Annotated in this window: 54 protein-coding genes and 1 riboswitch (1 of these 55 cut by a window edge); of the genes, 18 read left to right on the top strand and 36 right to left on the bottom strand. The window is 70.6% G+C overall.

Annotated features, from left to right (window positions below):
* The 10 genes from ACQ0O7_RS05330 to ACQ0O7_RS05285 form a co-directional block, all read right to left on the bottom strand.
* A protein-coding gene (locus tag ACQ0O7_RS05330; RefSeq protein ID WP_430780986.1) for an EI24 domain-containing protein crosses the window boundary here: on the bottom strand, window positions 1-64 show its 5' portion. The gene continues 707 nt to the left of window position 1, outside the view; 64 of the gene's 771 nt are visible here — the first part of the coding sequence; it begins with the start codon at window positions 62-64; the stop codon falls past the left edge of the window.
* A gap of 61 nt (window positions 65-125) precedes the next feature.
* Window positions 126-563 carry a hypothetical protein gene (locus ACQ0O7_RS05325; protein WP_430780615.1) on the bottom strand — a complete coding sequence of 146 codons (438 nt, stop codon included), beginning with the start codon at window positions 561-563 and terminating at the stop codon, window positions 126-128.
* 438 nt (window positions 564-1001) lie between these two features.
* Window positions 1002-1880, bottom strand: a complete 879-nt coding sequence (locus tag ACQ0O7_RS05320) for an alpha/beta fold hydrolase (protein ID WP_430780985.1) — start codon at window positions 1878-1880, stop codon at window positions 1002-1004.
* The gene (locus ACQ0O7_RS05315) at window positions 1880-2194 is read right to left on the bottom strand and encodes a DUF2516 family protein (protein WP_430780614.1); all 315 of its coding nucleotides are present in this window, start codon (window positions 2192-2194) and stop codon (window positions 1880-1882) included. The genes ACQ0O7_RS05320 and ACQ0O7_RS05315 overlap by 1 nt, the downstream gene beginning before the upstream one ends.
* Before the next feature lie 66 nt (window positions 2195-2260).
* Window positions 2261-2737, bottom strand: a complete 477-nt coding sequence (locus tag ACQ0O7_RS05310) for a hypothetical protein (RefSeq protein ID WP_430780613.1) — start codon at window positions 2735-2737, stop codon at window positions 2261-2263.
* Window positions 2734-3159: a helix-turn-helix domain-containing protein gene (locus tag ACQ0O7_RS05305; protein ID WP_430780612.1), complete on the bottom strand. Its 426-nt coding sequence runs from the start codon at window positions 3157-3159 to the stop codon at window positions 2734-2736. The genes ACQ0O7_RS05310 and ACQ0O7_RS05305 overlap by 4 nt, the downstream gene beginning before the upstream one ends.
* 88 nt (window positions 3160-3247) lie before the next feature.
* On the bottom strand, window positions 3248-4159 hold the full coding sequence (locus ACQ0O7_RS05300) for an asparaginase (protein ID WP_430780611.1): 912 nt from the start codon (window positions 4157-4159) through the stop codon (window positions 3248-3250).
* The gene (locus ACQ0O7_RS05295) at window positions 4156-4989 is read right to left on the bottom strand and encodes a 3-keto-5-aminohexanoate cleavage protein (RefSeq protein ID WP_430780610.1); all 834 of its coding nucleotides are present in this window, start codon (window positions 4987-4989) and stop codon (window positions 4156-4158) included. Before ACQ0O7_RS05295 ends, ACQ0O7_RS05300 begins: the two co-directional genes overlap by 4 nt.
* Before the next feature lie 29 nt (window positions 4990-5018).
* On the bottom strand, window positions 5019-6047 hold the full coding sequence (locus ACQ0O7_RS05290) for a YgfZ/GcvT domain-containing protein (RefSeq protein ID WP_430780984.1): 1029 nt from the start codon (window positions 6045-6047) through the stop codon (window positions 5019-5021).
* A gap of 8 nt (window positions 6048-6055) precedes the next feature.
* On the bottom strand, window positions 6056-6454 hold the full coding sequence (locus tag ACQ0O7_RS05285; protein ID WP_430780983.1) for a Fur family transcriptional regulator: 399 nt from the start codon (window positions 6452-6454) through the stop codon (window positions 6056-6058).
* A gap of 42 nt (window positions 6455-6496) precedes the next feature.
* Here ACQ0O7_RS05285 and ACQ0O7_RS05280 point away from each other — a divergent pair, with 42 nt between their 5' ends.
* Window positions 6497-7225, top strand: coding sequence for an aminotransferase class IV (locus tag ACQ0O7_RS05280; RefSeq protein WP_430780609.1), 729 nt, complete (start codon window positions 6497-6499; stop codon window positions 7223-7225).
* Here the strand turns inward: ACQ0O7_RS05280 and ACQ0O7_RS05275 are convergent, their stop codons facing one another.
* A complete protein-coding gene (locus ACQ0O7_RS05275) occupies window positions 7226-7825 on the bottom strand; it encodes an FABP family protein (protein WP_430780608.1) in 600 nt (199 codons plus the stop codon). It abuts the gene before it with no gap.
* Entirely contained in the window at window positions 7822-7926 is a 105-nt protein-coding gene (gene mtfM / locus ACQ0O7_RS05270) for a small membrane protein MtfM (protein ID WP_043533180.1), read from the bottom strand. The genes ACQ0O7_RS05275 and mtfM overlap by 4 nt, the downstream gene beginning before the upstream one ends.
* Window positions 7927-7940: 14 nt before the next feature.
* Here mtfM and ACQ0O7_RS05265 point away from each other — a divergent pair, with 14 nt between their 5' ends.
* Window positions 7941-8315 carry a DsrE family protein gene (locus ACQ0O7_RS05265; protein WP_430780607.1) on the top strand — a complete coding sequence of 125 codons (375 nt, stop codon included), beginning with the start codon at window positions 7941-7943 and terminating at the stop codon, window positions 8313-8315.
* Between the two features lie 154 nt (window positions 8316-8469).
* On the opposite strand, the gene ACQ0O7_RS05260 is transcribed toward ACQ0O7_RS05265, so the two are convergent.
* From ACQ0O7_RS05260 to ACQ0O7_RS05240, 5 genes are all read right to left on the bottom strand, one after another.
* Window positions 8470-9240: a hypothetical protein gene (locus tag ACQ0O7_RS05260; RefSeq protein ID WP_430780606.1), complete on the bottom strand. Its 771-nt coding sequence runs from the start codon at window positions 9238-9240 to the stop codon at window positions 8470-8472.
* Between the two features lie 23 nt (window positions 9241-9263).
* Window positions 9264-9566, bottom strand: coding sequence for a type II toxin-antitoxin system PemK/MazF family toxin (locus ACQ0O7_RS05255; RefSeq protein ID WP_430780605.1), 303 nt, complete (start codon window positions 9564-9566; stop codon window positions 9264-9266).
* The gene (locus ACQ0O7_RS05250) at window positions 9563-9832 is read right to left on the bottom strand and encodes a hypothetical protein (protein WP_430780604.1); all 270 of its coding nucleotides are present in this window, start codon (window positions 9830-9832) and stop codon (window positions 9563-9565) included. The genes ACQ0O7_RS05255 and ACQ0O7_RS05250 overlap by 4 nt, the downstream gene beginning before the upstream one ends.
* A 79-nt stretch (window positions 9833-9911) precedes the next feature.
* The gene (locus tag ACQ0O7_RS05245; RefSeq protein WP_430780603.1) at window positions 9912-10364 is read right to left on the bottom strand and encodes an NUDIX hydrolase; all 453 of its coding nucleotides are present in this window, start codon (window positions 10362-10364) and stop codon (window positions 9912-9914) included.
* A gap of 11 nt (window positions 10365-10375) precedes the next feature.
* On the bottom strand, window positions 10376-12271 hold the full coding sequence (locus ACQ0O7_RS05240; protein WP_430780982.1) for an ATP-dependent DNA helicase: 1896 nt from the start codon (window positions 12269-12271) through the stop codon (window positions 10376-10378).
* A gap of 154 nt (window positions 12272-12425) precedes the next feature.
* Between ACQ0O7_RS05240 and ACQ0O7_RS05235 the strand changes: the two genes are divergently transcribed.
* Entirely contained in the window at window positions 12426-12935 is a 510-nt protein-coding gene (locus ACQ0O7_RS05235) for a DUF402 domain-containing protein (RefSeq protein ID WP_430780602.1), read from the top strand.
* On the opposite strand, the gene sigJ is transcribed toward ACQ0O7_RS05235, so the two are convergent.
* Complete coding sequence (sigJ, locus tag ACQ0O7_RS05230) at window positions 12912-13799, bottom strand: RNA polymerase sigma factor SigJ (RefSeq protein ID WP_430780601.1); 888 nt, start codon at window positions 13797-13799, stop codon at window positions 12912-12914. The genes ACQ0O7_RS05235 and sigJ overlap by 24 nt on opposite strands.
* A gap of 100 nt (window positions 13800-13899) precedes the next feature.
* Here sigJ and ACQ0O7_RS05225 point away from each other — a divergent pair, with 100 nt between their 5' ends.
* The 3 genes from ACQ0O7_RS05225 to ACQ0O7_RS05215 all read left to right on the top strand — a co-directional run bounded on the left by ACQ0O7_RS05225 (window position 13900) and on the right by ACQ0O7_RS05215 (window position 16558).
* Complete coding sequence (locus ACQ0O7_RS05225; protein ID WP_430780600.1) at window positions 13900-14832, top strand: hypothetical protein; 933 nt, start codon at window positions 13900-13902, stop codon at window positions 14830-14832.
* 88 nt (window positions 14833-14920) lie between these two features.
* A complete protein-coding gene (locus ACQ0O7_RS05220) occupies window positions 14921-15547 on the top strand; it encodes a DUF47 domain-containing protein (RefSeq protein ID WP_430780599.1) in 627 nt (208 codons plus the stop codon).
* A gap of 3 nt (window positions 15548-15550) precedes the next feature.
* On the top strand, window positions 15551-16558 hold the full coding sequence (locus tag ACQ0O7_RS05215; RefSeq protein ID WP_430780598.1) for an inorganic phosphate transporter: 1008 nt from the start codon (window positions 15551-15553) through the stop codon (window positions 16556-16558).
* A gap of 561 nt (window positions 16559-17119) precedes the next feature.
* On the opposite strand, the gene ACQ0O7_RS05210 is transcribed toward ACQ0O7_RS05215, so the two are convergent.
* The gene (locus ACQ0O7_RS05210) at window positions 17120-18097 is read right to left on the bottom strand and encodes a Gfo/Idh/MocA family protein (RefSeq protein ID WP_430780597.1); all 978 of its coding nucleotides are present in this window, start codon (window positions 18095-18097) and stop codon (window positions 17120-17122) included.
* Window positions 18098-18265: 168 nt separating this feature from the next.
* On the opposite strand from ACQ0O7_RS05210, the gene ACQ0O7_RS05205 reads away from it, so the two are divergent.
* Entirely contained in the window at window positions 18266-19273 is a 1008-nt protein-coding gene (locus tag ACQ0O7_RS05205; RefSeq protein WP_430780596.1) for a hypothetical protein, read from the top strand.
* 1112 nt (window positions 19274-20385) lie between these two features.
* On the opposite strand, the gene pstB is transcribed toward ACQ0O7_RS05205, so the two are convergent.
* The 6 genes from pstB to ACQ0O7_RS05175 all read right to left on the bottom strand — a co-directional run bounded on the left by pstB (window position 20386) and on the right by ACQ0O7_RS05175 (window position 26398).
* Window positions 20386-21162, bottom strand: a complete 777-nt coding sequence (gene pstB / locus ACQ0O7_RS05200) for a phosphate ABC transporter ATP-binding protein PstB (RefSeq protein WP_430780595.1) — start codon at window positions 21160-21162, stop codon at window positions 20386-20388.
* A gap of 14 nt (window positions 21163-21176) precedes the next feature.
* Window positions 21177-22262: a phosphate ABC transporter permease PstA gene (pstA, locus tag ACQ0O7_RS05195; RefSeq protein ID WP_430780593.1), complete on the bottom strand. Its 1086-nt coding sequence runs from the start codon at window positions 22260-22262 to the stop codon at window positions 21177-21179.
* 73 nt (window positions 22263-22335) lie between these two features.
* On the bottom strand, window positions 22336-23406 hold the full coding sequence (pstC, locus tag ACQ0O7_RS05190; protein ID WP_430780591.1) for a phosphate ABC transporter permease subunit PstC: 1071 nt from the start codon (window positions 23404-23406) through the stop codon (window positions 22336-22338).
* A 38-nt stretch (window positions 23407-23444) separates the two neighbouring features.
* Window positions 23445-24536 carry a phosphate ABC transporter substrate-binding protein PstS gene (gene pstS / locus ACQ0O7_RS05185; protein WP_430780589.1) on the bottom strand — a complete coding sequence of 364 codons (1092 nt, stop codon included), beginning with the start codon at window positions 24534-24536 and terminating at the stop codon, window positions 23445-23447.
* A 236-nt stretch (window positions 24537-24772) separates the two neighbouring features.
* Window positions 24773-25660, bottom strand: a complete 888-nt coding sequence (gene mshD, locus ACQ0O7_RS05180; RefSeq protein ID WP_430780587.1) for a mycothiol synthase — start codon at window positions 25658-25660, stop codon at window positions 24773-24775.
* A gap of 15 nt (window positions 25661-25675) precedes the next feature.
* Window positions 25676-26398, bottom strand: a complete 723-nt coding sequence (locus tag ACQ0O7_RS05175) for a winged helix-turn-helix transcriptional regulator (protein ID WP_430780586.1) — start codon at window positions 26396-26398, stop codon at window positions 25676-25678.
* A 270-nt stretch (window positions 26399-26668) separates the two neighbouring features.
* On the opposite strand from ACQ0O7_RS05175, the gene ACQ0O7_RS05170 reads away from it, so the two are divergent.
* From ACQ0O7_RS05170 to ACQ0O7_RS05150, 5 genes are all read left to right on the top strand, one after another.
* Window positions 26669-27676, top strand: a complete 1008-nt coding sequence (locus ACQ0O7_RS05170) for a hypothetical protein (protein ID WP_430780585.1) — start codon at window positions 26669-26671, stop codon at window positions 27674-27676.
* 73 nt (window positions 27677-27749) lie between these two features.
* The gene (locus tag ACQ0O7_RS05165) at window positions 27750-28541 is read left to right on the top strand and encodes an LmeA family phospholipid-binding protein (RefSeq protein ID WP_430780584.1); all 792 of its coding nucleotides are present in this window, start codon (window positions 27750-27752) and stop codon (window positions 28539-28541) included.
* A complete protein-coding gene (locus ACQ0O7_RS05160; protein WP_430780583.1) occupies window positions 28513-28686 on the top strand; it encodes an Ms5788A family Cys-rich leader peptide in 174 nt (57 codons plus the stop codon). Before ACQ0O7_RS05165 ends, ACQ0O7_RS05160 begins: the two co-directional genes overlap by 29 nt.
* Before the next feature lie 180 nt (window positions 28687-28866).
* Complete coding sequence (locus ACQ0O7_RS05155; RefSeq protein WP_430780582.1) at window positions 28867-29715, top strand: sulfurtransferase; 849 nt, start codon at window positions 28867-28869, stop codon at window positions 29713-29715.
* Between the two features lie 2 nt (window positions 29716-29717).
* Window positions 29718-30062, top strand: a complete 345-nt coding sequence (locus ACQ0O7_RS05150) for a DUF1416 domain-containing protein (RefSeq protein WP_430780581.1) — start codon at window positions 29718-29720, stop codon at window positions 30060-30062.
* 47 nt (window positions 30063-30109) lie between these two features.
* Here the strand turns inward: ACQ0O7_RS05150 and ACQ0O7_RS05145 are convergent, their stop codons facing one another.
* A complete protein-coding gene (locus tag ACQ0O7_RS05145) occupies window positions 30110-31375 on the bottom strand; it encodes an AI-2E family transporter (protein WP_430780580.1) in 1266 nt (421 codons plus the stop codon).
* A gap of 292 nt (window positions 31376-31667) precedes the next feature.
* Here ACQ0O7_RS05145 and ACQ0O7_RS05140 point away from each other — a divergent pair, with 292 nt between their 5' ends.
* The gene (locus ACQ0O7_RS05140; protein WP_430780981.1) at window positions 31668-31964 is read left to right on the top strand and encodes a GroES family chaperonin; all 297 of its coding nucleotides are present in this window, start codon (window positions 31668-31670) and stop codon (window positions 31962-31964) included.
* Here ACQ0O7_RS05140 and ACQ0O7_RS05135 read toward each other — a convergent pair.
* Both ACQ0O7_RS05135 and ACQ0O7_RS05130 read right to left on the bottom strand, forming a co-directional pair.
* Window positions 31955-33835, bottom strand: a complete 1881-nt coding sequence (locus tag ACQ0O7_RS05135) for a PrsW family intramembrane metalloprotease (protein WP_430780579.1) — start codon at window positions 33833-33835, stop codon at window positions 31955-31957. The two genes, ACQ0O7_RS05140 and ACQ0O7_RS05135, sit on opposite strands and share 10 nt — an antisense overlap.
* A 47-nt stretch (window positions 33836-33882) precedes the next feature.
* Entirely contained in the window at window positions 33883-35010 is a 1128-nt protein-coding gene (locus tag ACQ0O7_RS05130) for an FUSC family protein (protein WP_430780578.1), read from the bottom strand.
* Between the two features lie 29 nt (window positions 35011-35039).
* Here ACQ0O7_RS05130 and ACQ0O7_RS05125 point away from each other — a divergent pair, with 29 nt between their 5' ends.
* Entirely contained in the window at window positions 35040-35678 is a 639-nt protein-coding gene (locus tag ACQ0O7_RS05125; RefSeq protein ID WP_430780577.1) for an HD domain-containing protein, read from the top strand.
* Here ACQ0O7_RS05125 and ACQ0O7_RS05120 read toward each other — a convergent pair.
* Entirely contained in the window at window positions 35650-35937 is a 288-nt protein-coding gene (locus tag ACQ0O7_RS05120) for a DUF4031 domain-containing protein (protein WP_430780576.1), read from the bottom strand. The genes ACQ0O7_RS05125 and ACQ0O7_RS05120 overlap by 29 nt on opposite strands.
* The gene (locus ACQ0O7_RS05115; protein ID WP_430780575.1) at window positions 35934-37733 is read right to left on the bottom strand and encodes a glycerol-3-phosphate dehydrogenase/oxidase; all 1800 of its coding nucleotides are present in this window, start codon (window positions 37731-37733) and stop codon (window positions 35934-35936) included. Before ACQ0O7_RS05115 ends, ACQ0O7_RS05120 begins: the two co-directional genes overlap by 4 nt.
* A gap of 192 nt (window positions 37734-37925) precedes the next feature.
* Between ACQ0O7_RS05115 and ACQ0O7_RS05110 the strand changes: the two genes are divergently transcribed.
* Complete coding sequence (locus ACQ0O7_RS05110; RefSeq protein ID WP_430780574.1) at window positions 37926-43211, top strand: Ig-like domain-containing protein; 5286 nt, start codon at window positions 37926-37928, stop codon at window positions 43209-43211.
* 744 nt (window positions 43212-43955) lie between these two features.
* On the opposite strand, the gene groL is transcribed toward ACQ0O7_RS05110, so the two are convergent.
* Window positions 43956-45578: a chaperonin GroEL gene (gene groL, locus ACQ0O7_RS05105; protein WP_430780573.1), complete on the bottom strand. Its 1623-nt coding sequence runs from the start codon at window positions 45576-45578 to the stop codon at window positions 43956-43958.
* A 407-nt stretch (window positions 45579-45985) separates the two neighbouring features.
* On the opposite strand from groL, the gene ACQ0O7_RS05100 reads away from it, so the two are divergent.
* Together ACQ0O7_RS05100 and ACQ0O7_RS05095 are read left to right on the top strand one after the other, a co-directional pair.
* A complete protein-coding gene (locus ACQ0O7_RS05100) occupies window positions 45986-46489 on the top strand; it encodes a GNAT family N-acetyltransferase (RefSeq protein WP_430780572.1) in 504 nt (167 codons plus the stop codon).
* A gap of 1 nt (window position 46490) precedes the next feature.
* Window positions 46491-46970, top strand: a complete 480-nt coding sequence (locus ACQ0O7_RS05095) for a hypothetical protein (RefSeq protein ID WP_430780571.1) — start codon at window positions 46491-46493, stop codon at window positions 46968-46970.
* Window positions 46971-47150: 180 nt separating this feature from the next.
* Here the strand turns inward: ACQ0O7_RS05095 and thrC are convergent, their stop codons facing one another.
* The 5 genes from thrC to ACQ0O7_RS05070 all read right to left on the bottom strand — a co-directional run bounded on the left by thrC (window position 47151) and on the right by ACQ0O7_RS05070 (window position 53981).
* Window positions 47151-48434, bottom strand: a complete 1284-nt coding sequence (gene thrC / locus ACQ0O7_RS05090) for a threonine synthase (RefSeq protein ID WP_430780570.1) — start codon at window positions 48432-48434, stop codon at window positions 47151-47153.
* 9 nt (window positions 48435-48443) lie between these two features.
* Window positions 48444-48582: riboswitch (SAM riboswitch) on the bottom strand.
* 134 nt (window positions 48583-48716) lie between these two features.
* Window positions 48717-49607, bottom strand: a complete 891-nt coding sequence (locus tag ACQ0O7_RS05085; RefSeq protein ID WP_430780569.1) for a GNAT family N-acetyltransferase — start codon at window positions 49605-49607, stop codon at window positions 48717-48719.
* Window positions 49608-49714: 107 nt separating this feature from the next.
* Window positions 49715-50584 carry an ABC transporter permease gene (locus ACQ0O7_RS05080; protein ID WP_430780568.1) on the bottom strand — a complete coding sequence of 290 codons (870 nt, stop codon included), beginning with the start codon at window positions 50582-50584 and terminating at the stop codon, window positions 49715-49717.
* On the bottom strand, window positions 50581-53301 hold the full coding sequence (locus ACQ0O7_RS05075; protein WP_430780567.1) for an alpha/beta fold hydrolase: 2721 nt from the start codon (window positions 53299-53301) through the stop codon (window positions 50581-50583). Before ACQ0O7_RS05075 ends, ACQ0O7_RS05080 begins: the two co-directional genes overlap by 4 nt.
* A 47-nt stretch (window positions 53302-53348) precedes the next feature.
* Window positions 53349-53981, bottom strand: a complete 633-nt coding sequence (locus tag ACQ0O7_RS05070; RefSeq protein ID WP_430780566.1) for a hypothetical protein — start codon at window positions 53979-53981, stop codon at window positions 53349-53351.
* Window positions 53982-54051: 70 nt separating this feature from the next.
* Here ACQ0O7_RS05070 and ACQ0O7_RS05065 point away from each other — a divergent pair, with 70 nt between their 5' ends.
* Window positions 54052-56259, top strand: coding sequence for an AAA family ATPase (locus tag ACQ0O7_RS05065; RefSeq protein ID WP_430780565.1), 2208 nt, complete (start codon window positions 54052-54054; stop codon window positions 56257-56259).
* Window positions 56260-56464: the final 205 nt, after the last annotated feature.

Genomic DNA, 56464 nt, shown 5'->3' with positions numbered 1-56464 from the left:
TGCGCAGCACCAGCCCGAGCCCGCGCCCGAGGAGCCCGGCACCCGCGGCGAACTCCCGAACCATCGACACCGGACGACTCCGATCACCACTCACGTTTCGGGAGCTTAGGCCGTTGGCGCCAGGTTCAGGGGGCCGGGGCGGTGCCGGACGGCGCCGAAACCGACGGAGTGCTGGTGGCGCTCGGTGACGGCGGTGTCTCGGACGGGCTCGGCGGGTCGGTGACCATGGTCGGCGTCGGGACCGGCGGGTCGGTCAGCAGCGGTGGGCCGGTGGTTCCGGTGGGTTGCGGCGGTACGGAGTGGATCACGGTCACCGTCGTCGTCACGATGGTCGGCCCGACGGTGGGAACGGTCGGCGACACGACGGGGTCGGCGGTGGCCCGGGGCGGTCGGCCGGCGTATCCGGTGTCCCGTGTCGGAGTGGACCCGATCGGGGCGGAACCGATGCCGCCGTCACCGACGAGGCCGCCGAATCCCTTGTGGGCGTCGAGAGTCGCCTGCTGAGCGCTGGGGGCTCCGAGGGCCCATCCGGTCACCACCGCGAACGGCAGCCCGAGAACCACCAGAGCGTAAAAGACGGATTTAGGGGACAAACGCACGTACAACGTACCGGTCGGAGCGTCCGAAAAGTTACGGCTTTTCAGCATAACGGCACACCGCCCGCGGGCCAGAATCCACCAACCCATGAGGGGCACCGGCGTCGACGAGGACCGCCCCGAAAGGCAGCGAGCAACGACGCCAGGAACGGCGGTCAGGCCGGGGCGGGGCCTCGGCGCACGGTCGCCCGCCCATGGGCGGACAGAGGGGCTTGTGCGATCGAGGTCAACCCGTGTGCCGACGTGTGGCTCGCATCGGACCCTGATGGTTGATCGGTTCGACGGCGGCTCAGACCCGGTCGCCATGACGATTCCACGGGTGAACGGCCTTCCTGAAGCAACCATCAGGGCCCGAGTCGGGCCACACATCGGCACACGAACGGAGGCTCTGGCGCCGAATGGCGGCTAGCTGTTCAGGAAGGTGGAGATGCGGTCGCGCAAGGCGTTGCGGTTGGTCCACAGGAAGCTGGGACGGTCGTAGATCTGCAGGTCGGCACCGAGGGATTCGGCTATCCGCTCGGCCCAGGCGGACGGGTGGACCTCGTCTCCCCGGCAGCCCAGGACCAGTGCCCGGCCCTGGAAGGAACGCAAGGCCGACTCGTCGGGGAGAGCCGGGGACGACCACACCGACTCGATCTCGGGGGCCAGGCCGTCCCGCTGCAACTGTTCGACCCGCTGGCGTAGGGCGCTCCAGCCGGCCGGAGTGTTGCGGACCGCGGCGGGCAGCTCCTGCTCGACCGCGTCGGCGATCATCGCGGCCTCGCCGGACTCGACCGCGGCCAGCAGGCGCTCCAGGCGCTCGGCGGAGGCGGCGGCCCGGGTGCCGTCGAGCGGGGCGGGCAGGTAGAGGACGACCTTCGCGAAACGGGCCGGGGACTCGGCGATCACCCGGCAGAGCGCGGACGCACCCATGCTGACCCCGACAGCCCTCGTGGCGCCGGCCTGGTCGGCGACGGCCCGCAGGTCGGTGGCCAGGTCACCGAAACTCCACGGGCCGGGTGGCACGTCGGAGCGGCCGTGCCCGCGGAAGTGGAAGAACACCCGGCGGCCGGTGACGGCACTGCCGAGCGGGCGGGTGCCGGTGATGTCACCGGCGAGCCCGTGCGCGAAGACGGTGACCGGATCACCGGTGCCGGTGACGAGCTGCTCCACCCGGACACCGGAAGGGAGGGTGACCACCTCGGTCGCCGGACCCGGCAACGTCGGCCGACCCGTCCGCGGCCCGGTCCGGTCGTTGCGCTGCAGGCGCGGACCGCCGTCCGGTGGCGGCGGGCCGAACCGGATCACCAGAAGCCCTTGCCGTCCGACAGGTCCTTGAGGCCGGGGCGGACGTCGAGCATGTAGACCAGGGCGGCGGCGACACCGATCATCGTGATGATCAGCAGCCCGCCCTGGCCTAGCAGGGTGATCGCCAGGCAGACGCCGATGATCGCGGCCCACGCGCCCTTGGGCAGGGTGCCGAGCGCCTGGAAACCCGCACCGCGTTGCGTCAGGCAGTGGATCAACGCGACCGCCTGCACCGCCAGGGAGACGAACAGGATGGTGATGTCCAGGTAGAAGCGGACGTCGAGGAAGAAGATGGGCGCTGCAGTGGCCATGAGAAAGAGTCTATGCCGTGGGCTCCGGTGGTGCCGGAGCCCGGCAATCATGTCGTCAGCGGACGGTCACTCCGCGGGAGCGGCCGGCTTGGCCCGCTTGCGCGGCTTCGGCGCCGGGGCGGCCTCGACAGCCTTGGCCTCCTCGACGGCGCTCTCCACGGCCTTCGGCTGCTCGGTGGCCTCGATGTCGGCGTTGACCACGTCGGCGGCCTCGACGACGCCGGTGCCGACGACGCGCTCGCCGCGGGAGACCAGCTCGTTGTAGACCGCGAGGGCGCGCTCGGAGGCGACCTGGGCGAAGTTGGTGGCGGCGGCCGCCGCGTTCTCCCGGAGGGCGTTGAAGTCGGCGCCCTCGGCCTTGCCGCGCAGCTCGGCGGCCTTGGTGCCGGCCTGCTCGTTGTAGGTGCGCAGCGAGGCGGCGGCCTTGTCACCGAGCTCGCTGACCACGGCCGGCAGCTTGCGCAGCTGCTCGTAGGCGAGGTCACCGGCGCCGGCCGCGGCATACAGCGGAGCGGGGATCTTGGTCTTGGTCTGCTCGGTCATGGCTTCTCCTCGGCGATCGGGGTGGTCCGGGACGCGTCGTCCGCGGGCTCGGCGGGCTCGGCGGGCTGCGGGTTGTTACGCGCGTTCTCGTTGCGGAACGTCTCGTAGATCTGCGTCAGGGACTGCTTCTGCGCGATCGTGAGCTCCGGGTCGACCGCGATGGCGGCCAGCACACCCTGCTGGCCCTCGCCATCGAGCAGTCCGGCCCGCAGATACATCGCGGGCGTCGACACTCGCAAGGCGCTGGCGATCTGGGCCAGCACCTCGGCGCTCGGTTTGCGGAGGCCGCGCTCGATCTGGCTCAGGTAGGGGTTGCTCACCCCGGCCTTGTCGGCGAGTTGCCGGAGCGAGATCTTGGCAGTCTGACGGAGGTCTCGGATGAAGGTCCCGATGTCCTCAGGCAGATCCTTGGGTGCGGCCATGACTCGAAGCTAGCTCGCCTTGCTAACTCCTGCAAGCAAAACGCTAGCTACAGCTAGCGTGAACCGAGTCACCCCTGATTTCCGCCCCTTAGAAGGTCGCGCGGACCTCACCGACCGGACGACCGCCGCCCAGCACGTGCTCCGGCAGCAGGCCGCCGACCTCCACGCCGAGCCGGCGCAGCGCCGCGAGCAGCACCGGACCCCGCGCCCGGTGCGCCCCGTCGGAGATCTTCAGGGCCACCGCACCGACCCCGGGCAGGGCCGCCGCGGCCACCCCGTCGGCGCCCTTCTTCACCAGCAGACCGGAAATCGCCCTCATCAGCACGGTGTCGTCGGTATCGGTGCCGGCCACCAACTCGGGGTTCGCCCGGATGGCGTCGGCCACCCGCCGCTCCACCGAACCGGCCGGGGCGGAGACCAGCCGCTGGAACGCCCGGGCCAGCCCGACCGGGGTGATCGCGAAGATCGGCGCGCCGCAGCCGTCCACCCCGTACGCCGCGATCGGCTCGCCGGAGAGATCGCTGACCGCGTCGGCGAGGGCCTTCTGCAGCGGGTGGTCGACATCCAGGTACGACTCCAGCGGCCACCCGTTGACCACGCAGGTGGCGAGCATGCCGGCATGCTTGCCGGAACAGTTCATCAGGATCGGCTCGGCCACCCCGCCGGCCCGCAGCCAGGCGTTCCGCGCCTCCGCCCCGAACGGCAGGTCGGCCGGGCAGAGCAGCGCCTCCGGGCCGAGTCCGGCCGCGGTCAGGATGGCCCGCACCCGTTCCACGTGGAACGGCTCGGCGTCGTGGCTGCCGCTCATCAGCGCCAGGTCGGCCTCGTCACGCGGGACCAGACCCGCGTTCAGCAGGCCCACCGTCTGCAGCGGCTTGTTGGACGAGCGGGGGAAGAACGGGGTGGTGACGTCACCGAGGGACTCCCCGCCGAGGACGGCGACGACGCCGTGGTGGACGCTCTCCACAAAACCGGAGCGGACGACTTCAGCGACGATCATCGCGGTGGAACTCCCAGCAGGTCACGGGCTTGCGCGGGGGTCAGCGGCGGGCGCTGGGCAAGCTGAGCGAACCCTACGGCACGGGCGACCAGTTGCATGTTCGAGTCCACCGGGCGGCCTTTGGCGTACGTCAGGGTGTCCTCCATGCCGACCCGCAGGTGCCCGCCGGCCGCGAGCGACGCCAGCATCACCGGCAGGGTGCTGCGCCCGATACCGGTCGCCGAGAAGGTGGTGCCGGCCGGCAGATCCCGGATCACCCGCTCGCACGCGACCACCGCGGCGGCCGTGCCGGGCATCCCACCGGGCACCCCCATCACCAGGTCGACGTGCACGTGCCCGCCGAACGGCAGACCGTGCCGGTCCAGCAACCGCTCCAGGCTGGTCAGCTGGCCGAGGTCGAAGATCTCGTACTCCGGGACGACACCGCGCTCCCGCATCCGGTCGTGCAATCCGACGATGAACTCCCAGCGGTTCATGAAGACGTCGTCACCGAAGTTGACGGTGCCCATCGTGCAGGACGCCATCTCCGGGCCGGCGTCGATCACGGCCAGCCGGTCCGACTCCGGGTCGTGCACCGAACCGCCCGAGGACAGCTGCACGATCAGCCCGGTCGACTCGCGCAGCGCCGCCACCGTGGCCCGCAACCGGGCCTGATTCAGCGTCGGGCGGGCGTCGTCGTCCCGGATGTGCACATGCACGATCGACGCGCCGAGCGCCTCGCACTCCTTGGCGGTCGCCACCAGCTCGGCCAGGGTCACCGGCAGAGCGGGCACATCCGCCTTACGGCTTTCCGCGCCGGTCGGGGCGACGGTGATCAGGGTCCCGGTCATGTCTCGCATACTGCCACGCCGGGTGGCCGTCAGTCGGCGTCGATCGCCGCCGCGGACTCCCCCACCATCAGGTGGGCGTCGTCGGGGACGTTGCGTTTCACCACGGCCAGCGCGACCATGCCCAGCTCGTGGTGCCGGACCGCGGTGCCGACGAAACCGACCGCGCGGCCGTCCAGCTCGACCGCGGTGCCCTGGGCCGGCGGGTGGTCGGTGGCCACCCCGTCCAGGTGCAGCAGGACCTGACGGCGCGGCGGACGGCCCAGGTTGTGCACCCGGGCGACCGTCTCCTGGCCCCGGTAGCAGCCCTTCTCCAGGTGCACGCTGGTGGCCATCAGAGCGACCTCGGCCGGAATCGTGCGGTGGTCGGTCTCCCAGCCCAGCCGGGGGATGCGATGGGCGACCCGGACCGCCTCGTACGCCCAGATCCCGGCCCGCTGCACGCCGAGCCTCTCGATCACCTCGTCCTTGCGGGCGCGCGGGACGAGCAGGTCGACACCGAGCGGGACACGGCGGGCCAGTCCGCCCTCAAAACCCCGTACCGGATAGCTGCTCGTCGCCTGCTGCGCGACGGACCCGGCGGCGAACCGGGTGTCCGGCACCGCGCTGACCCGGGGGGCCGCGAGATCCGGGAAGAGAGCGGCCGCACCGGGCCCGACCAGGGACAGGACCGCGATCTCGGCGGTGGCGTCGCGCGGCTCGACCCGGGTGAAGAAGCGCATCATCTCCAGGTATTTCAGGAGACCGGCGGCGGCGCCCGGCTCGGTGTCCAGCCAGGCCGTCGTCCCGTCCTCGGTGACGAACGCGTGCTGCTCGATGTGCCCGTTCGGCGAGAGGACCAGCAGCTCGGTGCCCTGCTCCGGGGAGAGACCGGACAGGTGCTGGGTGGTCAGGGTGTGCAGCCAGCTCGCCCGCTCGTCGCCGGGAACCGCGATCACCGCGCGGTTGGACCGGTCGACCAGGCCCACCCCGGTCTCCAGCAGACGCTGCTCGCGCATCGGGTCGCCGAAGTGCGCGGGCACCCCGGCGTCGGCCGACGTGGGCTCCAGGTCCTCGACCATGACGGTGGTCACTTGTCCTCCTTGCAGTCGCCGCACACCCCGAAGAGCGAGACGTGCCCCACATCGACCCGGAACGAGCGCTCCCGCAGCAGCTGCTCGGTGACCGGGTGCATCACCTCGGGATCCACCTCGGCGATCGAGCCGCACGCCCGGCACACCAGGTGAACGTGCTGATCCTCACCGGCCGCGTGATAGGTCGGCGAACCGTGCGACAGATGCGTGTGGTTCACCAGACCGAGCTCTTCGAGCAGCTCAAGGGTCCGGTAGACGGTGGTGATGTTGACCCCGGCGGCCCGCTCGCGGACCGCGTTGTGCACCGACTCCGGCGTGGCATGCCCGAGCTCGTGCACGGCTTCGAGAATCAGCTGACGTTGTGGGGTGAGTCGCAGGCCCCTCTCGCGGAGCATGGCGGCTAGCGATGTGGCGGACACGTGACGAGCATAGTTCGGGTGAACGACAGGATCCTCGTCCCGCCCACCGGCCTGATGGGTGACGGTGTCTTCGAGACGCTGCATCTGCGGCCGGATGGGCCGTGGCTGCTCGACGCCCATGTGTCCCGGCTGACCCGATCGGCCGCGCTGCTGGACATGCCGCCACCCAACCTTCCCGACATTTCCGATTTGTCGGGCGAAGGGGCGGTGCGGATCATCTACACGCGGGAGGTTCTGGACATCTCCGTCTCGCCCATCCCGGCGCGGGTGATCAACGAGCGGCGCGACGGGATCCGGGCCATCAGCGCCGACCAGGGCGTCTCCATCCGGCGCCCGCCATGGTCGGTGTCCGCGGCCAAGACACTGTCCTACGCGGAGAACTTCGCGGCCCGCCGGTGGGCGGTCCGGCAGGGGGCCGACGACCTCATCTGGCTTTCCACCGAGGGGTACGTGCGGGAAGCGCCGACCGCCTCCGTCGTCTGGCTGACCGGAAACGATCTGCACACGGTCCCGCCCGCGACGGCCGGGATCCTGCCCGGCATCACCGCCGCCCACCTGCTGTCGGTGGCGCCGTCGGTAGGGCTGCGCCCGGCCGAGCGGATGATCACCCGCGCCGAACTGGCCGCCGCCGACACCATCTGGCTGGCGTCGTCGCTGCGCGGACTGGCCGAGGTGACCAGCCTGGACGGGGCGCCCCGGGCCAGGTCACCCTGGACTCCCCGTCTCCTCGACCTGCTGGGGTACTGATCAGCCGCCGATGCGCAGCAGCCGGGCCGACATGTGCGGCTTCAGACCGCTCTGGCCGACCGCGATCTCGTGCGCGTACAGCAGGGCGCCCTCGACGATCCCGAACAGCCGGTGCCCGCCGGTCACCGGCAGACCCGACGGGGTGTACGCCACCGCGTCGGCGGTCATCTCCAGCCGGGTGGTGGCCGCCTTGCCCAGGTACAGCTCGGCCACCCCGTCCGGGCGGATCATCGTGGCCTCCATCTCGTCACCCGGCCGGCCGTCGACCAGCACCGGGCGCCAGAAGCCGGACTCGGTCAGCGCCTGCCCGGCCGGCTTCGAGTCGTCGTCGAGCAGCCAGGCCCGCGACTCGTACCGCAGGAAGTCCCGGCCGTCGTGACTGATCCGGATCTCCTGGGCGAAGTCGTAGTCCTTCTCCTCCGGGAAACCGCCCTGACCGCGCCCGCGCCACAGGCCGACGAACGGCAGCAGACCCAGCAGCGACGGGTGCAGATCCGGGCCGGACCGCAGATCGTGGGTGTCCTCGTAGGGGTAGCGCTCGACCGGCGGAGCGTTGAGCCACGGCGGCGGTCCCAGCGGGTTTTCCGTCTCGTTGGTCACCAGCGTCCCCTCGAAATGCGCATTGCCAGATAGCCGAAGCCGCCGGCCAGACCGCCCAGAGCGGCCACCAGCAGGCTCACGAACCCGATTTCCGTAACCATGACCGGCCCATCTTATGCTGGCCGGTATGGCACGCCTGCTCGTCGTCAAGGCCACCGCCGGCGCCGACGCCCCGGAACGCTGCAACCAGGCGTTCAACGTGGCCTCGACAGCCGCCACCGCCGGGATCGACGTGTCGTTCTGGCTGACCGGTGAGTCCACCTGGTTCGCGCTGCCCGGCCGGGCCGCCGAGTTCACTCTGGCCCACGCGGCCCCGCTCCCGGACCTGATCGAACTGCTCCTGGAGGCCGGCCGGATCACCGCCTGCACCCAGTGCGCGGCCCGCCGCGACATCGGCCCCGGCGACGTCCTGCCCGGCATCCGGATCGCCGGCGCCGCCGTCTTCGTCGAGGAGATCATGTCCGACAACGCCCAGGCCCTCGTCTACTAGAACCTTTCGGGGGTACGCCGTAGGGGCCGACGGAGATCGGGGAGTCCTGTCCGGTCCGCGCGACGTCCGCGTGACCGGCGGACCGTCCGGCGACCGCCGGGCGAATGCGGTGGCCGGGGAGACATCGCCGGTGGCGAGCGGGCTGAGCCGCGGTTCAGCCGTTGCGGCAGCCGGTGGTCACGGTGGTCCGGGCCCGGTCACCGTCCGTCGTCACCACGACCGATTCAGACCCTTGCCGGTACGCCCACCCGTTCGGTTCCCGCCACACCGGCTCGATCCCCTCGGGCACCTCCACCCGCTGGTCACCCACGAAGGTCGCCGCCGTCCCTCCGCCCGGACAGACCACCGCCTGGCTCGTGACCGCCCCGGTCAGGATCGCCGGCGCCGCACCCGCGGACGGATCCGACCGGTCCAGATCATCGGCGTCCGGCCGGCATCCGCTGAACACCCGCACCGTCAGCACCTGGTCGGTGGAGTGCGCGGTCGCCTCGACACCGATGTAGTCCCCGGCGTCGGCGAAGAACGACAGCCGGGTGCCCCCACGGGTGGCGGCCACTCCCGCCCCGAAGCCGTCCGGCAGCCCGGCGGCCAGCCCGGCGAGCGCCTCCCGGGCTTCTCCCTCGGCCACGTAGAGCGTCACGTTCCGCCCGGCCTCCCGCCCGTCCCGGACCGGGGTGATCGCACACTCGGTGACTTCCAGCTCACCGAGCCGCAGCACCCACCGCTCGTCCTGGGCGACCTCCACCACGGCTCCGGTCGCGGCTCGCAGCGCGGGCAGCGCCTCAGCGATGTCCCGCTGCTCGGGCACGGTCGGCGGATCGTTGCGCACCGACCAGAACACCGCCCCGGTCAGCAGAGCCCCCCAGGCGGCCACCGCCCCCCACGTCCACCACCGCCGCTCCCGTCCCACCACCGGCCCAGTCACGGCGCCATGGTGTCATGCGGCGCTCAGAGATCGAGTGCCGCCCGTAACGCGATGTCCGCGAACTCCCGGCTCGCCTCGTCCAGGACCGCCGTCCGCGATGTCAGGCGTGTCTTGTCGACTTGGCCGACGTGGTGGGCGAGAAAAGTCCCGAGTGGCTTGCCGTCACTGTCGCTGAGCGTCGGGCGCTCCAGGCTCGGCTCGTGGACATCCGACAACGGGACGACCAGCACTCCGGGATAACGGCCGATGATCGCGTCGTTCTCGACGACCACCACGCTATGCTCCCGGCCGAACCGGGTCACCGTCCAGACGTCACCGCGCTTCACGCCACATCCTGCCCGAAGATGCGGTCGAGCCCCTCCTCCCGCCAGCCCGGCGGCTCGTCCGGATGGAGGCGGTACTGCTCGGCACTCAGGGCCGACGACTCGATCACGGCCTGCTCCCAGGCCACTCGGGATAGCCACTCCGACAGGGAGATCCCCTGGGACGCGGCAGCGGCGCGGGCGGCCAGCAACGACTTCCGCTCGAGTTGCACGGTCACCGTCTCGGGCTTCCGCGCCCGGCGCGAGGCATCGGTGTCTCCCCTGGACATGCGACCAGGGTACGCCCGACCGGCCCCGATGTTCCGAACATTCCCACTTTGAACCGTCATGAGACAAGGTTATACGGGACTAGATCTGGTGTCCAAAGTCGAGCGACGGATAGCCCGCCCGCCCAGCGACCTCCCGATACTCCGGGGAAGCCAGGAAACGGTTGATCATTTCGACGCTTCCCGGGGTGAAAGGCCTGTTCAGGACCTCGACTGCGGGGATGAAGAGCATCGCCGCGCCCTCGCCGAGCACCACGTCCTCCGGCCGGGCCGAGGTCCTCCCGTAGAAGTAGTTCTTGACGCGGTCGTGCTCCGGCAGCTCCTGGCGGGCGAAGAGGCGCAACGGCTCGTCCGGGCGCAGCCGGGTCTCCTCCCACAGTTCGCGGGTGGCGCCCGCCCGCGGCGTCTCGCCCTCCTCGATCGCGCCGCCGGGCAGGCCCCAGACGTTCGGGAAGTACGGGGCCTTGTCGTCACGCAACTGCAACAGCAGCGCGCCGGTGCGGTCGACCAGGAAGGTGCACGCGACGTGGATCAACGGGCGGCCTTTCAGCTGTTCGCGAGGCGGCGGAGGGCACCCTCGGCCACCTCGGGACGGGTGGTGTACCAGAACGGGGGCAGTGACCGGCGCAGGAAGGGACCGTAACCGCGGGCCGTCTCCAGCCGGGAGTCCAGGACCGCCACCACACCCTTGTCGCCGGTCGAGCGGATCAGCCGGCCGACGCCCTGGGCCAGCCGGACGGCGGCGATCGGGACGCTGACCGCGGAGAAACCGGAGCCGCCGGAGGCCTCGACCGCCGCGGCCCGGGCGGCGGCCAACGGCTCGTCGGGGCGCGGGAACGGCAGACGGTCGATGACGACCAGCTGGCAGGAGTCACCGGGCACGTCGACGCCCTGCCAGAGCGACATCACGCCGAAGAGACAGCTCGCCTGATCCTCCTTGAACTTGCGGACCAGAATCGGCAGTGTCTCCTCGCCCTGGAGCAGGATCGGCAGATCCGTCTTGGCCCGCAGCAGCTCAGCGGCCTGCGTGGCGGCCTTGCGGGAGGAGAAGAGCCCGAGGGTACGGCCGCCGAGCGCCTCGACCAGGCGCAGCAGCTCGGCGCCGGCGGCGTCCGGCAGGCCGGACATCCGGGGCCGGTCCAGGTGCGCCGCCACGTAGAGGATGCCCTGTTTCGGATAGTCGAACGGCGAACCGACGTCGAGCGAGTTCCAGCCCTCACCACCGGTGGACTTGCTCTCGGCGGGCAGCCCCAGCGATCGGGCCACGGTGTCGAACTTGCCGCCCAGGGTCAGCGTGGCCGAGGTCACCACCACGGTCCGATCGGTGTAGAGGCTCTCGGCGAGGGTGCCGGCGACCGAGAGCGGGGCGACCACGAGCGCCCGCCGGCCGCTGCCGAAGTCCGACTTCTCGATCCAGGCGACGTCGAACTTGTTCTCCTCCAGCAGCCGCTGCGAGGTGGTGGAGAGCTCGTCGAGGACCGCTTTGGCCTGCTGTTTGCCGACCGGGTCGGAGTCGTCGGACTTGATCTCGCCGATCGACGAGAGACCGGCCCGGGTGGCCGACTCCAGGGTGGCGACGGCTAGGCGCAGCCGCTCCGGCAGCCCGTTGACGAGGCGCTCGGCGGGCAGGTCGGAGAGGCAGACGGTGAGCTCGTCGGCGGCCAGGGCGAGCTGCTCGGCGGCGGCCGGGGTGATCATCGTGCGGGCTCGGCGGCCGGCCCGCTCGACGGCCTCGGGGGTGATCTCGGCCTGGGCCGCGGCGGACACCCGGTCGGCCAGCTCGTGGGCCTCGTCGACGATGAGCAGCTTGTGCGGCGGGACGATCTGCCGCTCGGCGATCATGTCGACGGCGAGCAGGCTGTGGTTGGTGACGACGATGTCGGCCTCGCGGGCGCGGGCACGCGACGCCTCGGCGAAGCACTCCGCGCCGTACGGGCACCGGCCGGCCCCGACACAGTCCCGCGCGGGCATCGACACCTGCCGCCAGACCACGTCGTCGACACCCGGATCGAGGTCGTCGCGGTCGCCGGTCTCGGTCTTCTCCGCCCACTTGCGGATCCGCAGGATCTGCTTGCCGATCTTGCCGGCCTCGCCGAGCCACTGACCGGTCTTCGGGGCGGGCGGCGCGGCGTCGAACAGCGTGTCGGTCGGCTCCTGCTCGTCGGCGTGTTCCAGTTTCGCCGCGCACAGATAGTGGTGGCGGCCCTTGAGCACGGCGAACGTCGGCTTGCGCCCGAGCACCGGCTGCACCGCCTCGGCGAGCCGGGGCAGGTCGTGGGCGATCAGCTGGTTCTGCAGGGCGAGGGTGGCCGTGGAGACCACCACCGGGCCCTCGACGAGCAGGGCCGGAGTGAGATATCCGAGACTCTTGCCGGTGCCCGTGCCGGCCTGGACGAGCAGGTGCTCCTTGTCCTTGACGGCCTTGTCGATCGCCTCGACCATGGCCTGCTGACCTGGGCGGGCGGAACCGCCGGGGACGGCCCCGACGGCGGCGGCGAGGATCTGCTCGGCGGTTGCCTTCTTCTTACTGGCTGCGGGCACGCAGGAACCGTACCCGCCACCACCGACATATCCGGGTCACCGTTAGGGTGCACCCATGCCGAGCGAGATGGTCCGGGTCATCTACACGAAGTACGACGGTTCGGCGCATCGTGACTACCCGGCCCGTCGTCTGGCCGAGGACGACCTCGGCATCTGGGTCGGCGTGACACGCGGCACGGCCTCGGTCTATCACGGCCGGCCCTCGGTGGAGCAGATCCCGTTCGTGCTGCTGATCCCGCACTACGCGTGGTGGACCGGGATGTTCAACCCGCCGCCGCGGACCAGCGAGGTCTACTGCGACATCACCACCCCGGCCCGGTGGGAGGGTGACACCGTTCACATCATCGACCTGGATCTGGACGCGGTGCGGCGCCGCGAGTCGGGTCTGGTCGAGCTGCGGGACGAGGACGAGTTCGCCGAGCACCGGGCGGCCTTCGGCTACCCGGAGGATCTGGTGGAGCACGCCGAGGCGGCCGCCCGGCACCTGATGGTGGCGCTCGGCGACGGCACCGAGCCGTTCGCCTCGCACTACCGCAAACACCTACTCGAAGTCACCCAGGACTAGCTTCTCCGGGTTCTGCTGGTTGTAGATGCCGGTGATCCGGCCCTCGTCGACGGCGATCGCGACGACCACCAGCAGGCGGCTGCCGTCCGGGTGAGCGCCGCTCAGCATGAGCGCGGCCGACCCGTTGACCAGCACCGGCTCGACCTTCAGATCGGTGACCCCGGCCAGCCGGTGGCTGACCAGGCCGATGAAGAAGCGGGCCACCCGCTCGGCGCCGAGGACCGGGCGCAGGGCGGCGCGGACGACTCCACCGCCGTCACCGATCGCGACCACGTCCGGGGCCAGAACCGCCGCCAGCGTACGCATGTCGCCGTCCTGCGCGGCGGCGAGGAACGCGGTGAGCACCTTCCGCTGCTCAGCCAGCCCGGCGGTGTGCCGCACCTGACCCTCGGCGACCGCCTTGCGGCCCCTCGACGCGTGCTGGCGGGCCGCCGCGGGTGTGCTGTCCAGGACTGCCGCCACCTCGTCGAATGGCACACCGAACGCGTCGTGCAGAACGAACGCCACTCGTTGTTCGGGAGTGAGCTTCTCCAGAACCACGAGCAGGGCGATGCTGACCTGGTCAGCCATCTCCGCGCGGTCGGCCGGGTCGGCGTCCGGTTCGACCACGAAGGCGGGAAGCCACTCACCGGGGTACGCGTTACGGCGTACTCTCGCGGAATTGAGCTGGTCCAGACAGATCCGCGCGGTGACCGTGGTCAGCCACCCGCGGGTGTCCCGGATCTCCCCGGTCTGCTGCGAGTAGCGCAGCCAGGCGTCCTGGACCGCGTCCTCGGCCTCGGCGCGGTTGCCGAGCATCCGGTAGGCGACGGCCGTCAGGTAGCTGCGATGGGCCTCGAACTCGACCACTGACGGCGACGGCATGAAACGAATTCTGCGCGACATTGCCCGTTCTCGCCTATCGGCTGTGCCACAGTATGAACCACCCATATCGTACGAATCGGATGGTGCTCTGGTGCAGGAGATGGCGACAATCGCGGGCGGACTGGCCGGTCTCGCCGGAGCCGGCGGCGCGGTCGCCGTCGCGCTGATCCGCCGACGCCACCCATGGCTGACCGCGGGACACGCGCTCACCAGCGCGGACACGGCCGACCCACTGCCCGGCGTGATCAAACTCGGGTTGTCCGGGATGACCGTCGTGGTGACCCCCGGCCCGCACGGCGAGCTGTATCTCGGACCCGGCGGCCCCCAACCCGGCCGCACCCTGCGCCGGCTGGTGCTCGCCCCACTCTTCGCCCGCGCCGGGGCGAACGGCGGCCGGCTGTGGCCGGACCAGCGCGCGCCGTTCCGGCTGATCGTCGAATTCAGCGGGGCCGAACGGGACCCGGAAGCGCTGCTGCGCGCCTACCGGATGCTCGACCAGCAGCTCCGCGACCACGCCGGCCTGCTGAGCACCTGCCGCGACGGGATGCTGAAACAGCGGGCGGTGACCGTCACCGTCACCGGCGCGGTCGACGTCCGCGAACTGCTGGCCGCCGAACCGGAGCGGTACGCGTTCGCCGACGGCGGCTTCGAAGACCTGGGCTCCCGCACCGCCCCGCCCACCCTGGTGCCGATGGTCAGCGAGTCGTGGAGCCGCCGGTTCGGGTGGGACGGCCACGACACGATCACCGCCGAGGAACGCCACCAACTGCACGCGCTGGTCCGGTCGGCGCACGCGGACGGGCGTACCGTCCGGTTCTCCGGCCTGCCGGACGGCAACCGCAAAGCCCGCGCCGCGGTGTGGACCGAACTCAGCGCGGCCGGTGTGGACGTGATCGGCGACACCGATCTGACCGGGCTGGCCCGCCACCTGCGCCGCCATCCGATCGCCGGCACGCCACGCGCACCCGTTCCGACCAGGGCGGTTCGCCGTCCGGCGGCCCGGCTCGCGGAAAACCGTCACCAACGGGTTTGAGGGCCGTCGCGAAGGGTGAACTCGGACGGACCGATAGCATGCCTTCGGAGATCCATTCATATAGAGCCCGTCGATCGAGGTCCGCGCTGTGAAGTTCTCATTCCGCCCCGTCGAGGGCGCCTTCTACGAACTCTTCACCAGGGCCGCCCAGAACCTGGTGAAAGGCACCGAGCTGCTCAACGAGCTGGCGCTGCCCGGTGTGGACGTGCAGTCGGTCGCCGACCGGCTGAGCGATGTGGAACACGACAGCGACTCGATCACCCACGAGCTGTACAAGAAGATCAACTCCACCTTCATCACCCCGTTCGACCGGGAGGACATCTACTCGCTCGGCTCCCAGCTGGACGACGTGATGGACCACCTGGAAGCGGCCGGCAACCTGCTCTACCTGTACGGCCTCACCGAACTGCCCTCACTCCCCCGCGAGATGCACGAGCTGGTCACCGTGCTGGACACCCAGGCCAAGGTGACCGCCGACGCGATGCCGAAACTGCGCTCGCTGAAGGGCATGGAGGACTACTGGATCGAGATCAACCGGCTGGAGAACGACGGTGACCGGGCGTACCGGATGCTGTTGGTCCGGCTCTTCTCCGGCGAATACGACGCGCTCACCGTGCTCAAGATGAAAGAGGTCGTCGACGAGCTGGAAGCCGCCTGCGACGCCTTCGAGCACGTGGCGAACACCATCGAGACCATCGCGGTCAAGGAGTCCTAGACCGTGGATCCGGAATTGATCGCCGTCATCGCGGTGATCCTCGCGGCGATGGCGTTCGACTACACCAACGGCTTCCACGACGCCGCCAACGCCATCGCCACCAGCGTCAGCACCCGGGCGCTCACGCCGCGGGTCGCGCTCGCCATGGCCGCCGTCGGCAACTTCGTCGGCGCCCACCTGGGCACCGAGGTCGCCAAGACCGTCGGTGACGGCCTGGTCGACCTGCCGACCGGCATCCCCAGCCTGGGCATCGTCTTCGCCGGTGTGCTCGGCGCGATCACCTGGAACCTGATCACCTGGTACTTCGGGCTGCCGTCCAGTTCGTCCCACGCGCTCTTCGGCGGCCTGGTCGGCGCCACCCTGTTCGCCACCGTCGGCAGCGTCCAATGGGACAACATCATCAGCAAGGTGCTGATCCCGATGGTGGTGTCGCCGTTCGTCGGCCTGGCCCTCGGCTTCGTGATGATGGTCGCCATCATGTGGATCTTCCGGCGCGGGCACCCCGGCCGGCTCAACCGCGGCTTCCGCTGGGCACAGACCGCCTCGGCCGCGGCCATGTCCATCGGGCACGGCATGCAGGACGCCGCGAAGACCATGGGCATCGTGGTGCTGGCCCTCTACACCGGCGGCTTCCAGTCCGACTCGTCACACATCCCGGAGTGGGTGTACTGGACGTCGGCCGCGGTCCTGGCCGCCGGCACCTACGCCGGCGGATGGCGCATCATCCGCACCCTCGGCCGCAAGATCATCGACCTGGGTCCGGCCGAGGGTTTCGCGGCCGAGACGGTGGCCAGCTCGGTGCTCTACTTCAACGCGCTGATCCTGCACGCCCCGATCTCCACCACCCACACGATCACCTCAGCGATCATGGGCGTGGGCGCGACGAAACGGCTCAGCGCGGTCCGCTGGAACGTGGCAGGCAACATCGTGATCGCCTGGATCACCACATTCCCCGCCGCCGCCTTCTTCTCGTGCGTCATCTACTTCATCGTCCGACCGATGTTCGCCTGACGGTCTCCGGCCCCGCCCGCTCCCCGAACCACCACCCGCCCACCAGACGGCCCGTCCCACGCCGCCGCCCGACATCAGACCAGCCCGTCCCCCACCGCCCGCCGTCGGGCACCCCCGGCCTCAACGCACAGCCACACCCCGCTCGGCCCGGTCCTCACCGTGCGGCCACTCCGCCGCACAGCCACACCCCGCTCGGCCCGGTCCTCACCGTGCGGCCACTCCGCCGCACGGCCGCTCCGGGCGTGGCCGTGCGGTGTAGCGGTTACGCGGCCACCGGGCCTCACCGCACAACCGCTACACCGGGCGTCACCGCACAACCGCTATACCGCACGGTCATCGGGCGTCACCGCGCAACCGCCCAGTCCTCATCGCACGACCAGAGGCATCGTTCGGCGGCGCGGGCCCCGTCGCACGGCTTGCCGGTCAGCCGGGCCTCAACGCGCGGGCGCGCGCCGGCCCGGTCCGCACCGGCCGACCGCCGACCCGCGCGCATTCGACGCGCTCCCAGACGGCTCGTTCCCGGTCAGCGCGCCCCGGCCAGCGCCCCCAGTCAGTGTGCTCTCAGTAGGTCACGCCGACCTGCTCGCGCAGTGCGTCCAACAGGGCCATCACTTCGAGTGTCGTCGAATGCGGCACCAGTGGGCTCTCCAGCTCACCGGCGAGCAGGCAACGCTGCACCTCGGCCGCCTCGAACTGATAGCCGCTGCCCTCGAACGGGAACTCGAACGTCTCCGGCTCGCCATCCTGCCGATTGAGCACGAACGACCGCGGCACGAAGAACCCCACCGGCAGGTCGATCCGGCCCTCGGTGCCGGTGATCGACGCGGCGTTCCGGCTCGGGCCGTTGATGCTGCACGTCAGCGCGGCCACCGCACCCGCCTCGTAGCCGAGCAGGACACCAGTGTTCTCGTCAACGCGCTCGGGGGTCAGGTGCGACCAGGCCTGCGCCGACGCCGGCACACCGAGGATCAGGTGCGCCAGGTGGATCGGATAAACGCCAAGGTCCAGCAGCGCGCCACCGCCCAGTTTCGGGTCACGCAGCCGGTGCGAAGCCTCGAACGGCCCCTGCAACCCGAAATCGGCGTGCACCGCGGCCACCTTGCCGATCGCACCACTCGCCACCAACTCGGCGATCTTGCGAATGGCCGGGTTGAGGCGCATCCACATGGCCTCCATCAGGAACACCCCACGCGACCGCGCGGCCTCCAGCAGCAGGGCGGCGGACGGCAGGTCCAGCGTGATCGGCTTTTCGACGAGCACCGCCTTGCCGGCCTCGATGCACATCATCGCCGCGTCCAGGTGGAAGGCGTGCGGTGTCGCCACATAGACCACGTCGACCCCGTCGTCGGCGGCCAGGTCGGCGTAGGAGCCGTGCGACCGTGCGAAGCCGTGCCGCTGCGCGAAGGCCTCCGCGTTCGCACTGCTGCGTGAGCCGACGGCGGCGAGCTCGGCTCCCTCCACCAGCTTCAGGTCGGCGGCGAATGAACTGGCGATCCCGCCGGGGCCCAAAATGCCCCAGCGAACCTTCTGTGCGGTCATGATCAGTACGGTACCCGCGCCCGGACGCGGAGCGCTCGGTTGTCCACAGGGACCGCTCGGCCGACGAGCCCCTGTGGATAACGTATCGCCCCGCCCGGCGACGGTGGCAGGATCGGACCGGTGACCGACTCGATGTCGCTACCACCCGCCATGTCGTTGCCCCCCGCCATGTCACAACGAGCACGCGAGTTCACCGGCCCACCCGTGCCGGCCCGCCCCGCCGCCACCGTGGTCCTGCTCCGCCCACACACCGACGCCCAACACGACACCGCCCCGCACGACACCGCCCCGCACGACACCGCCCCGCACGACACCACCCCGCATGACACCACTCCAGACGGCAGCGCCCCGAACAGCACGGGCCCAAGCAGCACGGCCCCGGGCAGCACCGTCCCCGGCAGGACCGTCCCCGACGGCGGCCGCCCAGGCAGCTACGACCCGGGCAGCAACGGTCCGGGCCGCGCCGACCCGCACGACGCCGGCCCCGACAGGCCCGGCTCACATCGCGGCGCCTTCCAGGTCTATGTGCTGCGCCGGGCGGCCACGATGGCGTTCGGCGGTCTCTACGCCTTTCCCGGAGGCGTGGTCGACCCGTCCGATCAGCCGTCGACCATCCGTGCCGACTGGCCGGAGCGGCTGGGTGTCCCCGAGGCCGAGGCCCACGCGGTGGTGGGTGCCGCCGCCCGCGAGTTGTTCGAGGAGAGTGGCATTCTGCTGGCCGGTCCGCACGCCGAGCCCGACCGCACGATCACGTCCACCGACAGCCCCGAGTGGGAGGCCGATCGCGCGGCGGTCCAGGCCCGCACACTGTCGATGACCGAGTTGCTGGCCCGCCGTGACCTGCGTCTGCGCGACGACCTGCTGCTGCCCTGGGCCCGGTGGGTGACGCCGGAGTTCGAGCCGCGACGGTACGACACCTGGTTCTTCGTCGCGCTGCTCCCCGAGGCCCAGTCCGCCCGCGACGTCTCCGGCGAGGCGACGGCCACCGCGTGGATCTCCCCGGCCGACACGTCTCTGCCGATGCTCCCACCGACCCGCCGCACGCTGGCCGAGATCGCCGCCCTCCCGGACATCCCCGAGGTGGTCGCCGCCTCGGCCCACCGCGACGCGGCCACACCGTTGACGCCACGCATCGAGGTGACACCGAGTGGGGAGGTCCAACTTCAACTTCCCTGATTTCGGTACGCTCCACCAAACGGTCCCGCCCCGTCCCCGCGAGGTCCGCGCCACACCGGACCGTCCGGCGACCGCCGGGCCGAATGCGCTGGTCACCGCCCAAGGCTCAGATGGCCCGATCCAGGCTCACGGTCGCCGAACCCGCGTGGCCAGTTCCGGTCCGATCCGCGCCACATCTCGTCGTCCCGGCACGCGGGCGGGCCCGGTGGGCGCGCACGCTGACGGCGCGGGATGACATGAAGCAGGGTCGACCTCGGTGGGCGCGCACGTTGACGGCGCGGGTGACATGGACCGGAGTCGACCCCAGTAGACGCACACGCTGACAGCGCGGGTGACATGGACCGGAGTCGACCCCAGTAGACGCACACGCTGACAGCGCGCGATGACATGAGCCGGAGTCGACCCTAGTAAGCGCACACGCTGACGACGCGGGATGACGTGAACCAGGGTCGACCCCCATGGGCGCGCACGTGGACAACGCGGGGTGGCATGGGCCGGGGCCGGCCCTGATGGGCGCGCACGTTGACGCGGGGTGACACGGGCCGGGGCCGGCCCTGATGGGCGCGCACGTTGACGCGGGGTGACACGGGCCGGGGCCGGCGCTGGTGGGCGCGCACGTTGGTGGACCGGGTGCTCGCGTCGGTGTCCTGGGCCCGGCAGGTGCTCACCGTCTGGCGTGAGTGTGACGCCGTCGGGGTGGGGTGCCGGATGCCTGCGCACGAGCCGGGCAATGTGTGCCTTCGGCGGGGTCTCGGGGAGTGTGGTGACCCTGGCGGTTGATCGAGGAAGGTCGCTCGCCTATGGAAACGTCATGGCGACCGTGCCTGACCCACCGCCTGGCTCGCCGTTCAACCAATTGATCATCAGGGTCTGGGTGGGGTGACCGCGTGCACCGCATTCGGCCCGGCGGGCGCGGGACGGTCGGGAGTTTCGCCTGCCTTGCGGGGACGGGGCTGGAGCTGTGGATTTGGCAGGGAGGTGCGGGGCGTACCGGACAGGATGGAAAGAAACGCCGGCCCGACCTGAAGTCGGACCGGCGTTTCGGGCCTCGCACCGGGTGCACGTCGCATGCCCCCCATAGGCCGCGTGCGGTGGGTGCGAGGTAGGGCTGGTCAGCCGAAGCGGCCGGTGATGTAGTCCTCGGTCTTCTTCTGCGACGGGTTGCTGAAGATCTTCTGGGTGTCGTCGTATTCGATGAGGCGGCCGGGGTCGCCGGTCTTCTCGATGGAGAAGAAGCCGGTCTTGTCGCTGACGCGGGCGGCCTGCTGCATGTTGTGCGTGACGATGATGATCGTGAACTGGTCCTTCAGTTTGAACATCAGGTCTTCGATCGCCAGCGTGGAGATCGGGTCCAGGGCCGAGCAGGGCTCGTCCATCAGGACGACCTGGGGCTGGACGGCGATGGTGCGGGCGATGCACAGGCGCTGCTGCTGGCCGCCGGACAGGCCGGCGCCGGGGCGGTCGAGGCGGTCCTTGACCTCGTCCCACAGGTTCGCGGAACGCAGCGACTTCTCGGCGGCGTCGTCGAGGAGCGACTTCTTCTTGACGCCGTTGAGTTTGAGGCCGGCCACCGCGTTCTCGTAGATCGACATGGTGGGGAACGGGTTGGGCCGCTGGAAGACCATGCCGATCATGCGGCGGACCGCGGTGACGTCGACGTCCGGGTCGTAGATGTTCTGGTCGTCGATGGTCAGGCTGCCTTCGATGCGGGCGCCGGGCAGCACCTCGTGCATGCGGTTGATGGACCGCAGGAACGTCGACTTGCCGCAGCCCGACGGGCCGATCAGAGCCGTGATGGTCTTCGGCTCGACGGCCATCGAAACGCTGTCGATCGCCTTGAAGTTGCCGTAGTAGGAGGAGACATTCGTCGCCTCGATGCGCTTGGCCATGGATGACACCTTCTTTAGCGGGACAGCTTGTTGCGACGGGCGAGCAGCTTGGCCGCGACGGTCAGGATGAGGACCAGGGCGACCAGGGTGAGCGCGGCGGTCCAGGCCCGGTCCGGCGCGAAGCGGGAGGCGTCACCGGCCTGCTGGTAGACGAAGAGCGAGAGGGACTGCTGGTTGCCGGCGAACGGGTCGAAGTTGATCGCCGCGGCGCCACCGGCGACCAGCAGGACGGGTGCGGTCTCGCCGGCCGCGCGGGCGACGGCGAGCATGATGCCGGTGACGATGCCGGGCAGGGCGGTCGGCAGGACCACGCTGAGGATCGTCTTCCACTGCGGGACACCGAGCGCGTACGAGCCCTCCCGCAGCGGTCCGGGCACCAGGCGCAGCATCTCCTCGGTGGACCGGACGATGGTCGGCAACATCAGCACGGCCAGGGCCAGTGAGGCGGCGAAGCCGGAGAAGCGCGGCACCCCGTTGTTGAACCACGGGCTGACGATCAGCACCCAGAAGGAGAGGATGAACAGGCCGGCGACGATCGACGGGATACCGGTCATCACGTCGACGAAGAAGCGGACCGTCTCGGCGAACTTGCCCCGGCCGTACTCGACCAGGTAGATCGCGCCGAGCACACCGAGCGGAACCGCCATCAGGGTGGCGATGCCGACCTGCTCCAGGGTGCCGATGATGGCGTGGTACGCGCCACCGTGCGGGTCCCGGGCGCCGATGTTGTTCATCGAGGTGCCGAAGAAGTTGCCGTCCAGGCGGTTGATGCCCTTGGACACCAGCGTCCAGACGACCGAGGCCAGCGGCAGGATCGCCAGGATGCAGGCCGCGTAGATCATCGACTTCATGGTCCGGTTGCGGGCGGCCCGGGGGCCCTCGATCCGGGCGGCGACGATGTTGAGGCCGACCAGGTAGATGACCACGCCGAGGACGGCGACCAGGACCCAGCTGCCGATGTCGAGGCCGAGCACCAGCGCGGCGGAGACCGCGAAGGCACCGACCGCGACCAGCGCGTTCGTCACCACCGGGAGCTTCTTGCTCCGGATGTTGTCCGGCGTCATGACCGCGCCGGGGGCTTCACGTTCAATCAGGCTCATGCCGCCACTCCGCTTCGCTCCGTGCCGACATGAGCCAACGGGCTGTGCTTAATTGTTCGTTCGCTGCGCTCACTCATGCCGCGTTGTCCCGGAACTCGCGACGGCGGTAGATGATCGCCCGCGCCGTCATGTTGACCACCAGTGTGATCGCGAAGAGCACCAGGCCGGAGGCGATCAGGGCACCGCGGCCCGTCTCGTTGGCCTCGCCGAAGGAGTTCGCGATGTTGGCGGCGATGGAGTTGCCGCCGTTCTCGATCAGGTTGAACGAGATGTCGAAGGCGATGCTCAGCGTCAGGGCCAGGGCGATCGTCTCGCCCAGCGCGCGGCCGAGGCCGAGCATGACCGCGGCGATGACACCGGGCTTGCCGTACGGCAATACGGCGGTCCGGATCATCTCCCAGCGGGTGGCGCCGAGCGCGAGCGCGGCCTCCTCGTTCATCCCGGGGGTCTGCTGGAAGACCTCGCGGGAGAGGGAGGTGACGATCGGCAGCACCATGATCGCCAGCACCAGGCCACCGAGCATGATCGACTGACCGAACGGGCCGTCGCCGCCGAAGAGCGGGATCCAGCCGAAGTATTCGTTGAGCCAGATCGAGAAGTCCCGGACCGGCTGCTGGAAGACGTCACGACCCCAGAGACCGAAGACCACACTGGGTACGGCGGCGAGAAGGTCGATCACGAAGCCCAGCGGGGTGGCCAGGCGCCGGGGCGCGTAGTGCGAGAGGAACAGCGCGATACCGAGGGCGATCGGCACCGCGACCACCAGCGCGATGATCGAGCTGAGCACGGTTCCGAAGGCGAGGGCCGCGATTCCGAAACTCGGGTTCGACTCGTTCGGGAACCACCTCAGCTCGGTGAGGAAGTTCGCCTCGTTGGCGGAGAGGGCGGGAACCGCTTTGGAGATCAGGAAGACGGCGATCGCGACGATGATGACCAGCACCATCGCACCGGAGGCCGTGGACAGGGCCCGGAAGCCAGTCTCGATCGAGAACCGGGCCTTCTTGGGCAGTGCGCCACCGCCACCGAGCGGGGGCTCGTCGTGATTTGCCGGTGAACTGCCGTAGCCGGCGCCCTGCCCGCGACTCGTGGTCGCGGCCAGGTCGCCGGCGGTGGCGTTCACCGAGCGGGAAGGGTAGTCACCCATCTGCGCGCTCGCTGTCGTTCGGAGGGATTAGCGGAAGGTCAGGAGATCGAGGCGACGGACTGCTCGACCTTGGCGCGCAGCGTCTCCGGCAGCGGGGCGTAGCCCAGCTCGCCCAGCGCCTTCTGGCCGTCGGTGCTGGCGGTGTACTTCAGGAAGGCCTGCACCTCCTTGGGCTTGGCGCTGCCCTTGCTGCAGGCGATCTCGTAGGTCACCAGCACGATCGGGTACGCCCCGGCGGTGGTGGTGGCGTAGTCGAGGGTGAGGGCGAGGTCGCCGTCGGTGCCGGTGATCTCGGCGTTCTCGAAGGTCTTGCCGGCGCTCTCACCGGACAGCTCGGCGTACTCGCCGGCGCCGTTCTTGATCTTCGCGGTCTGCAGGTCGCTGTTCTCGGCGAAGGACAGCTCGACGTACGAGATGGTGTTCGGGGTGCTCTTGACCTTGGTGGCCACGCCGTCCGACTTGCTGACGCCGGTGCCGCCCGGGGCCTTCCACGCCTTGGCGTTCTCGAACTTCCAGTCCGCACCGGCGGTCTTGCTCAGGTACTTGGTGAAGTTGTCGGTGGTGCCCGACTCGTCGGCCCGGTGGACCGTCTCGATGTTGGCGTCCGGCAGGGTGGCGCCGGAGTTCTCGGCGGCGATGGCCGGGTCGTTCCACTTGGTGATCGTGCCGGAGAAGATCTTCGCCAGAAGCGCGGGCGACAGCTGGAGGCCGTCGACACCCTGCACGTTGTAGACCACGGCGATCGGGCCGATCACCATCGGGAGGTTGAGGGCCTTGCCACCGACACACTTGGCGTCGGCGAGCGGCTGCTCGTCCTCCTTCAGGGCCGAGTCGGAACCGGCGAAGTCGGCGGTGCCGGCGATGAACGCCTCGATGCCCGCGCCCGAACCGGTGCCCTGGTAGTCGACCTTGGAGTCGGCGCACTGGCTCTGGTACGCCTTGATCCATTCGTCCATGGCGTTCTTCTGAGCGGTGGAACCCTGCGCCGTCAGGCTGCCGGCCACACAGTTGCCCGGGGCGGCAGACGAGCCACCCTCCGCCGCCGGCACGTTGTCCGAGCCGCAAGCGGTGAGCGCGAGCGAGGCAGTCAGGGCAATGCCGGCCACGAAACCGGACCGCTGGAGCTTCACGAATAGTCCCCTCAGGTTTGCAGCCGGTCACTCACCGGCTGACACCCCAAAAGCTAGGAAGGCGAAGTGACCGGATCCCCGGTCGCAAATGAACTGGGAGTGAACACGTCGGCCCCAGGAGGTAGCCATCCCCCGGAGAAGAGTTGTCCGTTAAGTGAACTGCGCTCCTGCTACCCGATATGTCGGGTATATCCGGGCAGCCGTGACCGGGCCGAGACCTTGCCTTATCCTCGCCGTTATCGGCGGTAGTTGACGTCCGTCTTGTAGATCTCGAAGCCGAGACGCCGGTACAGCTTCACGGCGGCCTCGTTCGACTCGTCCACATACAGACTGGCCACCGTCAGCCCGGCCCCGGCCAGATGACGCAGACCCGCCACACTCAGCGCGGCACCCAGCCCACGCCGGTGCCCGGCCGGGTCGACCCCGAGCACATAGATCTCGCCGACCGCCGGCTCGTCAGCGGACGCCGGATGCACCTTGGTCCAGTGGAAACCCAGCACCTGATCGGCGACATCCACCGCGAGCAGGAAACCGGCCGGATCGAACCACGGCTCCGCCTCCCGGCCCAGCAGGTCCTCAAGAGTCCACCGGCCCTGCTCCGGGTGATGCGCGAACGCCCGCGCGTTGATCCCGATCCAGTCCTGCTCGTCGGAACCCGGCCGGAACGCGCGGATGGTCACACCCCCGGGAAGCGGAATGTCCGGCAGCGGGTCGAGCAGCGAACGGCGCATCTGCCACAGCACCCGGGCCCGCTCGAAACCGTTGCGCTCGGCGAAGACCGCGGCACCCGAATCGTCGCCGTGCGCCCAGAACCGCATCGGGCCCGGCCCCGCCGCGGTCAGCAACTCGGTGCCGGCACCGGCCCGGCGGAAATCCGGATGGACGATCAGCTCGCCGGAGCCGTCCTCCAGAAAGGCGTAACCGACCAGCCGGTCACCGGCCTCGGTGTAGGAGAGAAGGTGCGTGCCCGAGGACGGCACGTCACCGCGCACCCGCAGCTCGACGTCCTCGGAGAGCGGGTGGACACCGTCGATGTGCCCGGCCGCGGCGGCCAGGGCGAGCACGTCGTCCACCTGAGACGGCGACAGCCGGTCCAGGGCACGGACCGGCTGTCGTTTCGTCATGCTGCGAAGTTTAGATCAAACAGGGAGGGAAACGGGCTCGTTGTCCGGAAGCTGGCGACCGGACGGCGGAACCACGAACTTGTAACCGACCTGACGGACCGTGCCGATCATCGACTCGTACTCCGAGCCGAGCTTGGCGCGCAGACGACGCACGTGCACGTCGACCGTCCGGGTGCCGCCGAAGTAGTCGTAGCCCCAGACCTCACGCAGCAGCTGGTCGCGGGTGAAGACCCGGCCCGGGTGCTGGGCGAGGAACTTGAGCAGCTCGAACTCCTTGTAGGTGAGGTCGAGCGGGCGGCCCTTGAGCTTCGCCGCGTAGGTGTCGGGGTCGATGTTCAGCTCGCCGGCCCGAATCGAACCGCCGGCACCGGCGGTCGCGTTGGTGAGGCGGCCGACCGACAGGCGCAGACGCGCCTCGACCTCGGCGGGGCCGGCGCTGGCCAGGATGACGTCGTCGACGCCCCAGTCAGCGTTGAGAGCGATCAGGCCGGCCTCGGTGACCACCGCGATCAGCGGGACACCGATGCCGGTCGCGTGCAGCATGCGGCAGGTGGCGCGGGCTTCCGACAACTCGGAGCGGGCGTCGACCAGAACAGCGTCGGGGCTGGGCCCGGACACCAGAGTGCGAACGTCACGCGGGGCGGTACGAACCGAGTGGGGCAGAAGGTCCAGGGCGGGCAATACGGCAGAAGGCTCACCAGCACGTGCCGTGACCAGCAGAAGGATCTCCACACTCACCTCCGTCCTTGCGGCACGAGTGGCCGCTCGGGTGACCCGGTCTGCGAGCTGAACAGGCTTCGCCACCGGAGATTGGGCCCGGCGTCACCGACGGGTGGGTTGCGCTTACCTTAACCGATGCATCAGTCCGGAGACCCCTGCCGACATCGCAAGTGATGTAGCGAACGCCCGGTAGGTGGCCGAACGGCCGAACCGTAACCAGCCTTTTACCCGAGCGACGACACCCCCGGCGATTGGGACGACGGTCACGGGTCTGGCACGATCGCAGTCGTGTTCCCCTCGATGCCGAACGACGACCCCTGGGATGCGGAAGCCTCCCAGCAGGTAGCGCGTATGAACCCGGGCCGCCCGAAGGCCGGGGCGTTCGGTGCCGTCCCGGACGAGGAGGAGGACAAGTCCGGCGCGATCGACGTCGACGTCGAGGACGACGAGTTCGAGGAGATCGAGGTCGTCCCGGTCCGGCGGAGCCTGTCGGCGGCCATCGGCGGATTCGCCGCGCTGCTGGCCACCGCGCTGGTGATAGGCAGTCTGGTGACCGGGCCCGGGGCTCGTACGTCGTATGTGATCGTGCTCTTCGGGGTGCAGTCGCTCGGCCTGCTCGCCTGGATCATGGCGCTGCAGCCGCCCGCGGCCGCCGCCACCGCGGGGATCGTCGCGGTGACCGCGCTGGCCGCCGACTACCTGGCGGCGACCGGCGAGCCCGGCGCGCTGACCCCGCTGCTGCTGACCGCGCTCGGCGGCTTCGTCGCGGCGATGATCGCCCAGGTGATCCGGGCCGAGGACCGGCAGCGGGCCAAGGACTCCTGGCGCACCACCCTGCTGATCGTGGCCGGGGTCTCCGCCTACTCGATCCTGATCACGCTCACCCGGGTGCCGCTGGGCGCGCAGGCGATCCTGGTCTGCTGTGTCGGCGCCGGGATGGCCCTGCTGGTCGCCCGGCTCACCGACGCGGTCTTCCCGAAGCCGCGGATCGCGCTCCAGGTGCCGCGCGGCGCGACCGGCATCGTGCTCGGCGCCATGCTCGGCACGCTCGCCGGGGCACTGCTCGGCAGCTATCTGATCTTCCCGTTCACGCCGACCAAGGGCGCGGTGCTGGGCCTGGTCGCCGCAGTCGCCGCGCACCTGATCGACCTGGCCGTCAACTTCGGTGAGGCCGGGCGCCGGCTGGCCGGTGACGCGCCGACGTTCTGGCTGGCCCGGCACATGCAGGGGCCACTGGGCGGGTTCGCGCTCACCGCCTTCACGGCCTACCTCCTGCTGCACTGGTACCTCGTCTGACCCACCGGTTTCACTGAACCCTCGACCCGGGCATGTACGTTCCCCAGGGTTAGCGGGTGAATCGGGAGGAAAAGTGGCCGAGGTGTACGGATCGGAGCGTCCTCGCCGACGCCGGGGGCGCAAGGCACTGATCGTGCTGGTGGTTCTGCTGGTCATCCTGGGTGCCGGGGTGGCTGTGCTGGACCGTTTCAGCAACTCGTACGCCGAGGACGTCATCGCCGACAAGGTGGCACAGGAGGTGGCGAACCAGAACGCCACCAGCAGCCGGCCCGAGGTGACCATCGCGGGCGTGCCGTTCCTCACCCAGGTGCTGGCCGGCGAGTATCAGGAGATCCGGATCCAGCTGCCGGACTTCTCCGCGCCGACCGGGACCGGCGAGACCGTCGCGATGGACCTGCTGGACATCCGCGCCCAGGACGTCAAGGCCCCGCTGAGCGCTCTGAGCAGCGGCCAGGGCGAGGTGGTGGCCGGGTCGGTCACCGGGGTCGGCACCATCGACTACGCGCTGCTGGCCGGCGCCACCGGCCAGGAGGGCATGACCCTGGCGGAGAAGGACGGCAAGGTGGTCGGCTCGGCGGTGCTGTCCATCTCGCGTACCCAGAAGATCGAACTGTCCGGGGTCGCCGACCTGACCGTGGTCGACGGCAAGGTGCAGGTCCGGTTCTCCGATGTGACGGCCAAGGACCTCCCGAACAACCCGCTCATCCAGGGTCAGGTGAACAACTTCGTCAAGCAGATGGCCTTCGAGCTGGCCGTGCCGGAGTTGCCGCTGAACCTGGTGATCAACGAGTTGCAGCCGCTCCCGGAGGGCCTGAAGGTCACCCTCGGGGCCACCGATGTCACTCTCGCCGCGGCGGGTGTCTGACCTCACGCGATCCCGGATCGTGGTCGGCTCTGTTCCGCTGCGTGAGCACGCTGGTAGGGTCGGCCACATGAGCCCCTTGCTCACGAAAAGGCGCGCGGTCGACCTGTGCCGCGTGGCCGCGTGCCTGTGTCGCCCTGTCATCTGACGGGGCCATTCAGTGCTGAGCATCCTCTGATCTGAGCTCTGGGCATTTCTTTGCCCGGCAGTGGCGCCGTCGCACAAGCAGCCCGTGATCCCAACCACCGATGGGTCCGCGCGGAGTGCGACAGAGAACACTTCCGTGCGCTGACTCTCCCTCCACCCACCTTCCAAAGGGAGTGAACCGATGAGTCGCGACACCGCACTCGTCTCGGCCGAGTGGGCCGAGCAGAACCTGGAGACCCCGGGCCTGGTCTTCGTCGAGGTCGACGAGGACACCACCGCCTACGACGGCGGCCACATCCCCGGCGCTGTGAAGATCGACTGGAAGACCGACCTCCAGGACCCGGTCCGGCGTGACTTCGTCAACCAGGAGCAGTTCGCCGCCCTGCTCTCCGAGCGCGGCATCGCCAACGACGACACCGTGATCCTCTACGGCGGCAACAACAACTGGTTCGCGGCGTACGCGTACTGGTACTTCAAGCTGTACGGCCACGAGCAGGTCAAGCTGATCGACGGCGGCCGTAAGAAGTGGGAGCTGGACGCCCGCGTCTACTCCAAGGACGTGCCGGTCCGGGAGAAGACCACCTATGTGGCCAAGGCCCCCGACCTGTCCATCCGCGCCTTCCGTGACGAGGTCGTTGAGGCCATCGGCGTGAAGAACCTGGTCGACGTGCGCAGCCCCGACGAGTTCGCCGGCCGCCTGCTCGCCCCGGCGCACCTGCCGCAGGAGCAGTCACAGCGGGCCGGTCACATCCCGACCGCGATCAGCGTGCCGTGGAGCAAGGCCGCCAACGAGGACGGCACCTTCAAGTCCGACGAGGAACTCGCCAAGATCTACGGTGAGGCCGGCCTCGACGGCAGCAAGGACACCATCGCGTACTGCCGTATCGGCGAGCGCTCCTCGCACAGCTGGTTCGTGCTCAAGGAGCTGCTCGGCCACGAGAACGTGAAGAACTACGACGGTTCGTGGACCGAGTACGGCTCGCTCATCGGTGTTCCGATCGCCCTCGGCGACGAACCCGGAAAGGCCTGATCATGACCTCACCCGCCACCAACGTCGCGTCCGGCGCCGCCGGCTGCGCCGCCCCGGACCAGTCCGCGCCCCTCCCCAGCAGCGTGGACCTGGCCAAGGAGACGGTCATCACCGGCTCCGTCCGCAACGGTGCCGGCGAGGTCGTCGGCGGCGCCTACGTGCGCCTGCTCGACTCCTCCGGCGAGTTCACCGCCGAGGTCGTCTCGTCGCCCGAAGGCGTGTTCCGCTTCTTCGCGGCGCCCGGCTCCTGGACCGTGAAGGCGCTCAGCCAGCAGGGCAAGGGCGAGCTGGCCGTCGACGCCGACCGCGGGATCAACGAGATCACGGTCACCGTGGCAACCGTCTGACCCACGCTCTGTGAAAAAAGGGGGACCCTTCCGGGTCCCCCTTTTTCTCAGGCTCCGCCGGTCGTCACCACCTCCGCGTGCGGCGGCACCTCCGGACGGCGCCGGGACAGCCTGCGTACGGCCGTGTTCAGCACCGCGATCAGCGGCACCGCCACCAGCGCCCCGATGATCCCGGCCAGCACCACCCCACAGGCGATGCCGACGATCACCGCGAGCGGGTGCACCGCCACCGCCCGGCCCATGATCAGCGGCTGGAGCACGTGGCCCTCGATCTGCTGCACCAGGATCACCGCGCCCAGCGTGATCAGCGCGATCACCCAGCCCTCGTCGACAAGCGCCACCAGCACCGCCACCGCGCCCGAGATGCTCGCCCCGACGATCGGCACGAACGCGCCCAGGAACACCAGCGCCGCCAGCGGGAACGCGAACTCCACCTCCAGCACCACCAGAGCCAGGCCGATGCCGACCGCGTCGATGAACGCCACCAGCACGGTGGCCCGCACATAGGCGCCCAGCGTCGACCACGAGGCGTCCCCGGCGTCGGCCAGCGACCAGCGCGCGTTCACCGGGAACAGCCGCACCAGGAACCGCCAGATCGCCCGGCCGTCCCGCAGGAAGAAGAAGGTCGCGAAGATCACCAGCAGCAGCCCGGTGGCCAGCTCGGCGATGGTCGCCACCGTCGCGATACCGGTCGAGGTCAGCGACGTGGTGTTCGCGTTGATCCACTGCTGGCCGGCGTCGATCGCCTGATCCAACTGGGCGTCCGACAGGTGCAGCGGGCCGGTCCGGGCCCACTCCTGGATCTGCCGGACACCGGCACTCGCGTTCTCGGTCAGCTTCGGCACACCCTGGACGAACTGGTTCACCACCAGGGTCAACGTGCCCGCCACCGCGGCGATCCCACCGACCAGCACCAGGGACGTCGCCAGCGAACGCGGCAACCGCAACCGCAGCAGCCAGCCCACCGCCGGGCTGAACAGCGCCGACAACAACAGCGAGATGGCCAGCGGCACCACCACGATGCTCACCATGCCGATGAAACGGAGCAGTGCCCAGCCGATCACCCCCACCACGATCAGCCGCCAGCTCCAGGCGGCGGCGATCCGCAGTGAGTGCGGCACGTCCGCGTCGTCCCGGCTGCTCGTCGAGTGATGCACGATGTCCGTATCGGGAGGGGGTGGGAAGAACTCGTTCTCGTAGCGGTCCGGCTCGGTGGCCGGGCGCTCGGCCCGCGCCTGACGGACCGACTCACGGCCCGAGTCGTAGGCTCTCCTCAGGTTCTCCCGGACCCGCTCAAAGCGGTTCACCCGCATGACCCCCTCAGCCTCTGGAATGTGCGCTAGTCACGCTAGGTTCCGTCTCTCGAATCGCGTGGGAGCGAGGCGAGGTCCAGGGGGTGGCTGCCGGTTGACGCAGCCATCCCCTGGACCACGCCGCAGCCCCGCGGGATTCACGAGACCGAACCTAGTACTCGCGTGCCCGGATCGCCTTACCCCGTGGCACCGAGTCGGACCCCTTCCCTGACGGGTGGTTACTCAGGGCGGCGGCGTACCGTCTGCAGACGTGAGTGCCGACACCCGTACCGAGACCGGACTGCCGATCCGGATGCTCCACGACCGCGTCCTGGTCCGACAGGACGGCGGCGAAGGCGAACGACGTTCCACCGCCGGCATCGTCATCCCGGCCACCGCCTCGATGGGCCGGCGCCTGTCCTGGGCGACAGCGGTCGGGGTGGGCCCCAGCGTGCGGTCGATCGTGGTCGGTGACCGGGTCCTGTTCGACCCGGACGACCGCTCCGAGGTCGAACTGCACGGCAAGGGCTACGTCCTGCTGCGCGAACGCGACGTGCACGCGGTCGCGGCCACCCGGGTCGAGTCGGACGGCACCGGCCTCTACCTCTGAGACGACGCCTCATCCGGCGGCACCACATCCGGCGGCGGGCTCCCGAACCGCGCGGTCTCCGAACCGTCCGGCACTGCCTCCCCGGCGGCCGGCACGGGCGAAGCGGGCCCGGCCGAAGTGGGCTCGTCCGGCCCCGGCACGACCGGCGCGGGTGCGGGCGAAGCGGGCCCGGCCGAACCCGGGGCGGCCGAGGTGGGCAGGGCCGAAGTGAACGGGGACGGCGAGTAGGGAGCCTGCGGCATCGGGGCGAACGGCGGCGGGCCACCGAAGGCCGGACCACCGGGTACGCCGTGCGGAACGCCGGAGACCGGCACACCGCCGTAGGGACCGGCCTGCCGCATCGGGGCTCCGTAGGGACCGCCCGAGGACGGTGGGCCATAGAAACCCGGCATGGGCACGCCGTACGGACCGGCGGGGTGCGGGCCGCCCGGCGCCGGGGCACCGTAGGGACCGCCCGGCATCGGAGGCCCGTAAGGACCGCCGAACGGGCCGGCCGCGACCGGGACCGGAGTGGGCAGGACGATCGGGAGTGGCATGACCGGCTCGGCCGGGGGCGCCACCGTCCGCACCACACCGTCCGGGAAGGTGATCCGGTAGTTCCGGCCGTCCCACCAGGACGGCGGTGTCTGCGGGTCACGCCCGGCGAACGCCGACCGGTAGTTGGTGATCGCGACCAGCAGTTCGTGCTCCTCCCGCACCGTCCGCTGCAGGTCCTCGGGGGTGCGGGACAGGCCCCGGACCAGGCCGTCCCGGATCAGGGCGAGACGGGTGGCGGCGAACTGGAAGTCACGCATGGCCCGCTGACCGGGCTGACCGGCCACCCGGCGGGCCCACTCCCGGGCGGCATGCCGGCGGCCCAGGGTGCCGAGCGCGGCCACCTCGGACGGGGTGAACCAGCCGGCCGTGGCGTACGGGTACAGCACGCGCTCGGCCAGCCGGCCCTCCCAGCTGCGCCAGGCGATGGCGAACCCGACGACCGCGAAGAAGAACGGCACCATGAAGCCGAGGTACCCGTACAACATGATCAGGGTTTCCTGGGTCGCCCCGGCCAACGTCGGCAGCAGGTTGAAGAGTCCGTGCAGCATCATCGCCAGCAGCAGGCCGGCGATCGGGGCCAGCCAGCGGACGGCACGGTTGCCGGAGCGGGCGGCGATGCCCAGGCCGATACCCGCCATCGAGGTGAACAGCGGGTGCGCGAAGCCGGTGAAGAGGATCCGCAGGATGAAGATGAGGAACACGTTCTGCAGGCCGGTGGCCGGACCGTACTCGTCGGCGCCCGCGGCGTAGCCGTGCCCGCCCAGGTAGAGCACATTTTCCACCATGGCGAAGCCGAGGGCGGACAGACCGCAGTAGACGATGCCGTCGGTGATGCCGGACCACTCGCCGCGGCGGCGCCAGAACAGCAGCAGCGGGCCCAGCACCTTCATCAGCTCCTCGATGAAGGGCGCCACCAGCACGGCGACCAGCGCGTCCGGTAGGCCGATCCGCTCGAACAGCCAGGCCGAGGAGCTGTTCACCACCAGGGCCACCGCGGTCGCCACCGCGGCACCCCAGGCGAAGCAGTAGACCAGATACTTCGTCGGCTCCGGCTCATACCTGTCCAGCCAGACGAAGCTGCCGGCCAGCAGCGGGACCGGCAGGATCGCCGCGGTCAGGCCGATGATCAGGCCGGTCACGCCGATGTTGTAGCCCAGGAAGACCAGCATGCCGACGGCGCCGAGCGCGATCAGCGTGATCACCGCGGCCACCGGCAGCCAGCGCCGCCATCCGGCACGGCGGCCGGGCACCGGCGCACCGGCCGCGTCGGCCACCGCGGGATAGGGCGGAACGGGGGCCGGGGACGGCGGAGGGGCTACGGGGTCGTCGGCCATGCCGCCAGCGTAGTCATCGGCCGCGCTCGCGACATGCCCGACATCGATCAAGCGCCGGACCGGCCGCGCCGGCGGCGGGCCTGGTGCGGGCGCCCGCTCCAGCCGATCGCCTCCCGCACCTGACGGGTCGCCTCGGAGTGCTCCACACCGGTCGCCCGCAGCAGGTCACCGACAGCGGTCCGGGTCTGCGCCACCACCACGCCGCCGGAGTAGCCGACACCCTCCTGATAGGCGCGGCCGGACTCGGCCACCGCGCGCAACGCCCGCTCCCGGGCCGCGGACGGCTCGACGCCCCGGTCCCACTCGTGGCGGAGCAGCTCGACGGCGTCGCCGAGGTGCCGGATCGACTCGGGCAGCACCGCCGGGACCGGCTCCCGGTCCTGCAGTGCGACCAGGGCCCGGCGCAGCAGCACCCGGACGTTGCGCAGCGCGTAGGTGACGTGCGGGGCGCCCTCCACGTACTGGGCGAGGGCGCCGCGGGCCCGCCACCGGGCCGGGGCGAAGGCGACGTTCTCCCGGGCCGCGTCGATCGCGGTCCGGAACGCGGCGAAGGTGCTCTCGGCCGCCCGCAGCCGCTCCAGCGCCGCCTGGAGCGCATCGTGGTCGGCGGCCGCCAATGCCCGGGCGGCGTCATGCAGGCCGCCGGTGAACGCCCGCAGCGCCGGATCGGCGGCCCGCTGGACCACGGTCAGCGGGTTGAGCGGCAGCAGGACCGTCATCACCACCAGGGCGATCCCGCCGCCGACCAGGGCGTCGAAGAACCGGGTCCAGGGCTGCCCGGTGGTCGAGGTGAGAGTGGCGACCAGGACCGCCGACGACGCGGACTGCACGATCAGCGCCGCGCCGCCGCCGGCCGCGGTGGCCAGCAGCACCGCGAGCAGCACGATCAGGCCGATCTGGAGCGGGCCGGCCCCGATCAGCAGGATGATGCCGTCCCCCAGCCCGATCCCGGCGGCGACACCGATGACCAGTTCGGAGGTGCGCCGCAGCCGCTGCCCGACCGACGAGCCGAGGGTGATGACCGCGGCGATCGGCGCGAAGAACGGCATCGGCCGTTCGAACAAGTCGTGCGCGATCCACCAGGCCAGCCCGGCGGCGAGCCCGGCCTGGACGGCGAGCATCAGCCCGGCCCGGGCCCGGGCCAGCACCGGCGGAAGCCGGTCGGTACCGATCATGATCTCAACCTACGTGCCAGGATGCTGGGGTGAAATCTCTGATCGAAGCCTTCCGGTCCGCGGCCCGCGGCGCCGGGGCCACCGCGGACGACACCGACCTGGACGCGGCCGCGCAATACCTGCTCGGCCGGTGGACCGAGCCGCAACGTCACTACCACGACGTGACCCATCTCGGCGCGGTTCTCGAGGTCGTCGATCGCTTCGCTCACCTGGCCCCACACCCCGATCGGGTACGTCTGTCGGCCTGGCTGCACGACGCCGTCTACGACCCGAAGGCCCTCGGCGACGCCAACGAGCGGGACAGCGCCGAGTTCGCGGCCGGCCTGTTGCAGAGCCTGGGCGCCCCGAACGAGGTGGCCGCCGAGGTGGCCCGGCTGGTCGGGCTGACCGCCGGGCACGCCACCGAGGACGACGACCCGGACGGCGAACTGCTCTGTGACGCCGACCTGGCGATCCTGGCCGCCGACCCGGAGCGGTACGCCGCCTACACCTCGGCGATCCGCCGGGAGTACGCGCACGTGCCCGACGACGCGTTCCGGGGCGGGCGCACCCGGGTCCTCACCGAGCTGCTGAAACTCCCGTCGATCTACCGGCACGCCGAGATCCGCGAGCAGTGGGAGGAACCCGCCCGCGCCAACCTCACCGCCGAACTGGAGGAGCTTGCCTAGGCACCAGATGCTTCGGGCGGCGCAGACCGGCCGCCCGGAGCCGGACCGTGATCTCCCGCGACGACGCCAGGGTGGCGCCCAGCCACAGTGCGGCGGGGAAACGTACCTCGGGAATGTCGTAATGATCTCGGTCGAAGGCCCGCGCGGGCACGCCCAGCATCTCGGCGAACGCGTGCACCTCGTCGAAGGACACGTCGCTGACCAGGTGCGACCAGAGGCGGCCGCGGCCCGGCCAGCGAGGCTCGTCGACCAGGATCACAGGTCGATCTCCAGCAGGGGCTCCCTGCGGTCGGCGGCCAGGCCACGCACGTCGGGCACACCGATCCGGGCGGCGTCGGCGGTCGCGTCGTCCGGCATGGTCTGCGACTGCCGCTCGGCGGTGACCCGGGCCAGGTAGTGCTCGACCTCCTTGCGCTGGACGGTGGCGTCCCAGCCCAGCGCCGCCCCCATGATCTCGGCGGCGTGCTCGGCCGACTCGGCGCCGCGGTGGGCGGTCTCGAACGAGATCCGGGTCCGCCGGGTCAGCACGTCGTCCAGGTGCAGGGCGCCCTCGGCGAGAGCGGCGTAGGCCACCTCGGCCGCCAGGTATTCCGGGGCGCCGGCCAGCGGGACGGCCAGACCGGGATCGGCGGCCATCATCGCGAGCAGGTGCGTGGTGAGCGTGCCGTACCGCTCCAGCAGGTGCTCGATCACCCCGCCGGTGATGCCGTGCCGCCGGGCGATGTCCTGCCGGTCCCGCCAGGCCGCCGCATAACCGTCGGCGCCGAGCAGCGGCAGCTCCGCCGTCCGGGACGGGTGGGCGGCACCACCCAGCCGGCGCACCGCCTGGTCGATCACGTCGGCGGCCATCACCCGGTACGTCGTGTACTTCCCGCCGGCCACCAGCAGCAGGCCCAGCATCGGCTCGACCACCGCGTGCTCGCGGGACAGCTTGGAGGTGGAGTCGGCCTCGCCGGAGAGCAGCGGGCGCAGACCCGCGTACACCCCTTCGATGTCGTCGGTGGTCAACGGCCGGTCCAGCACCGCGTTGACCTGGTCGAGCAGGTAGCGGATGTCCCGGGCGGAGGCCGCCGGATGGGCCCGGTCGAGCTGCCAGTCGGTGTCGGTGGTGCCGATGATCCAGTGCCCGCCCCAGGGGATGACGAACAACACCGACGTCGCCGTACGCAGGATCAGCCCCGCCTCGCCGGTGATCGCCGACCGGGGCACCACCAGGTGCACCCCCTTCGACGCGCGGACCCGCAGGCCCGGGCGCACGCCGACGTCGTTGAGCATCTGCGACATGTCGTCGCTCCACACACCGGTGGCGGCGACGACTGTACGGGCCCGGACCTCGAACGGCTCCTCGTTCGGGGCCTCCAGGTCGCGCACGGTGACGCCGACCACCTGCCGGGCCTCGCGGATGAAACCGACCACCCGGGTGCTGGTCACCACGGCCGCGCCCAGGCTGGCCGCGGTCCGGGCCAGGTTGACCACCAGACGGGCGTCGTCGACCTGGCCGTCGAAGTAGCGGATCGCGCCGGACACCTGGTCGGCGCGCAGACTGGGGAAGAGCTGCCGGGCGCCGGCCCGGCTCAGGTGCCGGTGCAGCGGCATGCCCCGGCCGCCGCCGAAGACACCGGCGAAGACGTCGTACGCCGCCACGCCCAGCCCGTAGTAGCCCCGCTGCCAGGCCCGTCTGGGCAGGCCGGCGCTGGGCAGCGGCACCATGATCGGCACCGGGTGGACCAGGTGCGGAGCGAGCCGGGTGGCCAGCAGGCCGCGCTCGGTCAGCGCCTCGTGCACCAGGTTCAGCTCCAGCTGCTCCAGGTAGCGCAGACCGCCGTGGATCAGTTTGCTGGACCGGCTGGACGTGCCGGAGGCGAAGTCACGGGCCTCGACCAGGGCCACCTTGAGGCCCCGGGACGCGGCGTCGACGGCGGCGCCGGCGCCGGTGACCCCGCCACCGATCACCAGGACGTCGAACTGCTCGTCACGCAGGCGTCGCAGGTCTGCGGTCCGACGGATCGGAGACAGCCGGCCGGCCGAGAAGCGGGAGACGGAGGGATCACGCACCCGTCCCACGTTAGCGCTTCGGTGGTTCACCCAGGCGGGGGAATCTCCGGCGTTCATGGTCTGACGTCTGACTTTCCGCATGGAGACATAACCACCCACGGTGTTCTCCAATGCACGCAGTGTGCTCTCGGTAATTCTGAGCGTGCCTTGCACGCCCGGACTGTGAGGGTCCGCTCAGGTGGAGGAAACACCATGCACCGAGCCGCAATACGGACAGGCCCGTTCCGGGCGGTCGCCGCCTTCCTCGTCATGACGCTGGCCGTGATGATCGGGATCGCCGTCTCCACGCGAGAGGCGCAGGCCGCGATCACCAATACGTTCACCGGGCGGTTCAGCGCCAACACCAACGGCGCGGTCATGATCCGGGGCAACACCAGCATGCAGTGCCCGGCCTCGACCGCCTGCACCGACGCCCGCAACGCCAGCGGCAGCGGCAGCGGCGAGTCGTGGAACAACAACGGCTACACCATGGAGTACACCGACGTCGACGGCACCTCCGCGACGTTCAACGACAGTGAGTCGAACATCGACATGCCGGCCGGCAGCACCGTGCTGTTCGCCGGGCTCTACTGGAGTGGTGACGTCACCGCCGGGACCAGCGGCGCCGCCGCCCGGAGCTCGGCCGACAAGGGCCAGGTCCGCTTCGGGGTGCCGGGAGGATCGCTCACCACGGTCACCAACACCACCCTGTACGCGCCCGGTGGCACCGGCGCCTACCAGGGCTTCGCTGACGTGACGTCGCTGGTGGCGGGGGGCGGCAACGGCGTCTACCGGGTCGCCGACATCCAGGCCGGCACCGGTGTCGACAGGTACGCCGGATGGGCGCTGGTGATCGCGTACCGGAACGCCTCGCTGCCCCTGAAGAGCCTGCGGGTCTACGACGGTTTCGGCGTTCTCAACAACTCCGCCGGCAACATGTCGGTGGACATTCCGATCTCCGGCTTCCGAACTCCGGCGACCGGGGCCTTCGACGCCTCCATCGGAACCGTCGTCTACGAGGGCGACCTGGGCAAGACCGGCGACACCCTGGACGTCTCCGGACAGTCGATCTCCGACAGCCTCAACCCGGCCAGCAACGTCTTCAACAGCACCGCCAGCGAGGCCAACCTGGTGCTGAACAACCGCAGCCCGAGCTGGCCCAACCTGATGGGCGTCGACATCGACCAATTCAACGCGACCGGCAAGCTGGGCAACAACGTCTCCTCGGCCACGCTGAAACTGTCCACCACCGGTGAGACGTACTACCCGGGCGTGGTCACCTTCACCACCGATCTCACCGGCCCCAACCTGATCACCACCACCTCACCGACCGATGAGAACGGCGGCGACCTGGTGCCCGGCGACATCGTCCGGTACACCATCCGGATCGACAACGACGGCTACGAGGACGCGACGAACACCGTCCTGACCAACGCGATCCCCACCGGCCTCACCTACGTAGCCGACTCGATGACCGTCCAGGGCGCCGGTGTCCCGGACAACGGCCCACCCCTCGACTTCACCGTCGGAACGGTCCCGACCGGCGGCTTCCGCACCGTCACCTTCCGGGCCCGGGTGAACGCCGACGTCACCCCCGGCACCGCGATCGTCAACGTGCCGAACCTGTCGTACCAGGACGGCAGCAGCCACACGCTCACCAACGCCGGTGACTCCTCCAGCGTGACCGTGCAGCAGGGCAAGGTCGACCTGGTCGCCGACCTGGCCGTCACCCCGGTCCTGGTCAACCGGGCGTCGGCGCCGAACGCGGTCAGCTACACCGCCACCGTCACCAACAAGGCCGGCGGCGACCTCGAACCGAGCCCGGTCGCCACCGTCACCCTGCCCACCGGTGTCACCGCGGGCACCATGCCCAGCGGCTGCTCGGTCTCCGGTCAGACCGTCACCTGCACACTCAGCGCGATCACCGGGGGCACCAGCGGGTCCGCCACCTTCCCCGCCTCGGTGACCGGCAGCGCCGCCGACACCGCCACCGCGTCACTCACCGTCACCGGTTCGGCCACCGAGCTCACCCCGGCGGACAACACCGACACCGCCGCCGTACGGCAGAACCGCTCGCCGAACGCGACCGCCGACACCGACACCACCACACACAACACCGCTGTCACCATCCCGGTGCGGGCCAACGACACCGATCCCGACGACGACCGCAGCACACTCACCGTCACGGTCAGCACGATCAACCCGCCGGCCCACGGCACCACCACGGTGAACGCCACCACCCAGGCGATCATCTACACCCCGGACTACGGATGGCGTGGTGTGGACACCTTCGTCTATCAGGTCACCGACCCGCACGGCGCGTCCGACACCGCCACCGTCACGGTCACCACCGGCAACGCCGGCCCCGTCGCGGTCGACGACGCCGACTCCACCGGCACCGGCGACCCGGTCGACGTCGACGTGCTCGACAACGACAGCGACCCGAACCCGGGCGACGTCCTGGCCATCGACTCGTTCAGCCAGCCGGCACCGTCCACCGCCGGCGCCACCAGCCTGGTCAGCGGCGGCATCCGGTTCGCGCCGGCGGCCACCTTCAAAGGCACCGCCACCTTCACCTACGTCGTCGAGGACGGCAACGGCGGCACCGACACCGCGACGGTCACCGTGACCGTCACCGACGGGCCCCCGGTCGCCGCGAACGACACCGCCACCGTCGGCTACGCCGGCACCACCACCATCGACGTGCTCGGCAACGACCGGGACCCCAACGGCGACCCGTTCACCATCGACGCGATCAGCACACCCACCCGCGGCACCGCCGTCCTCAACAGCGACGGCCGCCGGATCGACTACACCGCGCCGACCGGATACTCCGGGCCCGCGACATTCACGTACACCATCAAGGACAGCAACGGGAACACCTCCACCGCGACCGTCACGGTCACCATCGGCAACGGCGTCCCGGTCGCGCCGAACCTGAACCGGAGCACCCCGTTCAACACCGCACTCGTGCTGGACCTGGCCTCGCTCTCCAGCGACCCGAACGGCGACACCCTGACCGTCACCGGCACCGGTACGGCCGCCCACGGCACCGTGGCGATCCGCAGCGACGGCCAGGTCTCCTACAACCCGACCACCGGGTACACCGGGAGCGACAGCTACACCTACACGATCAGCGACGGGCGGGGCGGCACCGCCACCGGCACCGTGAACGTCACCGTCGGCAACGCCGCACCCACCGCACGGGCCGACACGTACACCGTGATGTCCAACGCGCCGGCCGAACTCGACGTGCTCGCCAACGACACCGACCCCAACGGCGACACCCTGACCATCACCATCGACACCCCGCCCAGCCACGGCACCGCCCAGGTGGTCAGCGGAAAGATCGTCTACCGGCCGGCGAACGGCTGGCACGGCACCGACACGTTCCACTACACGATCTCCGACGGGCACGGCGGCACCTCCGGCGCCTCCGTCTCGGTCACCGCCGTCGACGTGGCGCCCCAGGCCCGGCCCGACGCGGCCACCACCGGCACCGACGACCCGGTCTCACTGAACGTGCTCACCAACGACACCGAACCCAACGGCGACACGATGACCGTCACCGCGGTCACCGCGCCCGCCCACGGCACCGTCACCTTCACCGCGGCCGGCGTGGTCACCTACACCCCGAAGACCGGGTACGCCGGATCCGACACGTTCACGTACACCGTCTCCGACCCGGCCGGCAACACCGCCACCGCCGTCGTGACCATCACCGTCGACAACGCGGCGCCCAACGCCATCGACGACAGGTTCACCGTCAAGCCCGGCACCGCCACCGAACTGGCCGTGCTCAAGAACGACACCGACCCCAACACCGGGCAGGTGCTCAGCGTGCTCCGGGTCGGCACCGCCACCAAGGGCACCGTCACCCTCACCGGCGGCAAGGTGACCTACACCCCGAACGCCGGCGCCACCGGCACCGACACCTTCACCTACACGGTCACCGACGACCTCGGCGCCACCGACGACGCCACCGTCACCATCACCATCTCGAACGGGCCGGACATCAAACCGGACACCGCCACCACCACCGGCAGCGGACCCGTCGAGATCGACGTGCTCGCCAACGACACCGACCCGGACGGCGGCGCCCTCACCCTGGTCGACGTCTCCACCCCGGCACACGGCACCGCGGTCCTGACCGCCGGCAACAAGGTCCGGTACACCCCGGCCACCGGCTACACCGGCACCGACACCTTCACCTACACGGTCCGCGACAGCGCCGGGAACACCCAGACCGCGACCGTCACCGTCACCGTCGGCAGCGCCCCACCGGTCGCCGTCGACGACACCGCCGCCGCCATGGCCGGCGAGTCCACCGACATCGACGTGCTCGCCAACGACACCGGTCAGGATCTGGAGATCACCGCCGTCGGCACCCCGCAGAACGGCACCGCCGAGATCGTCGACGGCAAGATCCGGTACACCCCGGCCGACGGGTTCACCGGCACCGACACCTTCGGCTACGAGATCAGTGACGGCGCGGGCGGCACCGCCGAAGGCACCGTCACCGTGACCGTCACCGACGGCCGGCCGATCGCCGTCGACGACGAGCGCAGAACCGGCTACCAGAAGCCGATCACCATCAAGGTCCTGGCCAACGACGTCGCACCCGGCGGAACCCTGAGCCTCGAATCGATCGGCACACCCGACCACGGCACCGCCACCGCCGACGGCGACGCCGTCGTCTACACCCCGCCGACCGGGTTCTCCGGACTCGCCACCTTCACCTACACCGCCCAGGACACCCTCGGGCAGAGCGCCGGCGCCACCGTGAAGGTCACCGTCGCAGCCGCGCCGGTCGCCCCGAACAAGGAAGTCGACGCCGAACCCGGCAAAGCCGTCAGCATCCCACTGCCGACCGTCGACCGGAACGGCATCAAGATCACGGTCAAGTCGCTGGGCAAGCCGAAACACGGCACCGTCAAACTCAACGCCAACGGGACCGTGACGTACCGGGCGGCCAAGGGCTTCGCCGGCACCGACAGCTTCACCTACCTGGCCGAGGACGCCGACGGCAACCTGACCACCGGTACCATCACGGTCACCGTGGCCGGCGCCGGAGCCGGCCAGCCACCGGTCGCCGTCAAGGACCGGTACACCGTCAAGAAGGGCGGCACGCTCTCCTTCAAACCCTTGAAGAACGACACCGATCCGTACGGCGAAAAGCTCTCCATCGTCAAGATCGGCAAGCCGAAACACGGCACCGCAACCCTCAAGGGCGACACCGTGACGTACGCCGCCGCGGAAGGATTCACCGGGACCGACACGATGTCCTACACGATTCAGGACGAGCGCGGCGGCACCGCCCGGGCCACCATCACCATCCGGGTGTCGTCCTCCGCGAACGGCGACCTGCCCACCACCGGCTCCAACCTGGTACCGGTCCTCACCGCCGGCATGCTGGCCATGTTCGCCGGTGGCGTACTGCTGGCGCTGACCGCGGTCGGTAAACCCGGCCGCCACCGCCCAGGCCGCCACCGCTTCTGATCAGCACTGTTGCTTGCTAGCAAGCAGCGTTGCTAGCAAGCAACGACAGAGAGCCCGGCCGGAGACATCTTCCGGCCGGGCTCTTCGTTTACGTCGGTCCCACCGGCCGAGATCACCGAAGACCGAGCCGGCCCGGATCACAGGATGCCGAGCCGGGCAAGGTTGCGAGATCACGAGGATCGGCACCGGACGGATGAGCACGAATCGCGCTTCGTGCCGGGGCGTCGGCGCCGAATGCCCGGCAGGCGCACACCCGCACCAGGTCGTGATAGTCCGGCTGGGGTTGGGGCTGTCGGGCGATCCCGTATTCGGGTGATGGACTGTGGCCGGGCGGGGCCGGCGACTCCATCATGATCCGTTCGTCGCCGGCGCCGGCCCCGAGCCCGGCCGACGCGCACTTTCGCGGTTCGTATGCGCTGGTCAGGCTGAGGAGACCGGCGCGGGAACACGCTGGTAGGCCGTGATGCCCGGCCGGGTCCGGGGCGTCTACGCCCGCGCACGACCGGTCACCGTGTGCCCGAACCGGGGTGGAGGCGAGTCGCTCGGACGAGGACTCGCGCGACACCCGGCCCTCAACCAGGAAAAGACTCTGAGGCGACAACACGGGCACACGGCCGCGCACCGTGTTCAGCCGACGGCCCAGCGGCGCGAGACGGCCCGGCCGGAAACGCGGTCCCGGTGGGACCGGCCGCGGACACGGAAAAGGGCGGACCGCAAAGCGGCCCGCCCTTTTCAAGACTGGACTCAGAAGTCCATGTCACCGCCGCCCGGGGCGCCGGCCGGGGCCGGGTTCTTCTCGGGCTTGTCGGCCACGACGGCCTCGGTGGTGAGGAACAGCGCGGCGATCGACGCGGCGTTCTGCAGCGCCGAGCGGGTGACCTTGGCCGGGTCGATGATGCCCGCGGCCAGGAGGTCGACGTACTCGCCGGTCGCGGCGTTCAGGCCGTGGCCCGCGTCGAGGTTGCGCACCTTCTCGACCACGACGCCGCCCTCGAGGCCGGCGTTGACGGCGATCTGGCGGAGCGGGGCGTCCAGCGCGACCTTGACGATCTGCGCGCCGGTGGCCTCGTCGCCGGCCAGGTCCAGCTTGTCGAACGCGGTCTTGCCGGCCTGCACCAGCGCGACGCCACCACCGGGCACGATGCCCTCCTCGACGGCCGCCTTCGCGTTGCGAACGGCGTCCTCGATGCGGTGCTTGCGCTCCTTCAGCTCGACCTCGGTGGCCGCGCCGACCTTGATGACCGCGACGCCGCCGGCCAGCTTGGCCAGGCGCTCCTGCAGCTTCTCACGGTCGTAGTCGGAGTCCGAGCGCTCGATCTCGGCGCGGATCTGGTTGACCCGGCCCTGGATCTGCTCGCCGTTGCCGGCACCGTCGACGACGGTGGTCTCGTCCTTGGTGATGACGATCTTGCGGGCCGAGCCGAGCAGCGACAGGTCGGCGGCGTCCAGCTTGAGGCCGACCTCTTCGCTGATGACGGCGCCACCGGTCAGGATGGCGATGTCCTCCAGCATGGCCTTGCGGCGGTCACCGAAGCCGGGGGCCTTGACGGCGACCGACTTGAAGGTGCCACGGACCTTGTTGACGACCAGGGTGGCCAGGGCCTCGCCCTCGACGTCCTCGGCGATGATGACCAGCGGCTTGCCGGACTGCATGACCTTCTCGAGGACCGGCAGCAGGTCCTTGACCGCGGAGATCTTGCTGTTCGCAATGAGGATGTAGGGGTCGTCGAAGACGGCCTCCATGCGCTCGGCGTCGGTCATGAAGTACGCCGAGATGTAGCCCTTGTCGAAGCGCATGCCCTCGGTGAGCTCCAGCTCGAGCCCGAAGGTGTTGCTCTCCTCGACGGTGATGACGCCTTCCTTGCCGACCTTGTCCATGGCCTCGGCGATGATCTCGCCGACCGTGGAGTCACCGGCGGAGATGGAGGCGGTGGAGGCGATCTGCTCCTTGGTCTCCACGTCCTTGGCGAGCTGCGAGAGCGCCTCGGAGACGCTGGCGACGGCAGCCTCGATGCCCCGCTTCAGGCCGAGCGGGTTGGCACCGGCGGCCACGTTGCGGAGGCCCTCACGGACCAGGGCCTGGGCCAGGACGGTCGCGGTCGTCGTGCCGTCACCGGCGACGTCGTCCGTCTTCTTGGCGACCTCCTTGACCAGCTCGGCGCCGATCTTCTCGTACGAGTCCTCGAGCTCGATCTCCTTGGCGATGGACACACCATCGTTGGTGATCGTGGGGGCGCCCCACTTCTTCTCGAGGACGACGTTGCGGCCCTTGGGACCGAGGGTCACCTTGACCGCGTCGGCGAGCTGGTTCATGCCCCGCTCGAGGCCCCGACGAGCCTCCTCGTCGAATGCGATGATCTTGGCCATACGGCGTTGTCCTCCCGGACATCCGCGGTGCCGGGCCTCGTCGGCCCCGCTCTCCGCACTTTGAGGAAGTCTGTGGACGTCACCACCTGGCGATGTGACGTCCTCAGGCCGAGCCGGATAGCCCGCGACGACCGGCTCCGTGCCCCGGCGCCGATGGCAGCACCGTGACCGGAACCCCACCGTCCCGACCTGCTGGCACTCACGAGCCGCGAGTGCCAATCACTTGTTTAGCACTCTCCGATGGCGAGTGCAAGAAACCCCATCCTCCCCCGAAACACGGGAGAGCGGTCCGAGTTTCGGCCGATGATCTTCAAGCGCAGGTCAGCGTGGGTGTCCCGGCCGGGCGGTGGCCTACCTGTGAAGACAATCAGGTTGCCGAGCGCAGGTCCCGGCGGTAGGGATGACGCATGGACAACTGGACCGTGCGCCGGGTCACGCCCGAGGACGCCGGGCGGATGCGCGCACTGCGGCTGGAGATGCTGGCGGACAGTCCGCTCGCCTTCCTGGAGACGCTGGCCCAGGCGGCGGCCCGGCCGCACGAGGGCTACCGGCAACGGATCAAGGAGTCGTCGTACGGGATCTCCACGGCCCAGTTCATCGCCGACCCGGGCGGGCCCCTGATCGGGCACGCCGGCGGGACCGTGGTGCCGGACGAGCCCCGCTGCACGGTGATCTTCGCGGTCTATCTGACGCCGGAGGCCCGGGGTGGCAAGGTGCTCGGCCAGCTGGTGGAGGCGGTGGCCGACTGGTCGGCGGCGGCCGGGCGGGACGAGCTGCTGCTGGAGGTGGTGTGCGGCAACGAGCGGGCGGTCCGGGCGTACGAGAAGCTGGGTTTTGTCGACACCGGGGTCCGGCTGCCGCATCCGACCGTGCCGGTGATGACCGAGCTGCAGATGCGCCGGCGGGTGTGAGATGGCCGGGCGCGGGTGGCATCTGACCCGGACCGCGCTGACCGCGGTGAACGGGACCACCCTGGTCGGGTTGCTGGTCGCCACGGCAACCGGGGCGCGGATCAGGCGTGGGCGGCACGGGGTGCTGATCGCTGAGAACTACCGGTTCCGGTTCCCGGGTGGGACCTGTTTCACGGTCGGCTCGGTGATCGTGACGAAGCGCTCCGCCGAGTGGCTGCTGGCCGAGGACCGGCTCCGGTTGTTCACCCACGAGTGCCGGCACGCGAGCCAGTACGCGTTCCTCGGCCCGTTGTTCTGGCCCGCCTACTGGCTGGCGTGTGGCTGGTCGATCGCACTGACCACGTCGTACGGTGTCCGCAACTGGTTCGAGAAGAACGCCGGCCTGGCCGACGGGGCCTATCCCACCGAGCTGCCGTTGCGGCCGTGGCTGGCGAAAAGATTTGGTCGGGAGGACGGACGCACAGCGCCTCCGGGCCCGTAGGCCATTTGGGTCAGCGCTGGATCGTTGGGTCCCTCGGAGATTGTCGCCAATGTCCAGGTGAGGGGCCTCGTACGGCGTCGCATCCTCCCGCAGAGAGCATCCTGCCCATCCGGAGATCGGAGTGCAAGTCCTCGGAGGAGGGAATCTTCGACAGCCGGCTTAACCGCCGGTGACGGAGAGTTATCCGAGCAGGCCGGCCTCACGAGCGCCCTTGAGGGACGGCTTGATCGTGTGGGTGGGTCCAACCTGGCCGGCCACCGCGTCGAGGGTCTTCAGTCCCTCACCGGTGTTGTAGACGACGGTCTCCTTGGTGGGGTCGAGTTTGCCGCTCGCCACCAGTTTCTTGAGGACCGCGACGGTGGTGCCGCCGGCGGTCTCGGCGAACACGCCGGTGGTCTCGGCGAGCAGCCGGATGCCTTCGCGGATCTCGTCGTCGTTGGCGTAGTCCATCCAGCCGCCGGTGCGCTTGACGGCCTCGATCGCGTACGGCCCGGCGGCGGGGTCGCCGATGTTCAGCGACTTGGCGATGCCGGTCGGCTTGACGGGGGTGATCACGTCGGTGTCGGCGTGCAGGGCGACGGCGATCGGGTTGCAGCCCTCGGACTGGGCGCCGAAGACGGTCCAGCCACCCTCGGGGGCTTCGGCGAGTCCGATCTCGACCAGCTCGCTGAACGCCTTGTCGATCTTGGTGAGCAGCTCGCCGGAGGCCATCGGGATGACCACCTGGGCCGGGATGCGCCAGCCGAGCTGCTCGGCCACCTCGTAGCCGAGCGTCTTGGAGCCCTCGGCGTAGAACGGCCGCACGTTCACGTTGACGAACGCGGTGTCCTCGAACTCGTCGGTCTCCACCAGCTCGCTGCACAGCCGGTTCACGTCGTCGTAGGAGCCCTCGATCGCGACCAGGTCTCCGCCGTACACCGCGGTGGTAATGATCTTGCCCGGTTCCAGATCGGACGGGATGAAGACGATGCTCGGCACCCCGGCGCGGGCGGCGTGCGCGGCCACCGAGTTGGCCAGGTTGCCGGTGGAGGCGCAGGAGAACCGGTTGAAGCCGAGCTCCTTGGCGGCGGTCAGGGCCACCGAGACGACCCGGTCCTTGAACGAGTGGGTCGGGTTCTGCGAGTCGTCCTTGACGAACAGCGGCGCCTGGATGCCGACCGCGGCGGCCAGCGCGGGCGCGGCGACCAGCGGGGTCATGCCGGGGTCCAGGGTCACCCGGGTGTCCGGGTTCTGGCCGGCCGGCAGCAGCGCCGCATACCGCCAGATGTTCTGCGGGCCCGCCTCGATCTGGGCCCGGGTCACCCGCGCGAGCGCCGCCTCGTCGTAGGCGACCTCGAGCGGGCCGAAACACTCGTAACAGGCGTGCTGGGCGGCCAGCGGGTACTCGGCGCCACAGGCACGGCAGATCAGGCCACGAGCCGGCGAGGTGGAGGTGTGCGAGGGTGCGTCAACGACAGACGTCATCAGAGTTTCCTCTCATCTTTCCCCGCGGCGACCTGCCGGAACGGGGACGGAATTAGCACCTGCCACGACGCTGCTCGTCATCGAGCACAGCGTGCGGTGGTTGCCGGGGCTTCGTCGGGCCGTATCCCTCTGCCCCTCTGGATGAGGTATTCAGTTGTTTCCCACACCTTACGACGAGATTCCGCGATCACCGAAGGGTCTTCCCGATGTGTGAGCGACCTCCTTCCAACAGTGCCGTTTTGTCCCTCGCAAGATCCCCCGAAAATCCCTTATTTCGTACGATCAAAGCTCAGTCAAGCAGGAGATCTGAGTCCCGATCAGCCGATATCCCAGTCGCGTGTTGACCGCCAGCATCGGCGCGTTCGCGGCATCGTTGCTGGCGTAGGCGACAGTCACCCCACCGGCCGCCGCCCGGCGCAGCGCGGCCGTCTTGACCAGCATCGCCAGCCCCTGCCCACGATGGTCCGGCACGGTGGCCGTCATGTCCGACCAGACCCGCTCGCCGTCCCGCATGAACAGGGTGAACGCCGCCACCCGGCCGCCGATCACGGCCACCGTGCTGGCGTCCCGGTCCAGCCCCGGCTCGTCCCAGATCTCCTGCCGCCAGGTGTCGTACGGCGACGGCCCGGACGGCACCTCCTCGGGCACGTCACCGGTCGCCGCCACCTCGGCCTCGTACATCGCCTTCTCCGTCACCTCCCGCATCGGCAGCAGCTCGATCCCGGTCCGGAACGCCGGCACCGGCGGGGGCGCCGACAGGTCGAGGGCGGAGAACCGCAGCTCGCGCGGGAGCATCCGGAAGCCGCGCCGTTCGGCGAACCCGGCCGCCTCGGGCAGCACCCGCGCGGCGGCCCGGCGCACCCCGAGCGAGCGCAGGTGGGTGGTGGCCGCGTCGAGCAGCGCGGTGCCGATGCCCCGGCCGCGGTGGTCCGGGTGCACGTGGCACTGGGAGATCTGCCCGAAGTCCGGCTCCTCGGCGCGCTGGTCCCGGGTCGCCGAGACCCACCCGGCCACCACGCCGTCCACCTCGGCGACGAAGCAGGCCGGCTCCTCGGCGATCTGGCGGCGGGTGGACTCCGGGCTGCGCACCAGGTACGGGTAGACGAGCTTGCGCAGGGCGACGACAGCCGGGGCGTCGTCCGGCTGGGCGGGGCGGATCTGGAAGGCCGTCATGACGACCATTCCATCATCGACATGCATGACCCGGCGGCAGGGGACGGCCTGGTGGACCGCCCACGTCTGCCGCCGCGAGCCACAGCGCCTTGCCTACCCGTACAAAATCAAGAAGTGACGTCCTTGCGGGTGAACCGGTAGAAGGCCAGCCCCCAGAAGAGGGTCGCGTAGACGACCGCGGAGATCGCGCCCTTCGCGATGTCCTCACTCTGGACCGGGGTGGAGAGCAGGCCGCGCCAGGCGTCCGCGTAGTGCGTCGGCAGGATGTTGCGGATGTTACCGAGCGCTTCGATCTGGTCCAGGATGCTCGACATGATCCAGAGCATCACGGCGCCGCCGACCGCGCCCAGGGCCGCATCGGTCAGCACCGACAGCAGGAACGCCAGACCGGCCACCACCAGCAGGGTCGTCGCCAGGTAGGCGGCGATGCCGAGCAGTCGCAGAACACCCTCGGCGGGTGGGATCTCGGCGGCGATGGTGCTGCCGAGCGGGGACCAGCCGTAACGCAGCGTGCCGATCAGCAGGCCGGTGCCGACCAGCAGGAACAGTGCCAGCAGCGAGTAGCCGCCGGCCACGATCAGCTTGACGCCGAGCAGCCGGGCCCGGGGCACCGGCACCGCCAGCAGGTAGCGCAGACTGCCCCAGCTGGCCTCGCTGGCCACCGTGTCGCCGAAGAACAGCGCCACCACCACGACCAGCAGGAACCCGGCCGAGACGGCGAGGCCGAAGAGCGCGAAGTTCAGCCCGCCGGAGGTGGCCAGGTCGGCCATGCTGCTGAACGCGCCACCGCCGTCACCGTCGTCGTCATCGCGCTCGGCGCCGCCGAACTCGAAGGCGAGCAGCACGATGATCGGCAGCAGCACCATGAACCCGAGGGCGAGCTGGGTGCGCCGGCGGGACGCCTGCCGGCGGACCTCCGCCCAGATCGGCAGCGTGCGCGAAGCCTTGTAGCCCTCCGCCGCTTCCAGCGTGGTCATCGGTCCCCACTTCCTCGGGAGTTGTCGCCGACCAGGGACAGGAACGCGTCCTCCAGGCGCCGGCGCGGCACCAGACGGTCCACGCCGACACCGGCGGTGACCAGGGACGCGACCACCTCGGAGCGGGCCGTGCCGTTCATCTCCACGATCAGGCTGGAGTCACCCTCGGTCTTCACCGACTTGACACCCAGCTCCTCCAGGACCCGGGTGGCGGCCGGCACGTCGGTGACGTCCAGCTGCACCGACGGGGAGTCGCCGACGATGTCGCTGACCGGGCCGGAAGCCACGATCCGGCCCTTGTTGACCACGACCGCGTGGGTGCAGGTCTGCTCCACCTCGGCCAGCAGGTGGCTGGAGACCAGCACGGCCCGGCCGTCGGTGGCGTACCGCTGGAGCACCCGGCGCATCTCGGCGATCTGCGGCGGGTCCAGGCCGTCCGTCGGCTCGTCCAGCACCAGCAGCTCGGGCAGGCCGAGCATGGCCTGGGCGATGGCCAGACGCTGGCGCATGCCGTGGCTGTATTTACGGGTCTTGCGGTGCACCGACTCGCCCAGGCCGGCGATCTCCAGGGCCTCGGAGAACCGGGCGTCCTCCCACGGGCGGCCGGTAGCCTGCCAGTACGCCTTCAGGTTCTGGTAGCCGCTCAGGTGCGGCAGGAAGCCGGGGCCCTCGACCAGCGCGCCGACCCGGGACAGGATCGGGGCGCCGGAGACCAGGCGGTGGCCGAAGACGTAGATCTCGCCCTGGGTCGGCTGGGTCAGGCCCATCAGCACCCGCAGCGTGGTGGTCTTGCCGGCGCCGTTCGGGCCGAGCAGTCCGACCACCTGGCCGCGCTTGACGGTGAAGCTGATCTCCTGGACCGCCACGAAGCCGTCGCCGTACGCCTTGCGCAGCCCGGTCACCACCAGCGGGGTGTCGGCGTGCTCCGCGACCACCGTCACGTCCCGGCGGCGGTGCCGGATCCGGCTGACCACCAGCAGCACGATCAGACCGAGAACGATCACCGCGATCACGCCGGCCAGGGCGTACCACCAGACACTGCCCGGATCGGCGATCGGAGTGCCGACCAGGGTGGGCAGGGTGAGCGCGGACTCCACTGCCACGGTGTAGACGGCGGGCGCGGCCGGGCTCAGGAACGCCTGGTCCGAGGTGGCCACGGTGATCCGGATGGTGTGCCCGGCCTCGATCTCCCGGACGATCGCCGGCAGTGTCACGGTGGTCGGCTGGGCCTGGGCGATGTCGGCCGGCAGGCCGGTCAGCCGGATCGGGGCCACCAGACCGGCGCTGAGTGTGGACATGCCGTTCGGGTCGACGTCGTAGAGCTTGACGAACAGGGTCGCCTCACCGGTCGGCGACGCGGCCCGCAGGCGCACCGTCGGCGCGCCGGCCACGTCGATCGCCGCGGGCAGCGGGGCCGACTCCCAGTTCGCGTGCTGGCCCGGGATGTCCATCGCGACCCCGCCGCTGAGCAGCGAACTGAGCCGGCCGCCGATGCCGGGCAGCGAGGAGATGGCGCCGGGATTCCCGTTCGGCGGGTTGGCGATCGGCTGGGCCGCCCCGGACAGGGTCACGTCGGTCGTCCCACTGCCGGTGATCCCCGGGTACGTGTCTGTCGAGTACCCGCTGGTGACCAGATCACGGTCCATCGCGCTGAAGCCGGCCACCCGGGACCAGGTGAACGCGTCGCTCGGGGTGTCGCCCTCGCCCTTGAGGTAGTGGTCCAGCCACTGCAACGTCAGGAACTTCACCCGGTCCGAGTCGGTGCCCGGGCCCTCGCCGCCGTCGTGCCCGCCGGTGAACCAGGCGACCTTGACCGGGGTGCCGGCCGCGGCGATGCCCTGGGCGTTGGCATCCGCCTCGGAGAGCGGGAACAGGCTGTCCACCGCGCCCTGGATCAGCAGCGTCGGCGCCTTGATCTGATTGAGCACGGTGGCCGGGCTGGACTTACGCAGAAGCGCGGTGGTGGTCTCGTCCGGGACGCCGGTGGTAGCCATCTGCAGGTACGCCTTGCAGACGTCCTCGGCGAACCGGCCACAGGCGGGATCACCCTGCTCCTGCGGGCGGCCACCACCCGTCATCAGGGTCGCCGCGCCGTTGCCGAAGAAGTAACCCGCCCAGCTCTTCTTGAAGACCCCGCCCGGGACCAGCGAGGTGCCCAGGTCGTTCCAGGTGATCTGCGGGACGATCGCGTCGACCCGCTGATCCTGGCCGGCCAGCAGCAGGGCCAGGGCGCCACCGTAGGAGCCGCCGACCACCGCGACCTTCGGATCGTTCGCCGCGTCGGTGCGCACCTCGGGACGGGTCGCCAGCCAGTCGAGCAGCCGCTGCGCGTCCTTGACCTCGTGGTCCGGGCTGTCCAGGTGGATCTGGCCGGTGCTGCGGCCGAACCCGCGGGCGGTGTAGGTCAGCACCGCGTAACCCTGCTCGGCCAGCGACTCGGCGTCCGAGCGAACCGAGTCCTTGGAACCGCCGAAGCCGTGCGCCACCAGCACCGCGGGAACCTTGCCGTCACGGTCGCGGGGCAGATAGAAACGGGCGTCCAGCTCCACGTCGGCACCGGCGAGACGCAGGTCCTCGCTCGTCCAGGCGCTCTGCTCGGGGCGAACCGCCCACACGGCCGCGGCGGCCAGCACCGCGAGGGCGGCCGCCGCGGGAACGGCCCGGCGCCGGTTGAGCCGGGGTAACGCGCGGCGGAGACCGGCGGTCAGGGCAGACATGGCGCACACGCTAGCCGGAACCGGCTGAGCGATGCCTGTGAAACCTCTCAGCAGGCCTGTCCGCCGGTGAAGTTCTTCTCGACGGTGCCGGCCACCCCGGCGGTGAACGCGCTCACCCGGCCACCGGTCAGTTCCACCAACAGCGCGTTCGCGCCGTCCAGCACCTGCCAGCCGGTGACTCCGCCGGCCCCGGCCAGCTCCGTACCCGACGGGTAGGCCGCCCGCACCGCGGCCAGGTCCGCGCCCATCGTCACCCCGTCGGCGGTGCTCGCCTCCGGATCGGTGACCCGGACCTCGGCCAGCACCCCGGCGGCGAACCGGACCTTCGGCGAACCGAGCAGCGTGCTGCCGGTGGCGCAGCCGTTCGCGGCCACCGCCCCCTCCACCGCTCCGGCGTCGACCAGCTCGGCCTGGGCCTCGCCGACCTCGAACGGGCCGGTCCCGGCCGCGGTCAGGCCCAGCAGCCGCGATCCGGCGCCGATCTCCGGACGGGGCGGGAACGAGGTCTGATCGTCCGGCGGCACGTCCAGGGAGACCTCCGGGGTCACCACCACCTCGGCCGGCGCGACGCTCGCCGCGCCCGGCACGCCCGCCACCGGACCGGCCGGCGGCGGATCGTCGGTGCACCCGGCGACCAGCGCCAGAGCGATCGACGGAACGACAAGGTGGCGGAGCCTCATGAACGGATTACCCCTCGGCGGTTAGCGTTGACGAGCCAGGCCCCAGACGAACACATCGGAGGCATGCACGGTGGCTGATGATCTCACGCTGACCGTCACCCTGCGACCCGCTGCGCTGGACGCGCGACGCGGGATCGTACGGCTGCATCCGGAGGTGATGGCCGCGCTCGCCCTGCGCCCCGGAGATCCGGTGCGACTGGCCGGGACGCGGGTCACCGCCGGCATCGTGGCGCGGGCGGAGAGCACCGCCGGGCGAGGGCTGCTCTACGCCGACGACCTGACCCTCGGCAACCTCGGGATGCGCGACGGAGGCCAGGTCACCGTCACCCCCGTGCCGGTGGTCGCGGCCCAGCGGGTCACCCTGACCGGCCCGGCCGAGGTGGTCGCGGTGGTCTCCCCGGAGATGCTGCGGCTGGCCCTGCTCGGCAAGGTGGTCAGCACCGGCGACGACGTCTCGCTGCTGCCCCAGGACGTGCTGCCGGCCACCCAGAACCGGCCGCTGGTCGAGGCCGCCCGCAAAAGCCTGGCCAACCGCGTGGGGTACGCCTGGACCAGCACCCTGCTGACCGTCGCCGAGGTGACCCGCGAGGCCGCCCTGGTGACCATGGACACCGTGGTGGCCTGGCAGGACGGCCCGTCCGCGGCCGCCGCCGGCACCGCCACCACCCGCCCGGCCGAGTCCGGGGCGCCCGCCTCCACCGACCCCGAGGTGCCGCCACCCAGCCTGGACGACCTGCCCGGCCTGCGCTCCCAGGCCAAAGAGCTGGAAGAACTGCTCGACCTCGGCTTCCACCACGGTGAGGTGCTGGCCCGGCTCGGCACCCGGGTCACCCTCGGCGTGCTGATCTCCGGACCGGCCGGATCCGGCAAGTCGGCGCTGGTCCGCGCGGTCGGCGCAGCGGTCGGCGCCACCGTCCGCCCGGTGTGGGCGCCCGAGCTGGCCGCCCTCACCAACAGCACGGCCGCCGCCCGGCTGCGCGAGCTCGCCCAACAGGCCCGCGGCGAGAAACCCGCGGTGCTGCTGATCTCGGACGTGGAGGCGCTGGCCCCCCGGGAGGAGCCGGGCCCGATCTCCACGGTGTTCCGGCAGGTGCTGGCCGCCGCCCTGGCCGAGGGGACCGCGGTGGTCTGCACCACCAGCAAACCCGAATCGGTCGACCCGGTGCTGCGCACCCCCGACCTGCTCGCCGTGCAGCTCACCGTGCCACTGCCGGACTCGGCGATGCGCCGCGAACAGCTCAACGCCCTGACCCGGGGGATGCCCCTGGCCGAGGACGTGCGGATGGACGACGTGGCCGGGCGGACCCCCGGGTTCGTCGCCGCCGACCTGGGCGCGCTGGCCCGCGAGGCGGGCGTCCGGGCCGCCCTGCGCCAGAAGGACTCCGACTCACCGACCGTCACGATGGCCGACTTCGAGGCCGCCCTGGAAGTGGTCCGCCCCACCTCGATGGCCGAGTCCACCCTGGAGGTCGCGGCCGTCACCCTCGACGACGTCGGGGACATGGTCGAGGTCAAACAGGTGCTCACCGAGTCGGTGCTGTGGCCTCTGACCTACCCGGACACGTTCGCCCGCCTCGGTGTCACGCCGCCGCGCGGGGTGCTGCTCTACGGGCCGCCCGGCTGCGGCAAGACGTACCTGGTCAAGGCGATCGCCGGCACCGGCAAGGCGAACGTGCTGTCGGTCAAGGGCGCCGAACTGCTCAGCAAATGGGTCGGCGACAGCGAACGCTCGGTGCGGGAACTGTTCCGGCGGGCCCGGGAGGCCGCGCCCACCCTGGTCTTCCTGGACGAGGTGGACGCCCTCGCCCCGGCCCGCGGCCAGGGCACCGACGGCGGGGTCACCGACCGGGTGGTGGCGGCGCTGCTGACCGAACTCGACGGGGTCGAGGACCTGCGCAACGTGGTGGTGATCGGGGCGACCAACCGGCCCGACCTGATCGACCCGGCGCTGCTGCGGCCCGGCAGGCTGGAGCGGCTGGTGTTCGTGCCGCCGCCGGACGCCGAGGCGCGGACCGCGATCCTGCGGGCCTCGTCCAAGGCGGTGCCGCTGGACCCGGCCGTCGACCTGACCGAACTGGGCGCCGACCTGGAGGGCTTCTCGGCGGCCGACTGCGCGGCGCTGATCCGGGAGGCGGCGCTGGCCGCGATGCGGGACTCGCTGGAGGCGTCGACGGTCACCGCGGCGAACGTGGCGACCGCTCGCAAACGGGTCCGCGCCTCGCTGGACCCCGACCAGGTCGCCTGGCTGGAAAATTACGCCGAAACCCACCAGCCCTGACCCCGCGGTCCCACCCCGCGGTCCCACCCCGCGTGCCGCGTTGCGGTCCGATCCGCACCACAGCGCGGCACACCAACCCCACCCCCACCTCGCGTGCCGCGATGCGGTCCGATCCGCACCACAACGCGGCACACCAACCCCACCCCCACCTCGCGTGCCGCGATACGGTCCGATCCGCACCGCAACGCGGCACACGAACGTCACC

This window comes from Actinoplanes sp. G11-F43 (assembly GCF_050589265.1).
Classification (GTDB): domain Bacteria; phylum Actinomycetota; class Actinomycetes; order Mycobacteriales; family Micromonosporaceae; genus Actinoplanes.
The sequence above is the reverse complement of the archived record's forward strand: the minus strand, read 5'-3'. Positions and strand labels throughout refer to the sequence as shown.

What these genes read in the sequence shown, in the direction of transcription:
- ACQ0O7_RS05315 (WP_430780614.1), bottom strand. Translation starts at nt 2,194, where the DNA reads ATGGCCACTGCAGCGCCCATCTTCTTCCTCGACGTCCGCTTCTACCTG.
- ACQ0O7_RS05310 (WP_430780613.1), bottom strand. Translation starts at nt 2,737, where the DNA reads ATGACCGAGCAGACCAAGACCAAGATCCCCGCTCCGCTGTATGCCGCG.
- ACQ0O7_RS05305 (WP_430780612.1), bottom strand. Translation starts at nt 3,159, where the DNA reads ATGGCCGCACCCAAGGATCTGCCTGAGGACATCGGGACCTTCATCCGA.
- ACQ0O7_RS05300 (WP_430780611.1), bottom strand. Translation starts at nt 4,159, where the DNA reads ATGATCGTCGCTGAAGTCGTCCGCTCCGGTTTTGTGGAGAGCGTCCAC.
- ACQ0O7_RS05295 (WP_430780610.1), bottom strand. Translation starts at nt 4,989, where the DNA reads ATGACCGGGACCCTGATCACCGTCGCCCCGACCGGCGCGGAAAGCCGT.
- ACQ0O7_RS05290 (WP_430780984.1), bottom strand. Translation starts at nt 6,047, where the DNA reads ATGGTCGAGGACCTGGAGCCCACGTCGGCCGACGCCGGGGTGCCCGCG.
- ACQ0O7_RS05285 (WP_430780983.1), bottom strand. Translation starts at nt 6,454, where the DNA reads ATGCTCCGCGAGAGGGGCCTGCGACTCACCCCACAACGTCAGCTGATT.
- mtfM (WP_043533180.1), bottom strand. Translation starts at nt 7,926, where the DNA reads ATGGTTACGGAAATCGGGTTCGTGAGCCTGCTGGTGGCCGCTCTGGGC.
- ACQ0O7_RS05265 (WP_430780607.1), top strand. Translation starts at nt 7,941, where the DNA reads ATGCTGGCCGGTATGGCACGCCTGCTCGTCGTCAAGGCCACCGCCGGC.
- ACQ0O7_RS05250 (WP_430780604.1), bottom strand. Translation starts at nt 9,832, where the DNA reads ATGTCCAGGGGAGACACCGATGCCTCGCGCCGGGCGCGGAAGCCCGAG.
- ACQ0O7_RS05240 (WP_430780982.1), bottom strand. Translation starts at nt 12,271, where the DNA reads ATGGTCGAGGCGATCGACAAGGCCGTCAAGGACAAGGAGCACCTGCTC.
- ACQ0O7_RS05235 (WP_430780602.1), top strand. Translation starts at nt 12,426, where the DNA reads ATGCCGAGCGAGATGGTCCGGGTCATCTACACGAAGTACGACGGTTCG.
- sigJ (WP_430780601.1), bottom strand. Translation starts at nt 13,799, where the DNA reads ATGCCGTCGCCGTCAGTGGTCGAGTTCGAGGCCCATCGCAGCTACCTG.
- ACQ0O7_RS05225 (WP_430780600.1), top strand. Translation starts at nt 13,900, where the DNA reads ATGGCGACAATCGCGGGCGGACTGGCCGGTCTCGCCGGAGCCGGCGGC.
- ACQ0O7_RS05210 (WP_430780597.1), bottom strand. Translation starts at nt 18,097, where the DNA reads ATGACCGCACAGAAGGTTCGCTGGGGCATTTTGGGCCCCGGCGGGATC.
- ACQ0O7_RS05205 (WP_430780596.1), top strand. Translation starts at nt 18,266, where the DNA reads ATGTCACAACGAGCACGCGAGTTCACCGGCCCACCCGTGCCGGCCCGC.
- pstB (WP_430780595.1), bottom strand. Translation starts at nt 21,162, where the DNA reads ATGGCCAAGCGCATCGAGGCGACGAATGTCTCCTCCTACTACGGCAAC.
- pstA (WP_430780593.1), bottom strand. Translation starts at nt 22,262, where the DNA reads ATGAGCCTGATTGAACGTGAAGCCCCCGGCGCGGTCATGACGCCGGAC.
- pstC (WP_430780591.1), bottom strand. Translation starts at nt 23,406, where the DNA reads ATGGGTGACTACCCTTCCCGCTCGGTGAACGCCACCGCCGGCGACCTG.
- mshD (WP_430780587.1), bottom strand. Translation starts at nt 25,660, where the DNA reads ATGACGAAACGACAGCCGGTCCGTGCCCTGGACCGGCTGTCGCCGTCT.
- ACQ0O7_RS05160 (WP_430780583.1), top strand. Translation starts at nt 28,513, where the DNA reads ATGTCACTCTCGCCGCGGCGGGTGTCTGACCTCACGCGATCCCGGATC.
- ACQ0O7_RS05155 (WP_430780582.1), top strand. Translation starts at nt 28,867, where the DNA reads ATGAGTCGCGACACCGCACTCGTCTCGGCCGAGTGGGCCGAGCAGAAC.
- ACQ0O7_RS05150 (WP_430780581.1), top strand. Translation starts at nt 29,718, where the DNA reads ATGACCTCACCCGCCACCAACGTCGCGTCCGGCGCCGCCGGCTGCGCC.
- ACQ0O7_RS05145 (WP_430780580.1), bottom strand. Translation starts at nt 31,375, where the DNA reads ATGCGGGTGAACCGCTTTGAGCGGGTCCGGGAGAACCTGAGGAGAGCC.
- ACQ0O7_RS05140 (WP_430780981.1), top strand. Translation starts at nt 31,668, where the DNA reads ATGCTCCACGACCGCGTCCTGGTCCGACAGGACGGCGGCGAAGGCGAA.
- ACQ0O7_RS05135 (WP_430780579.1), bottom strand. Translation starts at nt 33,835, where the DNA reads ATGGCCGACGACCCCGTAGCCCCTCCGCCGTCCCCGGCCCCCGTTCCG.
- ACQ0O7_RS05130 (WP_430780578.1), bottom strand. Translation starts at nt 35,010, where the DNA reads ATGATCGGTACCGACCGGCTTCCGCCGGTGCTGGCCCGGGCCCGGGCC.
- ACQ0O7_RS05110 (WP_430780574.1), top strand. Translation starts at nt 37,926, where the DNA reads ATGCACCGAGCCGCAATACGGACAGGCCCGTTCCGGGCGGTCGCCGCC.
- groL (WP_430780573.1), bottom strand. Translation starts at nt 45,578, where the DNA reads ATGGCCAAGATCATCGCATTCGACGAGGAGGCTCGTCGGGGCCTCGAG.
- ACQ0O7_RS05100 (WP_430780572.1), top strand. Translation starts at nt 45,986, where the DNA reads ATGGACAACTGGACCGTGCGCCGGGTCACGCCCGAGGACGCCGGGCGG.
- ACQ0O7_RS05095 (WP_430780571.1), top strand. Translation starts at nt 46,491, where the DNA reads ATGGCCGGGCGCGGGTGGCATCTGACCCGGACCGCGCTGACCGCGGTG.
- thrC (WP_430780570.1), bottom strand. Translation starts at nt 48,434, where the DNA reads ATGACGTCTGTCGTTGACGCACCCTCGCACACCTCCACCTCGCCGGCT.
- ACQ0O7_RS05085 (WP_430780569.1), bottom strand. Translation starts at nt 49,607, where the DNA reads ATGACGGCCTTCCAGATCCGCCCCGCCCAGCCGGACGACGCCCCGGCT.
- ACQ0O7_RS05080 (WP_430780568.1), bottom strand. Translation starts at nt 50,584, where the DNA reads ATGACCACGCTGGAAGCGGCGGAGGGCTACAAGGCTTCGCGCACGCTG.
- ACQ0O7_RS05075 (WP_430780567.1), bottom strand. Translation starts at nt 53,301, where the DNA reads ATGTCTGCCCTGACCGCCGGTCTCCGCCGCGCGTTACCCCGGCTCAAC.
- ACQ0O7_RS05070 (WP_430780566.1), bottom strand. Translation starts at nt 53,981, where the DNA reads ATGAGGCTCCGCCACCTTGTCGTTCCGTCGATCGCTCTGGCGCTGGTC.